We start from the raw sequence: 53,235 nt of genomic DNA on the forward strand, positions 1-53,235 counted from the left end.
GAAAAGCAACGCCACCTCTGCTGTGGAATACACAACGTGGGAGCGGGCTTGCCCCGCGATCAGGCCGGATCAGGCGGTGGTGTTGCCTGATCTGGCCTCATCGCGGGGCAAGCCCGCTCCCACGGTATTCTGTTATTGCAGGGGATCGCGTGTTGTCTTTCAGCCCCGCGCCAACTCGGCCAGATGCGCCTTGGCCTCTTCGCTCTTGAGCACCAGCACATCGCTTTCCAGCGAGTCCAGCACCACCTCCGCGGTATTGCCGATCAGCGCCCCGGAGATGCCTGTCCGTGCCACGGTACCGACAATGGTCACCACGGCATCGAGCTTCTTCTCGGTGTAGGGAATCAACACATCCGCGGGCCCTTCGGCGATGTGCAGGCGGTCATCGGTGATATCGAACTCCGCCTGGAACGCCAGGCACGCCTCGCGATAGCGCTTCTCGATGGTCTCGGTGAGCTGGTAGACCGGGTCCGCAGCGGACAGCATGGGCGAGGGGTGGGCACTGATCACATGCAGCTCGCCCTTGGCCAAGCTGGCGATGTCATAGCCATGGTCGATGATGCTGGCATGCAGCAGGCGATGGGCTTCGTCCTGATTGCCAACATCCACGGCCGCCAGGATCTTGCCACCTGTCCATGGTCGCTCGCTCTTGACCATCAGCACCGCGCATGGGCACTCGCGCAGCAGCTTCCAGTCGCTGGGGGTGAGCAATGCCTTGCGCAGAGGATTGTCAGGCCGGTGTTCCTTGATCACCAGTTCGCAACCTTCGGCTTGCTGCACATGGATGATCGATTTGTGCAGGTTGTCCTTCCAATGCTGCTCGTGGGTGACACTGTCGTACCCATCATCATGCAACTGGCTGCTGAGCAAGCTGAGCAGCGCGTCATGATCCTGCTTCTTGTCGCACATCAACAGATGCAGGCGCGCGCCGGTTACCCCGGCGATCAGCTTGGCCCGGGTCAGGGCACGGCTGTGGGCGTGCTCGGGGTCGAGGACGACAAGGATGCTGCGTACGGCTTGCATGGGCGTGAACTCCCTTCAGAATGGCGGCCAATGCCTGACTATAGACGGCGCCGCTGCCGCCGCCGCTTGATATGTATCAAGCATAGTCACTGGCACTCGGCACGGTCGCCGGTATAATCCCCGGTCCTGCCGATGTCCTGTGTGATTGTGAGTGCCATGTCCCTGATTCCTGAAATCGACGCCTTCCTCGGTTGCCGTACCCCTGATGCCTGGATCGAGGCTGCGCTGGCCGACCAGGAGACCCTGCTGATCGATCACAAGAACTGCGAGTTCAAGGCGGCCAGCACCGCGCTGAGCTTGATCGCCAAATACAACACCCACCTCGACCTGATCAACATGATGTCGCGCCTGGCCCGCGAGGAACTGGTGCACCACGAGCAGGTGTTGCGCCTGATGAAGCGCCGGGGCGTGCCGCTGCGGCCGGTCTCGGCCGGGCGCTATGCTTCGGGCCTGCGGCGGCTGGTGCGCGCCCATGAGCCGGTCAAGCTGGTGGATACCCTGGTGGTGGGGGCTTTTATCGAGGCGCGCAGTTGCGAGCGCTTCGCCGCCCTGGTGCCGCACCTGGACGAAGAACTCGGCACCTTCTACCACGGCCTGCTCAAGAGCGAGGCACGGCATTACCAGGGCTACCTGAAGCTGGCCCACCAGTATGGTGACGAAGCGGATATCGCCCAGGTGGTGGAGCAGGTGCGCGAGGCCGAGGTCGGGCTGATTACTTCACCCGACCAGGAACTGCGCTTCCACAGTGGAATTCCGCTGGCGCAAGCCGCCTGAGCTACTGGCGGCGCCCGAGCAACAAGCCGACCACCAGGCCGAAACCTGCGGAAATCGCCACCGTCTGCCAGGGGTGGCCGCCAATGTACTCCTGTGTCGCCTCGACCACCGGTTGTGCCTTCTGGCCCAGTCGGCTGGTGGCGTCGCGCGCCTGGCGCAGCTTCAGCCCCAGTTGCGCGCGCATGCCTTCGGCTTCCTCACCCACCAGCGACGCGCTGTCGCTGAGCAGCTTTTCGGACTCCTCGATCAATGCCTGCAGCTCGCTGAACACCTGATCCTTGATCTGGTCGTTGTTGCCTTGCGCGGCGGTTTTCCTGGCCATGTACACATCCTCGTGAAGGGTTGGGCGTTGAACAGTGGATGCCACGGCGCCGGGAAAGTTGCAGCGGCGTACCGATGGCGCGTCGCTACAGTGTAAGATAGCGCCCATTTCCCAGCGGCAGGTAATACCCCCATGAGTTTCAATCTGGCCAACATGAGCTTCCAGGAACGGGCGCAGATCGAGGCAGAGAAGGCCCGTTTGTTCGAGTACTGGCAGAACAACCTGGGCAAGGCCAAGGGTGAGGCCGCTCGGCTGATCGCGGAGAAACCGCGGCGCAAGGGCAAGTGGGCCGAGTGGGTGCGTGCGGAGCTCGACGGCATGTCGCCGGCGGAATTCACCCAACTGGTACGCAGTGAAGTGAACAAGATGATGGCCGCCGCCAGCACCAGCCGCTGAGGCAGGCGAACACTTGCGGTGCGGGGTGCGCACCTTTCGGCTTTCTTCTGACAGGAGTCCCCAGGATGCCAAGATCCATCGTTGCCGCCCTGCAGATCGGCTCGCTGCCTGCGGGCAAGGCTGCCACCCTGGAACAGATCCTCGGCTACGAGCAGGCCATCCGCGAGGCCGGTGCCAGCCTGGTGGTGATGCCCGAGGCGTTGCTCGGCGGTTACCCGAAAGGCGAGGGGTTCGGTACCCAGCTCGGTTATCGCCTGCCCGAGGGGCGTGAAGCCTTCGCCCGCTATTTCGCCAACGCCATCGATGTACCGGGTGCCGAAACCGAGGCGCTGGCCGGGCTGTCGGCGCGCACCGGGGCGAGCCTGGTGCTTGGCGTGATCGAGCGCAGCGGCAATACCCTGTACTGCACCGTGCTGTTCTTCGAGCCTGAAGGCGGCCTGGTGGCCAAGCACCGCAAGCTGATGCCCACCGGCACCGAGCGGCTGATCTGGGGCAAGGGCGACGGCTCCACGCTGCCGGTCGTGGAGAGCCGCGCCGGGCGCATCGGCGCGGCGATATGCTGGGAGAACTACATGCCCCTGCTGCGCACTGCCATGTACGCCAAGGGCGTGCAGCTGTGGTGCGCGCCGACGGTGGATGAGCGCGAGCTGTGGCAGGTCAGCATGCGCCATATCGCCGCCGAAGGACGCTGTTTCGTCATCAGTGCCTGCCAGGTGCAGGACTCACCGGCGGCGCTCGGCCTTGAGGTGGCCAACTGGCCGGCAGACCGGCCGTTGATCAACGGTGGCAGCGTGATCGTCGGCCCCCTCGGCGAGGTACTCGCTGGGCCCCTGGTAGGTGAGCGAGGGTTGCTTTGTGCCGAGGTCGACACCGATGAGTTGGTGCGTGCACGTTACGACTTCGATGTGGTCGGCCACTATGCACGGCCGGATGTGTTCGAACTCAGCGTGGATGAACGTCCACGCCCCGGTGTGCGCTTTGTCGGTTCCGCCGCTGCTGGCGAGTGATCGTTCGCTTACCTGAACAACAGGTTTACCAGCCGGCACTTATGGCGGCGGGCAGGTCCAGCTTGCCTTTGTCGGTGAAGCGCATTGTCCCGAGCGTGCCGCCCGCCAGCTTGCCGCGCAATACATAGGGCAGGCCTTGCAGGGACTCCACCCGGCTCAGGCCATAGGCCTGGCGCAAGAAGGCGAAGGTGGTGATGCTCACCGGCACCACGATCACCGCCTCGTCGTAGCGACCGATATGCCCGCGTTGATCACTCACTCCGGCGGCCAGGGGCTGGTCGTTGACTTCCAGGTTGAGGGCGATGCCGTTGAAGTCCACCGGGGTTTCGTTGGGGTTCTGCACGCGGATCTTCACCGCCATGCGCAGCTCCAGGTCCTGGCCGGGCAAAGGGTCGATGCCGATCACGCTGATGTTCAGCGGGTCACGGCCCTGGAACAGGGCGCAGGCACTCAGGCCAAGGGTCAGCAGCAGGATCAGGCAGGCGCGGGCATACATGGTGATAGGGTCTCGGGACACGGGCGAGTCCTCAGTGTGGCAAATGCGTGGCGCCGCTATCAAGGAATGTGCGGCTCCTGTGGGAGCGGGATTGCCCGCGATGGGCCGCAAAGCGGCCCCAATTCAAACGAATACACTGCGCAGATCCTCCATGAACGCCTGCTGCGCTTCACCTGGCTCCTGCCCACGGTGCCGCGCCAAGGTGAACGGCACCACGAAATCCAGTGTCGGGTCCAGTGCCCGCAACAACCCCTGGGCCTCCCAGGACGCGGCGCAGTGGCAGGGCAGGTAGCCGATATGGCGTCCCGACAGGATCAACGTCAGCGCGCTGTCGATCTGCTCCGCCACCGCCAGGCTGCGTCGGCTCTGGAAGGGTTCGCCCTGCTTGAGAAAGCGGTAGGGATGGCAGACCTGGTCGGCCTCCAGCAATTGCTTGCGACTGACCTGGACCTGGTCGAACAGCTCATGCCCCTGGCCGCAGTAGAGTCGCTGGCGTTCCTCGAACAATGGCAGGTAATCGAATGCCGCCTGGTTGCCGGAGAAGTAACTGATGGCGCAGTCCAGGCGCTGTTCCAGCAACAACCGTTCGAGCTCGGCGGGTGGCGCGCTGGTCAGTTCCAGGCGGACATGCTCGTCGCGTTGGCGAAAACGGGCGATGGTCCGGGCCAGGCGCAAGGTGACCTCGCGGTCCTGGTTCTCGGCCAGGCCGATGCGCAGCGTGCCGAGCAAGCGTCCGGCCACGCCGTTGGCCTGCTGGCGGAACTGCTCGATCTGCAGCAACAGGCCGCGGGTCGCCTGGAGCAGCAGCTCGCCTTTCTCGGTCAGCCTGAAGCCGCCCTTGCCTCGACTGCACAGGCGATAGCCCAGGCGGGTCTCCAGCCTGGCCATCTGCTGGCTGATGCTGGGCTGGCTGAGCCCCAGCACGCCCTGGGCGGCGCTGAAGCCGCCGGCCTCGACTACAGTGACGAACAGCCGCAGCAGGTGCAGGTCCGGGTCGTGCAATTGTCCGAGCATCACATTGATCCTGGTGAATGTCAGCTTCGCAAAGTTGCCATTTTTACAATGTAACCCGGCAGGCATGCTGGCGGCATCCACCCCCACGCCGAGGTGCCCGCCATGCGTCGAACGTTGTGTCTGCTTTCATTGCTGATCGCCCTGCCGCTGCAGGCCGAGGAGAAGGTCGTCAACCTGTACAGCTGGGCCGACTATGTCGCCCCGCAAACCCTGGCGCGGTTCGAGCAGGAGACCGGCTACAAGGTCCGCTACGACACCTTCGACACCACCGAGGTGCTGGAGACCAAGCTGCTCACCGGCGGCAGCGGCTACGACGTGGTGGTGCCGTCGGCCACGGTGCTGGCCCGGGCGCTCAAGGCCGGCGCCCTGCAGCCGCTCGAGGCGCAGGCGATGCCCGGCTACGCCAACCTCGACCCGGACCTGCTGGCCAAGCTGGCCGAGGCCGACCCCGGCAACCGCCATGCGCTGCCATACACCTGGGGCACGCTGGGGCTGGGGGTGAATGTCGAGGCCGTGCGCCAGCGCCTGGGCGATGTGCCGCTGGACAGCCTCGACCTGTTGTTCAAGCCCGAATACGCCAGCCGCCTGAAGGACTGCGGGATCGCCATGCCGGACTCGCCCCAGGAGGTGATCGGCCTGACCCTCAACTACCTGGGCAAGGACCCGTACAGCCAGAGCAAGGCCGACCTGGACGCCGCCCAGGCACTGTTGCAGCAGTTGCAGCCGTCGATCAGCTACGTGGCCAACGGCCGCCAGATCAACGACCTGGCCAACGGCAGCGTGTGCCTGGCGCTGACCTACAACGGCGACGCGGCCATGGCCGCCGACCAGGCCCGTCGCGCCGGCAAGCCGTTCGAGCTGATCTACCGCATCCCCCGCGAGGGCACCCTGGTCTGGCAGGACAACCTGGTGATCCCCAAGGACGCGCCGCACCCCGAGGCGGCCCGTGCCTTCATCGCCTTCATGCTGCGCCCCGAATCGGTGGCGGCCCTGACCAACACGCTGTTCTTCGCCAACGCCAACCAGGCCGCGACGCCGCTGGTGGATGCGGCGATCCGCAATGACCCGGACATCTACCCGCCGGCCGAGGTGCGCCAGCGCCTGTTCGCCGACCGCAGCATGGCGCTGTCCGACCTGCGCCAGCGCAACCGCCTGTGGATCACCTTCCGCAGCCGCCAGTGAACAACAACGACAGGAGACAGACCATGGACCTCGCCCAGGACAACGACCAGGCCATGACCCGTGACAGCCTCTACGGCACCGCCGCCGAGAGCACCTATGCTGGTATCACCAGTTTTTCCCGGCGCCGCTATAGCCGCGACCTGCGCGGTGTCGACGTGGTGGTCAGCGGTGTGCCGTTCGACACCGCCACCAGTAACCGCCCCGGCGCGCGCTTCGGCCCGCGGGCGATCCGCAACGCCTCGGTGCAGCAAGCCTGGGCCCGACACTGGCCCTGGACGTTCGACCCGTTCGATCACCTGGCGGTGATCGACTACGGCGACTGCGCGTTCGACAGCGGCACGCCCGCGTCGGTGCCGGACAGCATCGAGGCGCACGCCGAGCACATCCTCGAGGCCGGCTGCGCCATGCTCACCCTGGGTGGCGACCACTTCATCAGCTACCCGCTGCTCAAGGCCCATGCCCGCCGGCATGGCCCGCTGGCGCTGGTGCACTTCGACGCCCACAGCGACACCTGGCCGGATGAGGAGGGCAAGCGCATAGACCACGGCACCATGTTCTGGCACGCGGCGCGCGAAGGCCTGGTGGACCCGGCGCACTCGGTGCAGATCGGCCTGCGCACCACCAATGACGACAGCCAGGGGTTCGCCATCCTCGATGCCCGCCAGGTACATCGTTCGGGCACCGAGGCGATCATCGCCGCGATCCGCCAGCGGGTGGGGGACAGGCCGGTGTACCTGACCTTCGATATCGACTGTCTGGACCCGGCCTTCGCGCCCGGCACCGGCACGCCGGTATGCGGGGGGCTGAGCACGGTGCAGGCGCTGGAGATCCTCGGCGGCTTGCGCGGGATCAACCTGGTGGGCATGGACCTGGTGGAGGTGGCGCCGGCCTATGACCATGCCGATATCACCGCGCTGGCCGGGGCGACGCTGGCGATGGAGATGCTGTGCCTGTATGCGGCGCGGCACAAGGTGGATATGGCAAGGTAGCGCAGGGGCCGCTTTGCGGCCCTTTCCGGCCGGTCCGACGCCTCGGCAAGGCCGCTCTCATGGAACAAAACATAAATCTTTGATTTGACTGGAGCCGCGTGGGAGCGGGCTTGCCCCGCGATGTGGCGTTTGGCACCGGCTTCGCCGGTGATCCGGGCGGTGCGGCGTTCCGACCAGCCCGCTCCCACGCTGGAACCCTGTTCCCTACGCGACAGCGCAGCCCAGGGGGCCATACTGAAACATCAGGACCCACATTCATCCTTTTGCGTCGAACCCTGCGCGCTTTAGGCTATCCAACCCTGGAGCGCGCCTTTTCGTACCGGAGGTGAAGCATGAACCCCACCCTGCCAATCCTGGGCCTCGGCCTGTTGCTGGCCATGCCGCTCCAGGCGGCGCCCCTGCCGGCGCCGTTGCTCGCCGCCAACGACAGCAACAACCCGTACAACAGCCCGATCATGCGTGCCAACCCCAACAGCCGCCAGGGCAGCGTGCCCGCCACGCCGCCGGTGCGCGGCCCGTCCACGCAACCCAACCCGCGCCCGCCGACTCTCGACAACCGCGGTATCGGCAATGGCGAAAACCTGCGCCGCGAGCAGCAGACCCCGAACCTGGAACCCACCCGGCCACCACGCGATTCGCTGCGCGTGCCGTGAGCCCCTTCGAAGGAATCGAGCATGACGCCACGTACCTGGTTGACCACCCTGGCCGCCGCCGGCCTGTTTCCGCTGTTGGCCCAGGCGGCCGCCGAGCAGGAATTTCCCAGTGAAGCGGGGCAACTGACCGTCAGCACTGTCGCCGACGGCCTGCGCAACCCCTGGGCCCTGGCCTTCCTGCCGGGTGGCAAGGACATGCTGGTGAGTGAACGCCCCGGCAACCTGCGCATTGTCAGTGCAGAGGGCAAGGTCGGCCCGCCATTGTCCGGCGTGCCCAAGGTGTGGGCCGAAGGCCAGGGTGGCCTGCTCGACGTGGTGCTGTCGCCGGACTTCGACAAGGACCGAACGGTCTATCTGTCGTTTGCCGAAGAAGGCCCCGACGGCAAGGCGGGGACTGCGGTCGGCCGTGGCCAGCTGTCCCAGGACCGGGCCCGTCTGGAGAACTTCACGGTGATTTTCCGTCAGCAGCCCAAGCTCTCCGAAGGCAATCATTTCGGTTCGCGGCTGGTGTTCGACCGCGACGGTTACCTGTTCATCGCCTTGGGCGAGAACAACCAGCGGCCCACCGCCCAGGACCTGGACAAGCTGCAGGGCAAGATCGTGCGCATCCTGCCCGATGGCGAGGTACCCAAGGACAACCCCTTCGTCGGCCGCGACAATGTGCGCCCGGAGATCTGGTCATTCGGCCACCGCAACCAGCAGGGCGCGGCGTTGAACCCCTGGACCGGCCAGCTGTGGACCCACGAGCATGGCCCCCGTGGCGGCGACGAGATCAACATTCCACGGCCCGGCAAGAACTACGGTTGGCCGATCGCCACCCATGGCATCAATTACTCGATGCTGCCGATCCCGGAAGCCAAGGGCAAGCACGTCGATGGCATGGTCGACCCGCATCATGTGTGGGAGAAGTCGCCGGGCATCAGCGGCATGGCGTTCTATGACAGCCCGACCTTCAAGGCGTGGGAACACAACCTGTTCATTGGCGCCCTGGCGACCCAGGAGTTAATCCGTTTGCAGCTCGATGGTGACAAGATCGTGCATGAAGAACGCTTGTTGGGCGATCTCAAGGCGCGGATCCGCGATGTGCGAGTGGGGCCGGATGGTTATGTGTATGTGCTGACCGATGCCAAGGACGGGGCATTGCTGAAGGTGGGCTTGAAGGACGGATGATGGCTGAGGGGGCCTATCGCGGGGCAAGCCCGCTCCCACGCACGATAGGGGCGAAAGTGTCGTACCATGGCCGGCATGACGCCAGAATCCCTCTACCTCCAGGCCCTCACTGAACGCGGCTACTTTCCCGACCCGGACCAGGCGGCCGCCGTCACCGCATTGCAGGCCTGCTTCGATGCCCTGGGCCAGGACAAGTCGACCCAGGGCCTGTACCTCTGGGGCCCGGTGGGCCGTGGCAAGACCTGGTTGATGGACCTGTTTCACCGTTCGTTGTCGCTACCTGCCCGGCGCCAGCACTTCCACCACTTCATGGCCTGGGTCCACCAGCGCCTGTTCCAGCTCAACGGCACCGCCGACCCGCTCAAGGCCCTGGCCCGCGAGTTGGCTGGCGAGATTCGCGTGCTGTGTTTCGACGAGCTGTTCGTCAGCGATATCGGTGACGCGATTATCCTCGGTCGGCTGTTCCAGGTGCTGTTCGACCAGGGTGTGGTGGTCGTCGCCACCTCCAATCAGCCCCCCGACCAACTGTACCGCGACGGCTTCAACCGCGAGCGCTTCCTGCCGGCCATCGCCGCCATCGAGCAGCATATGCGTGTGCTGTCGGTGGCCGGCGAGCAGGACCATCGCCTGCACCCGGGGGCACGGTTGCAACGCTACTGGGTGGCGCCAGCGGGAGGTGACGGGGCGTTGTCGACGGTGTTCGACCAGTTGAGCCCGGATGACCCCGGCAGCGCGCAGGCCGTGCAGATCGGCTCGCGCCACGTTCAGGTCGTGCGCCACAGCCCGCGGGCGCTCTGGTGCCGATTTGCCGATCTGTGCGAGCAGCCCCTGGCCGCCATGGACTTCATGGCGTTGTGCGACCGTTACCCGGCCATTCTGCTGAGTGATGTGCCGGCCCTGGGCGGCGTGCAGCAGGCCGGGCGTATCGCCCGTGGCACTGAAGATGGCGCGGCCCGTGTCGAGGCCGGAGACCGCGAACTGCCGACGTTGGCGCCAAAGGATGACAGCGTGCGGCGTTTCATCGCGCTGGTCGACGAGTGTTACGACCGGCGGGTCGCGTTGTACCTGGAGGCCGAGGTCCCGCTGGAAGCGCTCTACACTCAAGGGTATCTGGCGTTCCCGTACCAACGGACCCTGAGCCGGCTACGGGAGATGCAACTGCAACGCTTCGCCTGAAGGAGCCGACCATGGAGCCGCTGTCGCATCATCTGCTGACCCAGGCCTACAACAACGGCTGGGCCAACCATCGCCTGTACAAGGCCTGCCTGCAACTGACCCAGGACGAGTTCGTCGCCCCCCGTTGCAGCTTCTTCCCCTCGATCAAGGCCACCCTCAACCACCTGTTGACGGTGGACTGGTTCTACCTGGACGCGCTGGAGTGCGAGCAGCGCGGGGCAACGCCCGACCCGGACGGCGAGCGCTTCTTCGTGCCCGAGCAGCCTTTCGCTACCTGTACCGACCTGCAAGCCCAGCAGGCCCAGGCCGACCAGCGGCTGATCGCTTACTGCCGGCAATTGCGCGATGACCAACTCGGGCGCTATGTCAGCATCGTGCGGCCGGAGCGGATGCAGCAGGAGCCGCGCCTGCGCTTGCTGTCGCACCTGTTCGAGCACCAGATCCACCACCGCGGCCAGGTGCACGCGATGCTCAGCGACACGGCGGTCAGGCCTCCGCAACTGGACGAATTCTTCTGCGAAGAGGAGGCCTCGCTGCGCGCCGAGGACTTTGCCGCCCTGGGGTGGAGCGAAGCGCAGATCTGGGCGCAGCGCTGAACGCCATTCAGGGTGTTTCGCCGTCGGCCAGATCATGGGCGGCCTGAACCAGCTGTTCCAGTTGGTGATGCACCATGGCGCGGTCCATCTGCATCAGGGATTGGCGGTTCCATAGCACCTGGCAGCCCGTGATCGGGTCGAGGCCGAGCACGGGCTTGCAGGCGTCCTGGCAGAACAGGTTCTGCTGGCCCCAGCGTACGTCGTCGATGGCGGGTAGTTCGATGAACATCAGCAACTGGTCGGCGGGGTGCTCGGTCACGTTGCACACATGGGTGCCTACTCGCAGGCTGATCACCGGCTCGAAGGCCACTGGGGGATCCAGCTTCAAGGCCGCGTACAGCTGGGTCAACGCATAGTCATAGTTTGTGCCTGGCATGGCGAGTTCTCGTTGGAGGGGACCGCCACGGTAACGACCATGCTGCTTGCCCGACTATCGGAGGCTGTCGTCGTTTTTTAGCTGCTGGCTGTCGCTCACTTTCTGCCGTGCGCCAGGTTCAGCGAACTTCCTACAGATGGTGGCGAAATGCCTCCGCCCATTCCAGGACAATCCCTGCGTTCAAGCAGGGGAGGGCATCGTAGCCTATGGCCATGTCTACACCCGTTGAGCTTCGACGTGGTGTGTAAAGGGGTCTACGGGAAGTACGGCCTGGTGCGAGAGGGATTTCTCCAGTTGAGGACTGGTGTGTGCAAGGGCGGCAGTTGGATGTTGTCGGGGCGGGTTTTGCGTCCCAGGGGCAGGAAGGCTTCTACGCGATCATGGCAGGCGAGCTGGCCGTGCGCGAAAAAGACAATGTCATCGATCTACAGGCCGGCGAGCTGCTGTTCGTCAAGCGTGGCACCTACCTGGTGGCGACCCGATGGCAGGCGTGCCAGGTGCTGTGGCTGCCGCTGGACGTGAATTTCGTGCAGGCGTTCATGCAGCGCCACGGCCAGGAACTGAGCCATCTCGAGCGCTGCGGCGAGCCCGGTGTGAATACCTTGCGGCTTCACCCTTGCACTGCGGCGCAGGAATGCGTGACCCGCCTGGCGGGGCTCGAAGGCGAGGGGACCTCGTCGATGCTGGCAATGCTGCGCCTGGAGGAGCTGCTGTTGCTGCTGGTGTTCGGGGCGCAGGGCCGGGCATTGCTGGCAGCCCTGCGGCAGCAGGGCAATCGCCATGTCGATCGCCTGCACGCCTTCATGGAGCAGCACTACCTGCGCGAGTGGCGCCTGGACCAGTACGCCGAGGCCTTCGGGCTGGGTCTGACGGCATTCAAGAGCCTGTTCTGCTCCTTCTACAACTGCTCGCCGCGGGCCTGGATCACCGAGCGCCGGATTGTCCACGCGCATCATCTGCTGCTGAACACGCGCATGAGCATTGTCGACATCGCCATGGAAAGCGGCTTTTCCAGCCAGTCGTATTTCAGCCAGAGCTATCGCCGGCGTTTCGGTTGCACGCCCAGCGACGCCCGTCGCTAGGCGCCAACCCCTACCTCGCATGGACAAGACCCGTATGAACAGACTTTTCACGCAGCTGGCCCGCCGGCTGGGCATGGCGCCATGGCTGGCCGATGATGCTGGCGGCTACCACCTGTGCATTGATGGCCATGGCCTGCGGCTCGAACCGCGTGGCGTACGGCTGGTGGTTCGCAGCTCGCTGTCGTCGGTGGTCGGTCAAGGCGCCAGTCTCGACCAACAGGTCCTGCGCCGCCTGTCGGGCATGCTCGTTGCGTGGGCTGCGCAGTGCCCGCAGCGGTTGGCACTGACACCTGAGGGAGAACTGCTGCTTGAGGCCTGGATAGACCTGTCAAAGGGCGATGTGGATGCCCTTGAGCATGTGCTCGGGGTTCAGCTCGCCCTGCTGAATGTCCTGAGCGCGTTCCGTCGCGGCCCGACACCCCTGATTGCCCGTGGAGCAAGCGTATGGCTGCCATGAGATCGCTTGCCACCGGTCTGGCAGCCCTGCTGGCCAGTCTTGTCGCCCAGGGCGAGCCGCTGGATTGGGCGGACGAGCCGTTCCACTACATCGCCCAGGGCGAGAGCCTGCGCGATGTGCTGACCAATTTTGCCACCAACTATCAAGGTTCGGTGGTGGTCAGCGACAAGGTCAGGGACCAGGTTAGCGCCACCTTCGAGCAGCCGGACCCGCAGGCGTTTCTCGAGCAGGTCGCGGTGCTCTACAACCTGGCCTGGTACTACGACGGCGCGGTGCTGCATGTCGACAAGTCGAGCGAAGTGCAGACCCGCCTGATCCACCTGGACAGGGTACGCGAGCCGCAACTACGTGCGGCGCTCCAGGAGGGTGGTGGCTGGACCTCGCGCTTTGCCTGGCGTGCCACGTCGGGTGGACGGCTGGTGTATGCGTCGGGACCGCCCCGCTATCTGGACCGGGTCGAGCAGACCGTCAAGGCCCTGGAGCAGCAGGCCAGCCTGCAGGATGAACTGGGTGGCAGCCTGAGCGTCGAGGTGATCCCACTCCGGCATGCGGTGGCCGTGGACCGCGAGATCGACTATCGCGACCAGAAGGTGGCGGTGCCCGGCGTGGCCACGCTCCTTTCCCGGGTGCTGGCCGATGCCAATGTGGTGGCGGTCGACGGCCAGTCCGTGGGAGAGGGCGCGCCCGTGCGTGCCGGCCGGGCCGTGGTCCAGGCCGAACCGTCGATCAATTCCATCATCGTGCGTGATCACGCCGAGCGCCTGCCCATGTACCGGCGCCTGGTCATGGCGCTGGACCGGCCAGCGGCGCGGATAGAGGTAGGCCTGACGATCCTCGATATCAACGCCGAACACCTGGATGAGCTGGGCGTGGAATGGCAGTTCGGAGTCGGTAAGCATCAACTGATGGACATCCGAACCCAAGCGGGATTGGCGCAAACCACGTTGGCTGGCAGCCTGGTCGATAGTCGGGGATTGAACCGGCTGCTGGCCAAGATCACCCTGATGCAGGGCGAGGGTCATGCCCAGGTGGTATCACGCCCGACCTTGCTGACCCAGGAAAACACCCTGGCAGTGATCGATCATAGCGAAACCTACTATGTGCGGGTGATGGGCGAGCGGGTGGCCGAGCTCAAGGCCATTACCTACGGCACCTTGCTGAAGATGACGCCGCGCCTGATCCGCAGCACGGACCGGCCGGAAATCAGCCTGAGCCTGCATATCGAGGATGGCAGCCAGAAACCCAACAGCACCGGGCCCGATGGCATTCCGACCGTCAGCCGCACGGTCATCGACACGTTGGCCCGGGTAGACCTTGGGCAGAGTCTGATGATCGGCGGCATCCATCGCGACGAAACGAGCGAAAGCATCCGCAAGGTCCCGTTGCTGGGTGACATTCCCTTCCTGGGCGCCTTGTTCCGCTATCAGTCGAGCAACACCCGTCGTTCGGTGCGCCTGTTCCTGATCGAGCCGAGGCTGATTGACCCCGGGCTTGGCGAGCGTGCCTGATATGACCTGGAAACTGCGGATCTACAGCGGTTTGAATGCCGGCGCCGAGGTGTCCCTGATGCCTGGGCGGGTGGTCATCGGCGCCGATCCGGCCCAGGCCGACCTGGTGCTGGCGGATACGGGCATTGCCGCCATTCACCTGGTGCTGATGGTCGAGGCCGGTGGCGTACGCTTGCTGGAGTGGGGTTCGAGCGAAGCACCCACCCAGGATGGACGAGAGGTGGCAGCGCAGGCCGAACTCCAGGCATTGGCGACTCAATGTTGCGGTCCGCTGCAGTGGGCCTTCTGCAATCAAGACGACCTGTTCGCCGAGTGGCTTCCCGCGCAGCGTTCTCGGTCAGGCTTGCGCCACGGCTGGTTCATGGTGCCGGGTGCCGGGTTGCTTTTGCTGCTCGTGTTGCTCACGCGATTGTTGATTGCCGACGCTGAGGCACAGGGCACGCCAACAGCAGTGGTAGCGCCCGTCGAGCAACCGCCCCAGCCCCAGGAGCAAGCCCGGACGCGGCTGGCGCAACTGCTGCGCGAATGGCGCCTGGAGGACACCTTGAGCGTGACCGACCAGGGACACACCCTGGTGCTGCGCGGGGCGCTGCGCGAGCGCCAGCTCCAGGACTACCAGAACCTGCAGCGACAGTACCGCGAGGCATTCGGCGACCACCCATCATTGCGCTTGGTCGACGAGGGCAGGGCACCTGCGCCCGCGAAACTCGATTTCCCTGTTCGAGGCGTCTCACTGGGGCGGTTGCCCTACGTGACGCTGAGCGACAACCGCCGTTACCCAGTGGGGGCACTGATGCCCTCCGGCATTCGCATCCTGGCGATCGATCGGCAGGCGATCACGCTGAGCAAGGGTGGCCGGGACTACGTGATCAACCTGAAGGAGAGACCGGCAGATGATGGATGAACTCATGTGGGAGGTGCGTGATCCGCGTAAGCAGGCGCGAATGTTCTCGGTGCTGGAGCACGCACGGCAGGCCTGTGCCAGGCAGTTGTCGGAGCCGCTGCCACCTTCCGAGTTCCAGGAATTGCACCAACAACTGGCGGCCCTTGAAGCAGCCTTGAAAATACTCGAGAAACTGGAGGAACACTGAAATGACGAACATCAGCAGCGGCTTCTACGACGGTACCAGCAACACCATGGACATGGTGCACAAGGGGATGGTCGAGCAGGTACAAAAGGCCAACAAGGATGTTCTCGATTCGCTCGAGAAGCTCAACAAGAAAAGTGACGATCCTGCGTTGCTGGCCGACATGCGCCATCGTACGAACATCTGGTCGAACGTGTTCCAGGTCGATGCGACCCTGGGTCAGACCTTCAAGAACACTCTCAGCAGCATCCTGCAGAAGTTCTGAGCATGAACCATTCCGTGAACAATCTGATGGCCCGCCTGGGCCTGCTGGGTGTCGAGTATCGTCACCATGACGAGGCGTTGTGCATCGCGCAATGGCTGGCCCGGGAACCGGCAACCATGGAGGCCGCCTGTGCGATACGCATTGCCAGCCTGATGGGGCAGGGGCGTTGCGAGGAAGCCCTGGCAGAGGGCAACCAGGCCCCTGGCCATCCCTCGAGCCGTGGCTGGCGCTGTGCGAGCGCCAGTTGGGCTACATGGCCGTGCTCGAGCGGCGTCTCGAGGGCATGGCGCAGAGCGGTGATCCTGATCTGGTCCGCTTTGCCCAGGGCATGCGCGCCCAGGTGGTGGCATGAGTCCGCTGGCCTCGGCGCTTGTGTCTGGTGCGCAAGGTGCACTGATCGCGATGCCCACGCACAGTGATCAAGACGCAGCCGAGTTCCAGGCAAGCCTTGTTGAACATCAAACCCGCGAACAGGTGTCCTCGGAACTGACGCAGCAAACGAGGCTGCAAGTGCTCGCCATGGCGATGGACCTGCTGAATGATTCCTTCACGGTGGAGGGCGGCTCATGAATGGCATTACCGAGGTAACCCGGGTTGTCACCGACCTGCAGTCCCTGTCAGCACCGGCTGCCGATTCCCGGCAGGTGGCCGAGTTCGAGCAAGCGCTTTCCGGTGCCGCCGACAGCCCTGGCGATGGACTGCTGCACCAGATAGGGCAGCTCCACCAGCAGCATACCGAAGCCCGGCAGGGCGCGCAGGCCAGCCTGGTCTCGCGCACGGGGGACCCCGTGGCACTGATGGACGCCCATTGGTCGCTGATCCGCAGCAACCTGCAGGTAGAGTTGATCGCCAAGGGTGTCGGGCGCACCACGCAGAACATCGAAACCCTCATGAAAGCCCAGTAGGTGTCCTGTGAAAAGATCATGGCAGTGCATGCTGCTTCTGGCAGTGCTGACACTGGGCGGGTGCAGGGTCGAGCTTTACCTTGGCCTCGCCCAGCGCGAGGCCAACGAAATGCTCGCGGTGCTGGACACCGAGGGCATCGCGGCGGTGAAGGCCCAGGACAAGGACGGCAAGGTGAAGATCCTGATCGACGAAGCCGATATCGGCCACGCGGTGGCGGCGCTCAAGCGTCAGGGCTATCCGCGGGAGATGTTCTCCACGGTCAATGACGTGTTTCCCCGGGACAGCCTGATCTCCTCGCCCTTGGAGGAACAGGCGCGGCTGACCTATGTGAAGTCACAGGAACTGTCGCGGACCTTGTCGGAGATCGATGGTGTACTGGTGGCCCGGGTGCACGTGGTATTGCCGGAGCCCCGTGACGGCCTGCGCGCGCAGGCCGGCGTAGCGTCGGCGTCGATCTTTATCAAACATGCGGCGGATGCGGCGCTGGAGCTGTACATCGGGCAGATGAAACAGCTGTTGAGCAACAGCATCGAAGGCCTGGACTACGAGCGCATCAGCGTGGTGCTGGTGCCGTCGAACCAGGCGCGTCAACCGCTGGCGGGCCTGCGCCATGTCACGCTGTTGTCGATCCAGGTTCTGGAAGGTTCGCGCTGGCGGCTTGTGGCGCTGCTGGGCGTGCTGCTCGGGGTGCTGGTACTGAGCAACCTGGCGCAGTACCTGTGGTGGCGTCAGAGAGCATGACCGAGTTCCAGTTTCGTTACTGCCCGGCGCACTACCTGCATTCGACCCACTGTCCCGAAGCGCTGGATCAGATGGTTCAGGCCTTGCCGTACTGGCGGGAGAGTCGCGAGGTCAACGGCTGGCTGATGTCGGTGCTGGCGCTGTGCGAGCCGTTCGACTTGCCAGAACGACTCGGTAGGCTGGCCCTGTTTTCACAGCCGGCGTTGGAGCGGGTGTTGGCCAGTTTGGGCGGCCTGCTGCATGGCCAGGCCATCCGACAAGTACTCGAACGGTCGGGGCAGGCGCGGTTGCGGGCGGCACTCAACCCACAGGGCCTGCGCTATTGCCTGGAAAAGTGGTGTCTCGTCATTGGCCCTTGGCCTGTGGGCTGGCAACAGGCGCTGCCAGCCGGTGACCTGGACGCGTACCTGCCTGGTTGTGGCTTGGCGTTCTGGCTGCAGGCATGCGGTGAGGTCGATTCGGGGTTCGCTCGGCGTCTGAACCTGCGCCTGCCCGCCGTGACTGCAATGCCGACTTGGCCGATGGACGATGAACAACGCGTCCTGGCACGCACCCTTTGCCTGAAAGTGGCCCGAGACAGGAGCCCGGAATGTTGCCATTTATTGAGTTGAATGAGGCCCGGCCGATGATCGACCCGAGCCTGAACGTATTGCGCAGCACTGACTATCAGCAGTACCTCGATGCCAGCGTACTGACCGAAAACGCACGTCAGCGTGCCCGGGATATCGATGCCCGGGCCGATGCGGTGCTCGAGGAGCATCAGCGGCTCGGGCGGGAGGTCGGGCTGGAAATGGCCGCCATCGAACAGGTGGCGTTGCTGCATGGGACACGCTTGCGCTGCGATGCCTTCTATCGCCAGGTCGACCAGCAGATGAGCGAGGTGGTGCGCCAGGCCGTGTGCAAGGTGCTGGGGGAGTACCCTGATATCGAGCTGACACTGGCCGCGACCCGTCAGGCGCTGGCGCAGGTTCAGCCAATGGAAGCGTTGTTGCTGCACGTAGGGCCCGATCAGTTGCCTGAGGTTCGCCAGCGTTTGGATGAAGTGCTCGCGCTATATCCCGAGGTCGGGCCTGTCGAGGTATGCGCCGATGCCAGGCTAGCGCGAGGCGGCTGTCGCCTGGAGACCGCAGGCTGCGTGATCGATGCCAGTATCGAAGGGCAGTTGGCCGCGTTGCAGCGGGCGCTGACGCAACGGCACCTTGACGATGAGGCTGGAACGCCATGAACGATGCCGTGTTGGCCGCAGCCGCGCGGGCGATCCGTGATGATCAGGAGCGCGATGCGTTGCTCCAGGTGTTCTGGACACAGCTTCGCCAGCCTGCTCGGAATCTGGCGAGGGAGCGCGCAGAAACCGTGCCTGTGCGCCGGCCATTGCCGCAGCGTGGGATCCTGGTCTAGCGCTCCCATCTCCATTGTCCTGGACCTGTGGGAGCAACTGTCTTGCTCAATTTTTAGAATCTGGCGCGATCCCTGTGGGAGCGGGTAAACCTGCTCCCACAGGGACCTTGGTTTGCCTGTGGTTTACGTTATCTATGCCATCTCCTCCTGCGCCTGCAACCAGCGAATCACCTCGGCCACTGGCTGGATCAACTCGCCGGGAATGTACTGCTCCACCCGGCTGTCGGCGAATAGCGCCCGGGCCAGGGGAATACGTTCGAGCACCGGTACTCCTTCTTCCTCGGCAATCCGCCGCACCAGCAGGGCCTGCTCGTCGGTGTACTTGAGGGTGACCAGCGGCAAGGGTGTTTCCCCGGGTTTGTAGCGCAGGCCCACGGCGATATGGGTCGGGTTGGCGACGATGACCGACGAGCGCCTGACATCCGCGCGCAACGTGCCGTTGTGCATTTCGCGATGGCGCTTGCGGCGCTCGCGCTTGAGCTCGGGGGCGCCCTCCATCTCCTTGTGCTCGCGCTTGACCTCTTCCTTGCTCATGCGCAATTGCTTGAGATGCTGCCAGCGCTCCAGGCCGTAGTCGGCTGCCGAGATCGCCAGGAAACCCACGGCACAGACCCCGATCAGTCTGCCCATCAGGCTGCCCAGCAACGGCAGGATGCACTCGATGCCGCACGATGACACCCGCAGCAGCGTGCGCAGGTGGTCGCTGAGCAGGCCAAGCACCAGCGCGCCGAGCAGCAGTACCTTGAGCGACGACTTGAGGAAATCGAACACGTTCCTGACCGAGAAGATTCGTTTCACCCCCTCCAGTGGACTGACTTTCTTCAGGTCGGGTGAGAGCGACTGGCCGCTGAACACGAAGCCGGTCTGCAGCAGGTTGCCGGCGATGGCGGCGAGCACGGCCGTCAGTAGGAACGGCAGGGTGAGCCATAGCAACTCATGCAGCAGTTGCTCGAGCATCAGCTCCAGCGCTTGGCGAAAGGGCAGGTGGAGCAGGGGGGCGGGGAGCATCATCAGCTCACGCAGATGCCCGAGAAAGTAGTCGGGAAAAGCCATGGGCAACGCAACCAGGCTCAGGATCAGCACCGTGGAGACCAGCTCCTTGCTCTTGGCCACCTGACCGTTGCGGCGCGCATCGCGCAATTTTGCCCGTGTGGGCTGTTCAGTTTTCTCGCTGCTCATGGTTGCTCCAGCAACGGAGCGAGCAGACTTGCCTTGGCCAGCGCGATGGACACCTGATCCTCGGCCAGTGTCATCAGCAGGACCAGGTACGGCACAAGTAGCGTGCTGCAGACCAGGCTCTTGATCGGCATGGACAGGATGAACACGTTCAGCGACGGCGCGAAGCGGCTGACCAGGGCCAGGCCGAGTTCGGCGAGGAACATGGCGATCAGCAAGGGTGCTGCGAACAGCACGCACAGGGCCAGCAGGTAATCGAACTGGGCCAGGAAGAAGGTGTTCCACTGGCTGCCGATGTGCGGGTAGAAGCTTGCCACCGGCCAGCTGGCGTAACTGCCCAGCAGTGCCCCCAGCAACCCCAGGAAGGCGCCGCCGGTGAAGAATAGGGTAAGGAGCGTCTGCGCCAGCAAGGTGCCGGTGGGGCTGGTCTGGCTGCCCAGCAGCGGGTTGAGGGTGGAGGCCAGGGTGGCGCCGCGCTGGTTGTCGATGAGAAAACCGCAGGCCTCCAGGGCCCAGAACGGGATGACCACCACAAAGCCCAGCAGCAGGCCGAGCAGCACTTCCTTGCCGATCAGCAGCCCCAGCTGCAACCCGTCCAGCTCGGCGGGCAGGGTACCGGCCACGCTGGGGTAGATGAACAGCGCCAGCGAACAGGCCACGCCATTGCGCACCAGCGCGCCGCCCAGCACCTGCTTGCCGAGGATCGGCAGCAGGAGGAAACAGCCGAACAAGCGGGGCAGGATCAGGCTGAAGCCCAGCAGCATCTGTTCAAGTGTCTGGACCGTCATCGCACCGAGGGAATCCGGTTGAGCACCAGGTCGGTGTAGCGGTATAGCTCGCTGCCCATCCAGTCGGCGGTGACGAACAGGGTGACGACCACCGCCACCAGCTTGGCGACGAAGCCCAGGGTCTGTTCCTGCACCTGGGTCAACGCCTGCACCAGGGATACCAGGGTGCCCACCAGCGCGGCCATCAATACTGTCGGCAGGGAAAGGACCAGCACCAGCCACAGCGACTGGCTGGCGAAGTGCAACACTTCGGTACTGTGCATGTCAGCCTCCGTAACTCAGCACCAGGCCATGGGAGAGTCGCCCCCAGCCGTCGAGCAGGACGAACAGCAGCAGCTTGAAGGGCAGTGAAATGGTCACCGGCGAGACCATCATCATGCCCATGGCCAGGAGGATGTTGGAGATGATCAGGTCGATGGCGATGAAGGGCAGGCAGATCAGGAAACCGATCTCAAAGGCCCGGCTCAGCTCGCTGATGGTGAACGCCGGCAGCAGCACCAGCAGGCCGTTGCCATCGACCCGCTCGGCGTAGTGGCTGGGCCATAGCTGGCGGGCGCTATCGAGGAAGAAGGCGCGTTCGCGCTCGTTGACCTGGCCATCGAGGAAGGCGCGAAACGGCGCCATGCCTTCGTCGAGAAAACGTTCGACTGAGCGGGCATCGCCGAGGGTCGTTTCATGGGCGTTCAGGTAGTCGTAGGTAGCCATGCCCACCGGGGCCATGACGTAGATACTGAGAATGATCGCCAGGCCGTACAGGGCCATGTTCGGCGGAATCTGCTGGACACCCAGGGCATTGCGCAGCAACGAGAAGACCACGGCCATCTTCAGGAACGAGGTGGCCATGACCGCGATGAAGGGCACCAGCGACAGCAGCGCCAGGCCGAGGATCAGGCTCAGTTCGTTCGGCAGCTGGATCATGTCGGTTGCTGTTCCAGCAGGCGGTTGATCCGCACCCCGAGGCGGCCGTCGATCTGCACCAGCAGACCGGTGCCGACACAGCGCTGGTTGGCGAGGATACGCACCTGGGCATCCAGCGGGCTATGCAGTTCGATCAGCGCTCCAGGTTGCAGGGTCGACAGCGTGTGCAGGTCGAGGGTCTGGCGACCGACTTCGAAACTGACCGGTATTGGTAGTTGCTCCAGTGTTTCCAGGGCGGTGTCGGTCACAGGGGGGGTGTCGTGCATGCGGACTAGCTCCAGGTGTGTGTCGTCGAGTTGCAGTTCGGCCCAGGGGTGGCCATCGAGCACGCCAAACAGTCGCGGGGAGCTTGGCGTACCTGCGGGCAGCAGCAGGATGTCGCCCGTGCCGAGGTCGCGCAGCTCGTGCAACGTCAGTTCGAGGGGTCGCCACTGCAGCGAGAGGTTCAGCAGGATGTTCAGGCGTTCGCGCAGTGGACGCCGTGGCAAGACCGTCAGCAGGCGCTCGCTGTCGCCTTGCACCCAGCAGGGCAGCAGGCCTTGCGTGCTGCTCAGCGTCACTTGCAGACCGGGTGTGCGGTCGATGGTTTCTGCTGGCTCGATGCCCAGGCATTGCAGGCCGGGCAGGCGAGGAGTGTCCCGTTGCAGCACCGCCAACTGCAGTGCGCTGGGGAGGCTGGCAAAGTCGGCGGCCTGCAACTGCGGTGCAAGCCATTGCGCCAGCTGCTGCCGACGACACAGCAGGCGAGTCGGTACGCCGAGCCAATCGATCTGCACGGCCAGATCCAGGTCATCGCCTGGAACGCTGACACTCAGCGAGACCTGCCCTTGATCGTCGGCATAATGGGGTTGGCGATGGCTCAGTAACTGCTGCAAGCGCAGTTCCTGGGTGTGGGCGGCAGGCAAGTTCAATGTACTCATGGTTCAGGCCAGCCTTCGTCCTCTACATGGCGCTTGTTGCGTGAGCCTTGCTGGCTGTCGCCATTTGCGCCGAAGCCGAGGCTGACCGGCTGCGCGGGATCGAGCCGTTGCAGACGCTCAAGCAGGTCCGTACCGGCTACCTGCAATTGCCGGAGGGCGGCTGGCGCCGCCTGGATCTCCACCTGCAGGCCAGCGCTCACAGGGTTCATGCGTACTTCGACATGGCCCAGCTGAGGTAACTGCACCTGCAACAGGGCCTGTTCGCGGGTACCCGTCCTGCTGGCGAACAGTTGCAATTGCAGGCGCTCCACAAGCGTCTGCAGATCCTGGATGGGGGCCGCGACAGTTGCCGGCAAGGCCCTGTCGATCAGGGGGCGCTCGCCCGATGAGGCAGGGGGCGCAAGGATTGGCTCGATATCACTGGGTAGCAGACGATCCGGCACGTTGTCGGTACTGTCGCGGACGGTTTGCAGGCCCGCATCGGCACGGCTTGCCTCGGTCAATGAGGTCGGCTCGACCTCATCAAGTACCGCTGGCATGGGCTCCGGAAGGGGGCGTTCGATGACGTTCTCGATCAGCGCAGGTCGTTCTGCTGCGCAGGCGGGTGGGCACTTTGCGATCAAGGCAGCCATGCTCAGGACCACTTGGGTGACAGGGCGTTCAGGGCTGGCCTCGTCCCGGGCAGGTCGAAGGCCTGTATCCTGCGGCGCGCTGCGCTTGAACCGTGGAATTTCCAGCAGGTGTTCGAACAACAGTCGCTGCTCGTTGCAAGGCCCACGTTCAGGCGGGTCAGGCAATGGGTTGTCCGGCAGCGCAGGAACAGGCTGGGTGTTCAGCATGGCGAGCCTCCCTGGCCATGGCACTCCTCCACTTCGAGCTCCTGGCTGTGCTCTGTGCGCCGAGCGGCTTGCCGGGATGCCTGCTCGTGCAGTTGCTTGAAGCTGTCCAGCTGTTGTCTGGCCTGGGCAAGTTTCGCTTGCGCCTGCTGGCGTGCGGTGTGCTGGCGCGCCAGTGCATTCTCGCAGGCCACGACTTGTCCACGCAGGCTCGCTTCCCGCTCGCCGAGCAGGCCGACCTGGCGACGCCACTGTTCCAGGTCATGGCGCTTGGTCAGGCGCCCCACCTGCGCATCGAACAGGCGCTGCTCCTCTTCGCGGGACCAGCACCGATACGTCAGGTGCGCCTCGAGCGATTTTGCCTTGTCCGCCTGTGCCGCCTGCAAGCGGGCCTGCTGATTGCGCGCTTCGTGCTCGGCCCGTTGCAGTCGGCGTTGCTTGATGGATAACAGGGTGGTCAAGGGCACCGGGCGATCTCCAGCAGTTGTTCGAGGCTCTGCTGCAGCGAACTGTGTTCGTGCGGTGCCTGGCACAGCCAGGCACGAATGGCATCGTGCTTGTCGATGGCCAGGTCCACGGCAGGGTCCTGGCCTCGGGAGTATTCGCCGACTCGCAGCAGCAGTTCGACGTCTTCATAGCGCGCCATCCACTGGCGCAACTGGCTGGCGGCGGCACGGTGGGCAGGGCTGACCACCTGGTGCATGACCCGGCTGACCGAGCGCAGCACGTCGATGGCCGGGTAGTGGTTGGCCGCCCCCAGCGCCTGTGACAGCACGATATGGCCATCGAGGATCGAGCGGGTTTCCTCGGCGATCGGTTCGTTCAGGTCGTCGCCCTCCACCAGCACGGTGTAGAGCGCGGTGATCGAGCCCTTGTCCGAGTGCCCGGCGCGCTCGAGCAGGCGTGGCAACTGGGCGAACACCGAGGGCGGAAAGCCGCGTCGGGTCGGCGGTTCACCCGCGGCCAGGCCGATCTCGCGTTGGGCCCTGGCGAAGCGGGTCAGCGAGTCCATCAGCAACAGGACCTTGCAACCCTGGTCGCGGAAATACTCGGCCACGGTGGTGGCGACGAAGCCCGCCCGGGCCCGCTCCATCGCCGGGCGGTCGGAGGTCGAAACCACCAGCACCGCGCGGCGCAGCCCGTGTTCGCCAAGCTCGTGATGAATGAACTCGCGCACCTCGCGACCGCGCTCGCCGATCAGCGCAAGGACGATCACGTCGGCCTTCGCGTTGCGCATCAACGAGGCCAGCAGCGTGCTCTTGCCGCCGCCGGCAGGGGCGAAGATGCCGACCCGCTGCCCCTCGGCGCAGGTGAGCAGCCCATCGATGCAACGGATGCCCAGGCTCAAGGGCGTGTCGACCAGCTTGCGGCTCAAGGGCGCCGGCGCATCCCGGTGCACCGGGTACCAGGCCTGTGGTGTGGCCGGCATGCTGCCGTCGAGCGGGTTGCCGAAGCCGTCAAGCACTGTTCCCAGCAAATGATCCCCCACGCCCACGCGGTGCATGCTCCCGGTGGGGCAGACCTCGGTGCGCGTGCAAAGGCCCTGCATGTCGCCCAGCGGGGCGAGCAACGCCTGGTCCTGTTGCAGGCCGATGACCTCGGCCAGCAGCGCCTGCTCATGGTTGGGCCTGCGCAGTCGGCATAGCTCGCCGACCTGCACGCCGGGCGCCAGCGCACGGATCAGGGTGCCGGTGACCTGGGTGACCTTGCCGTTGACCTGGACCAGGGTGGCGCCGTTCACGGCAGACTTCAGGGTCTGGGGAATCTGCAGCAGCGATGGCGACATGGGTACGATGTGGGTGCGTGAATGAAGGGGACCATTCTAGGAAGCCTGCCCGGGGATGGATTTCACTGTGAGTCGCATGTTTTTAGATTCCGGTCGCTATGTGTTGCGCGCGCCGGAAGGCTAAAAAGAAGCGCCCGACGATGACAGTACGGCTGCTGGCTTGCCTCTAGCATGCCGCTCATTCATTTATTTCGAAGTGAGGTGGGGATGAGCGAAGGCATCGGCTTTGCCCGGGTTGACCCGATGGTGGACATGGGGGGCGGCTGGGAGGCGCAGGCAACCGTCCAGGCGCGGCAGGTGACCCCGATGGGGCAGCAGGCCGAGATGGCGGAGGAGCTGTCGATGGCATTCTCGTCGCTGGCCAATGCCCGGCTCAGTGCCCGCAGTCGCGTCACCGATGCGCGCCTGCATGGGCAGCAGGCGGGCCAGGCGGCCGAGGAGATGCTGGCCAAGGTGCCGGACGTCCAGCGCCGCGCCCTGGATGAACTGGTGGCCTGGTTGCGTCAGCATCCTCATCTGACACCGGGGGAGCTGGAGGCACGCCTGGATGGCTTCTCCGGCGAAGCCTGCCATCGCTACCTGGCCCTGGCCTATGCCCGTGATGCATTGGGCAAGGCGGCTGATACCCGCGACTTGCTCGGCAAGCTGGACCAAGCCATGGCAAGCATGGCGCAGACGCAAGGCCAGGCGATCGAACTGGGGATCGAGATCGGTCCGCTGGCACAGGCGACCCAGGAGCAGGGTGTCGCCGAGGTGGCCGCGCTGCGCGAGGTTTATTGCGACTTCCTGTGCGGTTATCGCGGGCTCCGGCACGCCTGGGACGACTTGCGCGCACGCTTCGGCGATGCGGCCATCGGCGATATCGCCCAGTTCATGCTCAACGGCCTGGCCAGTCATATCAGCGGGCCGTCCTCGCACCTGGACAGCAACCAGCTGCAGCAGGTCATCAGCGACATGAAGCTGGTGCAGGCCCTCAAGAAACTGGAAAGCGACACGGCCGCGCTGTTCCGCCAGCTTGCCGGAGAGCCCAGTGGCGTACGGGCCTTCTGATCTGGTCAGCGACCTGTTGGCGCTGCTCGACAAGCGCTGGATCACCGAACAGGACATCCTGCGCCTGCTCGCCGCGCTGCCGCTGGCCCCTGGCGCTCAACGTGTCCATTGCCTGCGTGAACTGCGGCGGATCTTTCGCCTGCTGCCCTTGCAGGTGTTCAGCGAAGAGGTCCAGCGCGAGCACCTGCTGGCGATCTGTCAGTTGACCATGGACCAGCTCATCGACGACGAAGAAGCGTCGCTGCATGGCGGGCGGGAGGCGTGAGCATGGACTTGTGTACTGAAGCCATGGTCCGATTCTGTCGCGATCAGGGAGTGATTCTGGCGCATCCGCAGGAGACCTTTCAGCGTCTGGAACTTGCGGATATCGGTGTCGTGCAGTTTGAGCGACAGGCAGGGCAGTTGACACTCTGGCTGACCTTTCCCGTGCATGGAGCACTGTTTGAACGTGCCCTGTCGAGTGCGCTCAGGCAGGTCCATGATCATCAGGCGCCTGGCCAACTGCTGCGTTGCGGCCTGCTGCCTGACGACCGCCTGGTGTTGCTGGTCAGCCTTGATGAGCACCGGGTGACCGAGCAGGTACTGCATGAGGCTTGCCGGCTGCTGTCGCGGGTGCGTGTCGAAGTGCTCACGGCATGAGCGTGATCGAGCGAGCCGGGCAGCTCCCTGACCTGTGGTTGCCGTCATTGGCAGCCGACACTGCGTTGCCACGGCCGGCTGGCGAACCGCTGCCGATGCCGGGGCAACCCGTGCAGGCTCATCTGCGTGAACTGTACCCGCGGCATCGGATGGAACGCCTGCGTCTGTCCTACGCCAGCCCCGAACAGGAACTGCATGCCCTGTACGACCCGCAGCGCTTCGCCACGACGCTGGACGCCCTGGCGGAGCAACTCCTCAACACCCAGGCCCGCGAGAACCGCCAGGCGGCGGCGCTGCTGCAGGCATTGCTGGCCGACCGGCATACGCTGGCGTGCTACGCCAACCTTCTGCTCAAGGTATGAATAGATGCAATTGACGATTGAACAGCGTGATGTCCTGCAGCTGTTGGCCTGGCTGCACCTGCGATGTGGCCGGCCCGAGGGCGCGCATACGTTGCTGGAGGTGCTGTTGCGGGTTGATCCCGATCACCTCGCCGGGCGCCGCGCCTGGGTGGTGGCGACGCTGGAACTGGGCGACTGGGCGCGTGCCGAGCAGCAGTGCCTGGCGCTGCGTGACGCCGGTGAGCAGCGGGCCCCCCTGTGGCTGTGCCTGAGCCAGGCGCAGCAGATGGCGGGCCGGTTGGAGCAGGCCCAGGCCACCTTCGCCGAGTACCTGCGACGCAAGGCCCACCCATGAACACCTTGACCCGGGTGCTTGGCCATATCGGCGCGCGCAAGGACCTGATGCTGGCCGTGATGCTGCTGGCGGTGGTGTTCATGATGATCTTGCCGTTGCCACCGCTGTTGCTGGACCTGCTGATCGCCCTGAACATGACCATCGCCGTGGTGCTGCTGATGATGTCGGTGTATGTCGTATCGCCGCTGCATTTCTCGGTGTTTCCCTCGGTGCTGCTGGTCACCACGCTGTTTCGCCTGGCACTGTCGATCAGCACCACGCGGATGATCCTGCTGGAGGCCGACGCCGGGCAGATCGTGCAGACCTTCGGCGACTTCGTGGTCGGCGGCAACCTGGTGGTGGGCTGCATCCTGTTCCTGATCATCACCATCGTGCAGTTCCTGGTCATCACCAAGGGCGCCGAGCGGGTGGCGGAGGTCAGCGCGCGGTTTTCCCTCGATGCCATGCCGGGCAAGCAGATGAGCATCGATGGCGATCTGCGCGCCGGAGTCATCGACGTCAACGAGGCTCGCGAGCGCCGTGGCGAGGTGGAGAAGGCCAGCCAGATGTATGGAGCCATGGACGGGGCGATGAAGTTCGTCAAGGGCGACGCCATCGCCGGGCTGGTGATCATCGTGGTCAACCTGCTGGCGGGCCTGGCCATCGGCGTGATGCAGAAGGGCATGAGCGCGGCTGACGCCTTGCAGCTCTACGCGGTGCTTACCGTGGGCGATGGCATGGTCAGCCAGGTGCCGGCGCTGCTGATCGCCATCACAGCCGGCATCATCGTCACCCGCGATGGCGAAGGGGCGCGCGACCTTGGGGCGAATATCGGCAACCAGGTAATGGCGCAACCCAAGGCCCTGATGATCGGCGGCGCATTGCTGGTGTTGTTCGGGCTTGTTCCAGGCTTTCCGACGGTCACTTTCCTTACCCTGGCACTGCTGGTCGGGGGCGGTGGCTGGTGGGCGATCCGCCAACGGCGCATCGCGGAGGAGGGCCGGCTGCACACTGGTGGCCTGCCGGCGTTGCTGGCCAATGGCGCTGGCGCCCCCACGCTCAAGCCTTCCGGCAAGGCGAAGACGGCCGCTGACGCGCAAGCGTTCGCCTTGACGGTGCCCTTGCTCATCGATGTGGACAGTGGCCTGCAAGCCGCCTTGGAGGCTGCCTCGCTGAACGACGAGCTGGCGCGGGTCCGCCAGGCGCTGTATCTGGATCATGGCGTGCCGTTTCCCGGTATCCGCCTGCGTTTCAGCAGCGTGCTCGGCCCCGGCGAGTACCGCATCCTGTTGCAGGAAGTGCCGGTGGCGCGTGGCAGGCTGATGCCGGAACGGCTGCTGGTCCAGGAAAAGCCCAGCCAGCTGGCGCTTGTCGGCGTGCCCTACGAGGAAGGCGAAGCCCTGCTGCCAGGACGGGCAGCGCTGTGGGTGGAGCAGGCCCAGCGCGAGCGTCTGGAGCGCGCCGGATGCGCCTTCCTGGCGATTGACCAGGTGCTTGCCTGGCACCTGTCGCAGGTTTTGTGCGAATACGCCGGGGACTTCATCGGTATCCAGGAGACCCGCTACCTGCTGGAGCAGATGGAGCAGGGCTATGGGGAGCTGGTCAAGGAGGTGCAGCGCATCCTGCCGTTGCAGCGCATCACCGAGGTGTTCCAGCGGCTGGTGGGCGAGGGTATCTCGATCCGCAACATGCGCTCGATCCTCGAAGCCTTGGTGGAGTGGGGGCAGAAAGAGAAGGACGTGGTGCAGCTGGCCGAATACGTGCGCAGCAGCCTCAAGCGCTATATCTGCTACAAGTACGCCAGCGGGCACAACCTGCTGCCGGCCTACCTGCTGGATCCGGCGGTCGAGGAGATGATCCGCAACGGCATCCGCCAGACCAGTGCCGGCAGCTACCTGGCCCTGGAGCCTGCGCAGAGCGACACCTTTCTCGCCCAGGTGAAAGCCGTGGTGGGCGACTTGCAGGATGCCCAGGCAAGGCCCGTGCTGGTGGTGTCGATGGATATCCGCCGCTATGTGCGCAAGCTGGTCGAGGGCATCTATTTCGACTTGCCGGTGCTGTCCTTCCAGGAACTCACCACGCAGATCAACATCCAGCCATTGGGGCGCATCGGCTGACGCCAGCCTGGCGTCAGAAAGCGTACCCACAAACTACAAAATCGCGGCCGGGTCTGACGGAGCGGCCGCTTGCACCTCAATAGACTTCATCGGCATGTACCCCGGCCTTGTGCCAGGAAGGGTACCTGACCAACCGGATGCAGATGATGAGCAGTTCTATTGAAGCAAGAAGTCGCCCTGTCCCTTTGCCGTACGTAGACCGTGTCGCGCCGCCGGACACCTGGCGGGATATCAAACGGCTGGAGGCGATCCAGGATCAGCACGGGATCGTGGCCGTGGACGGCCAAGGCCAGCCGCTGAGCGCGGAGCACCGGTCGCAGGCCATCGAGACGTTGCTGGGGGCCGAGGGGCAAGCGCGTCTGGCACAGAGCCGTCCCTATTTCGAGAGCCTGTTGGCGCAACCGTTGCCCGAGCAGCATGTCGACGCGCTGTACCGATTGCTCGAGGCTTATGCCGGCTGGTTGCCGGGAGCGCCCTTGCAGCTGCAGAACCTGGGCGAGCGCCTGTGCATGGACGAGCTGGTGATGGCGGCGATGGGCCTGCGCATGCGCAAGCAGAAGGCCGAGCGCACCGAGCTCAGCGAGCAGCTCAAGTGCCTTACGGCGGAGCTGAAGATCTTCAGTGTGATCCAGTCGAAGGTCAACATGGTGATGGCCGACAAGGGCACCTTCAAGCTGGAAGACGATGGTTTCAACCTCTTCGACCGCAAGCTTTACGACCTAGATGCGGACAGTTGGGAGAAGAGCTCCGAGCGCCGATTGCTCTCGAGCCTGGATACGTTCCAGTCGGACGGGATCGTCACGGTGCGGCATTTCCTCGAGGGCGCGCAATCTGCCTCTGCGTCGAGTGAAAACGGCGGCCGCCTGCAAAAGGTCAGTGGGCCGATGAGCGACCTGAAAGCGCAGTACGCCTGGGACAAGGACAACAACCCGTTGGCCAATTTCTCCCAGGCCCTGAGCGACCGCACCCGCATCGTCAACGACAAGGTGACCGAACAGACCACCCTGCTCAACGACGTGGGCTCGCGCTACACCACCTCCACCGAGGTGATGATGAAGTTCGTCGAGACCTGGTTCTCGATGCTGTCCAGGATTCTGCAGAACTGAGGTAGGTGATGACGGCAGTACAACAGATGGCCGGCGACGATGCCGATGCCAACAACGTCGATGCGATCGAGCGCTTCTTTGGCGATGGCGGCACCTTCGCCATGCTGCGCGGGGTATGCGCGGCGCAACTGGAAACGCTTTACGCCCAGGCGTTCAACTTCTACCAGGCGGGACGGCTGGACGATGCGCTCACGCTGTTCAAGGGGCTGGCGGCACTCGACCATTATGACCCCCGGGCGTTTCTTGGCGTGGCAGGCGCGTACCAGGCGCTTGAGCGCTACCAGGACGCATTGCCGGCTTATGCCTATGGCGCGATGCTCGCGCCGCAGGACCCGCGTTTCAGCTTCCATGGCGCGCAATGCCACCAGTACCTGGGCGACCTGGCAGCGGCGCGCAGCGGCTACGAGCAGGCGCTGATCCTGGCGGTAGACAGCGAGCATGCCGGCCTGGCAGGTCAGGCGCAGGTACTGCTCGAGGCCCTGCAGCAGAAGGAGGGCGCACGTCATGCGAATTGAGCTTCTGTCTGTGGCGCAGCCGCTCCTGATACCGGCTGAAATCGAATCGGAAATGCTGCTGCCGGGCACGGCGATCCAGTTGCCCGGCGAGACCGGTACAGCGTCCAGCGTCGCAACGATCAAGCAAGACATGAGTGTCCGATTGGACCCTCCAGCGCCGCTGGCGAAGGGGCTGCATCAGGGGTTGGCATTCGACAAGCTGATCGACGCTGAAGGCCTCATGCAACCAGTGCTGGTCGCGGTACCTGATGTCGGTGCATTGATACTCGGCCAACTCGCCGGGGATATCTCCGACGCTGAACTGGATATCCGCCTCACTGAACTGCTGAGCCAGTTGGGTGCGCGCCAGACCGAGCTGAACCTGCAGCAGGTACGTCAGCTCACCGAGCAAAACCGCCAGCAGATGGCGCTCAATGCGCAGAAGATGGAGGAGGTGGCTCAGCGACACCAGGACGCCGGCACGGCGAGCGTGTTCGCCAAGGTCTTCGGCTGGGCCGCAGCCATCGTCTCCATCGTGGTGGGGACCGTCATGGTCGCCACTGGCCTTGGCGCCGTCGCGGGCGCCTTGATGATCGCCGGTGGCGTCATGGGCGTGGTGTCCATGTCGTTGAACCAGGCGGCCGAGGACGGGCATATCTCCAAGGCGGTGATGAAGTACCTCGGGCCGGTGCTGATGGCGGTCGAGGTCGCCCTGGCGCTGGCCTCGGTGGTGCTGACCTGCGGTGGCAGCCTTGCGGTGGTCGCCGCCAGGGTGGCCGGCAAGGTGAGTGGCAAGGTCGCGCAGACGGTCCTTTCAGTGGGCCAGAAGATCCAGGGCGTCGCCTCCACCGGGGTCAGCTCGACCGCCAGCGCGGGCACCCAGGCCAAGCTGCAGATGACCCTGACCGGCGCCAGCATGGCCACCACCACGCTGTCCAGCGCCGGGCAGGCGGCCAGTTCGGTGATGCAGGGGTTGGCACTGCGCAGCGAGGCGCAACTGGCGGAAATGCGCCTGCTGCTGGACCAGGGACACTGTTTTCTCGAGCAGTTGGCCAAGGCGCTTGAACAACTGCTCGCGGGGAAGGCGCAACGCTTCGAGCAACTACTGGAACTGTTGAACAACCGCAGCAAGGCCTGCACCGATATCGCTTGCCGAAACGTCATTGCCTGATCAAGGAGTCAATCATGAATCTGTCCATTTCCACTGTCGATCATTCGTCCCACGTGGATGCCCAACTGCCGGTCACCGAGGGGCAGAAGGCCGGGCTGCCGCTATGGGCGATGCTGGCCATGCCCTGCGCGGCGACGCGCGCGGTATTTGCCGAGATGCAAGGGCGGGTAAGCCTGGATACACCGCAGGCCACGCCCTGCAGCCAGGACCTGGAGAGCCTGCTGGCGATTCTCCGCGCCGCCATGCAGGTGCGTGACGGCAACGCCCAGGGACGCAGGACCCAGGCCGAAGTCAGCGTGCTGGCGAGCAAGGAGCAGATCGGCTGGATGAGAACCGCCAGCAATGCGCTGTTCGCCTCGGCTGCCGTCAGTGGTGCATTGGGCGCGTTCACCCTGACCAGCGGCACCACCGGCATGCTCAAGAACCTGGGGGATGCGCGCACGATCAAGGGCCTGGAACAAGCCAGCCATGCTGCCGAGTTTGCCAAGTCCGGTGAGGTTGCGATGGCCTCGAAAAAACTGATTGCCGAGAACCGTATCGAGGTCAAGCACCTGCAGAACGCCATCGACACCCGCAATACCACGCTGCATACGCTCAATGGCGTGGCCCAGAGCGGCGCAGCCTTCGGCACTGGCATCGCCCATGCCATCAAGTCGCTGCAGGATGTCTGGGCAAAAGAGCAGGAGCTCGAGGCGGCGGTTGCCGGCAACCAGAAGGAGCTGTTCCAGCGCTGTACCGATGACCTGGCGAAGATGATCGATCAGTTGCGTCAACTGATCCAGGAAATCCTGCGCAACGACAATCAGGGGATCAGGGCTGCGGGCATCATGGCCTGAGCACGTCAGCTTTCCTGCAAGGATGTTGCAAGCCGTAAGGATCCAGGTTCTTGCGGGTGTGAGAGTGGTCTTTTCCCAAGTTAAACGATGCTGCAAGAAGAGGTTTGTACAATGATCGAATCGGTTTCAACCAGTTGGGTGTGTGCCGCCCAGTTGCATCCAGTCAACGAGAGCAGTGACTGCGCACAGGTGAAAACCAGCGAGTCAGCGCAGCGCCTGGCGCGTCACGAGGAGCCGCAGAAGCATGGCATCCTGATGCGCCTGTTCATCGCGATTGCCGAGTTCCTCGGCTTTCGTCCCGGTGTGGCGACGGGCGGCGCGCAGGCCACGGCTTCGGCGCCGGACATGATGCGTTCATTAAACGAGCAGATGGCCAAAGGGCTGCCGGATGTCATGAGGTCGCAGGCCAGCGGGATACTGGCGAAGCAGGAGAATCTGCCAACCGAGCAGTTCATGGCCAGTTACACGGAGCAGCTCACGGGCAGCAATATCATGCGTAACGCCAACTGCCTGTTGTCGAATGTCGTCAAGCTGGGCGAGCTTGTGCCAGAGCTGAAGGTTGGGACGAGCATCACCGAGGTCGATATCGTCGGTGGCTACTCTTTGCAAGAGGCCCAGTTTCCGGACAATATCAAACTGATGCAGAACGATCCGATGGCTGCCGCCAAGGTGCTCGATGCGGTGATTTTCCTGGCTTCGAAGTTTGCCGAGTTTCCGGATCCCGAGCAGGTAGGACCTGAAGCGGTGGTGGCGTTTGTCAAAGAGGTCGATGCCGAGTTCATCGACCTGTTCGCCCAGAAGTCCGATGCGCTGGCGCCAGTTGTCGTGGCGCAAGCATACGACGATGCCGCTTCGGTGGTAGCCGGCACTTTGGCCGAAGCGAGCCCTGCACAGCCTGTGGAGCCTGAAGCGAGTTACGGTGGGGCGACCATCGGACAGCCTGATCCGCTAACATCGTTGAAGGACGTCAAGCTCGGATTTGTCAAGATCGACGATGAGGTCGCTCTGCCAACGCGTAATGACTTCAACGCGACCATGCATTCGCTGCAACGGCCGACCAGTCCGCTTTCTCAGTCATTTGAGCACCTGGAGCGTCTTGCCGAGCATGGCAGTGCCGCCGAAAAGGCAATCGCTTCAATGGTGCTGGACCACACGGCGATAGGGCAGACCCACTCCTACGGCGACCTCTTCGGGCAGCGTAAGCTGGAACCCGATCTGTTGCAGGCCCACTCTGCGCTCTCGTTCGTGGACACACTGCAGAAGAAGCTGGACATGGCAGGGCGTCTGCTCGGCAACCTGCAGGCTGCCGACGCGGCTTGAGCTTGAGACTGGCTGGAGCCTCAGGGCCCCGGCCAGCCTTTCGAATCCCTTTAGGTCACCCGCTGTGAAACCAGCCCAGGGTGATCATTGCCACCACGATATAGCGCCCGCCCTTGGCCAGGGTGACCAGCAGCACGAAACGCCAGAACGGCTCGCGCATGATCCCGGCGATCAAGGTCAGCGGGTCGCCGATCACCGGCATCCAGCTCAGCAGCAATGACCACTGGCCCCAGCGCTGGTAGCGTTGCTGGGCGCGTTCCAGCTGGCTGGCGCTGAACGGGAACCAGCGGCGTTCGCGCAGGTGCTCGATGGCCCGGCCCAGCAGCCAGTTGACGATGGAACCGAGCACGTTACCGAGCGTGGCCACCAGCAGCAGGGTCGCCCAGGCGCCCGGTTCGCGCAGCAGCAGCCCGACCAGCACGGTCTCGGACTGCAGCGGCAACAGGGTGGCGGCGCCGAAGGCGCTGAGGAACAGCGCCCCGAGGCTGAGCATCAGTAGTTGGCGACCACGGTATCCTGGCCATCCCGGGTCACGCCGATGACCTGGTAGGCGTCCTTGTGGTCACCCATTTCCATGCCCGGCGAACCCATCGGCATGCCCGGCACCGCGATACCCTTGAGGTCGTTGCGTTTGGCCAGCAGACGCACCTGCTCGGCCGGGACATGGCCTTCGACGAACTTGCCGTCGATCACCCCGGTGTGGCACGACGCCAGGCGTGGCTCGACGCCCAGGCGCTGCTTGACCGCGCTCATGTTTGGCTCGACGTGGTCGTTGACGGTGAAGCCGTTATCGCTCAGGTGCTTGATCCACTCCTTGCAGCAACCGCAGTTGGGGTCGCGGTAGACATCGATGGTCTCGGCGGCCTGTGCCAGGCCGGTGACGGCCAGCAGGCCGAGGGTGAGCAGGTGTTTGCGCAGCATGGTGGAGCTCCTGTGAAACAGCATGATCCAATGGCCAGGTGGCGGTCTGCGTGGGAGCGGGCTTGCCCCGCGATCACCGGCAATGCCGGTGCCATCCATCGCGGGGCAAGCCCGCTCCCACGCAGACCGTGAGTGCATCAGAAACGCAGGCGAACCCCGGCCACCAGCCGGGTCTGGCCGATGTCCTCGCCATCCTCCCTGGCCTGCTCGGCGCGGTTGCCGTGCAGGCGGTTGAAGCTGACCCCGACATAGGGCGCGAACGCGCGGGTGATCTCGTAACGCAGGCGCAGGCCCACTTCGCTTTCGGCCAGCCCCGAGCCCTGTTCGCGCCCGGCGTCGTTGCGACCAAAGAAGTTGGCCTCGACGGTCGGTTCGAGGACCCAGCGATTGGTCAGCAGCATAGCGTAACCGGCCTCCAGGCGCAGCGCGGTCTGCTGCCGCTCGCCGGCGTAGGCGGTGGCTTCCAGCTCCAGGCCGTAGAGCGGCGTGCCCTGGATGCCGAAGGCGGCCCAGCCCTGGCCGCTGGCGGGCTTGAAGTCCTGGCGCACGCCACCGACCAGTTCCCACCAGGGGCTGATGGCATGGCCCCAGAGGGCCTGCAGCTCGGCCTTGTGGGTCTTGCCTTGCTCCCGCTCACCCTCGGTGCGCAGCCACAGGCGGTCGATATCGCCGCCGACCCAGGCAGTGGCGTTCCAGTTCAGGGCGCCGCTGCTTTCGAAGTTCTGGTACTCCAGTTGGTCGACGATCACTGCCCAGTTGGTCGCCCGGTCGTGCACCTGATGCCCCGGCAACGGCGGGAAGGCGGCGCGGCGATCGGCATCGGTGATCACCGGCAGCGGTGTGCGCGGTTGGCCGGGGGCCGCCGCCGCGTGGTTCATCTGGCTGTGGTCCATGGGCATGCTGGTGTGGTTCACCTGGCCGTGGTCCATCTGCATGGCGCCATGGTTCATGTGGTCCATGCCCGCGGCCAGGGCCCGTTCACTGGCCAGCAAGGCCATCAGCGCGACACCGGTGACGATGTGGCGGTTGCGGTTCTCATTCATCGACCCGTACCTCGCGGAACATGCCGGTCTCCATGTGGTAGAGCAGGTGGCAGTGATAGGCCCAGCGGCCCAGGGCATCGGCGGTTACGCGGTAGCTGCGCCGGCTGCCGGGGGGCATGTCGATGGTGTGCTTGCGCACCAGGAAGCGCCCTTGTTCATCCTCCAGGTCGCTCCACATGCCGTGCAGGTGGATGGGGTGGGTCATCATGGTGTCGTTGACCAGGGTGATGCGCACCCGTTCGCCGTATTTCAGGCGCAGCGGCTCGGCATCGCTGAACTTGATGCCGTCGAACGACCAGGCGAAGCGTTCCATGTGGCCTGTCAGGTGCAGCTCGATGTCCCGCGACGGTTCGCGTCCGTCCGGGTCGGAGTAGGGGCTGCGCAGGTCGGCGTAGGTCAGCACCCGGCGGCCGTTGTCGCGCAGGCCGATGCCGGGATCGGCCAGGTTGGCCCGGGGGGCCATGGTCTGCATGTCCACCAGCGGGTTGTCGGTTTCGCTGGCGGGGTGGCCTTGCATCATGGCCATGCCGGCCATGTTCGAGTGGTCCATGCCCGCCATATTGCCGTGGTCCATCGCTGGCATGTTCGAATGGTCCATCTCACCCATGCCGCCGTGGCCCATGTCGTCCATGGTCAGCACCGGACGCGGGTCCGGCTCGGGCACGGGGGCCTGCAGACCCGCCGCGCGGGCCAGGGTGCCACGGGCGAAGCCGGTGCGGTCCATGCTCTGGGCGAACAGCGTGTAGGCGGGCAGGTTGCCCACGGTGACCAGCACGTCATAGGTCTCGGCCACGGCGATGCGCAGCTCGTCCACGGTCACCGGGGTCACCGGCAGGCCGTCGGCGGTGATCACCGTGAGCTTCAGGCCCGGAATGCGGAAGTCGAAGTAGGTCATCGCCGAGGCATTGATCAGGCGCAGGCGTACGGTCTCGCCGGGCTGGAACAGGCAGGTGAAGTTGCCGTCCGGGGGCTGGCCGTTGAGCAGGTAGGTGTAGCTGGCGGCGCTGATGTCGGCCAGGTCGGTGGGGCTCATGCGCATCTTCGCCCAGGCCCAGCGATTGTCGACGGCCTTGCCCCAGCCGTTCTCAGCAACATCATCGACGAAGTTGCCGACCGTGCGCTTGTGGTAGTTGAAGGCGTCTGACTGCTTCTTCAGGGTGGCCATCAGGGCTTCCGGCGCCTGGTCCGACCAGTCGCTGAACAACAGCACATGGTCGCGTTGGTACTTGTGCGGCTCGGGTTCGCGGGGCTCGATGACGATGGCGCCGTACACGCCGGCCTGCTCCTGCAGCCCGGAGTGGCTGTGGTACCAGTAGGTGCCGCTCTGGCGCAGGGTGAACTGATAGAGGTAGTCGCCGCCGGGCTCGATGCCGGCGAAGCTCAGGCCCGGCACGCCGTCCATGTTGGCCGGCAGGATGATGCCGTGCCAGTGGATCGAGGTGGGCTGGTCCAGGCGGTTGCGCACGCGCAGGGTCACGGTGTCGCCCTCGCGCCAGCGCAGCTGCGGGCCGGGCAGGCTGGCGTTGATGGTCTGCGCGGTGCGTGGGCGGCCGGTGATGTTGACCGGGGTCTGGCCGATGAACAGGTCGAACTGCTGGCCGCTCAGGTCATGCAGCGGCAGACGGCCCTCGGCGGCCTGGGCCAGCGGGCGCCAGAGGCCGAGGCCGGCCAGGGCGCTGGCGGCACCCAGGCCCTTGACGAAGGTGCGGCGGGTTGGAGTCGGTGGCATGGCATGTTCTCGGTGCTGGCAAGGTCCATCCGATCGCGGGGCAAGCCCGCTCCCACGGTGGGAGCGGGCTTGCCCCGCGATCGGGAATGACACCGATGGTCGTCGCCAGCGCCTGTCAGCCACCTGAGGCGCGGATTACAGATTTGTCAGGCAACGGCCTCGCCACTCTCCAGGTCGCGCATCAGCAGGCCGAACTCCAGCGACACCTGCTCGGGAATCGGCAGGTACACCACATGGCCGTCGCCCGGCGCCACCCCGATGGCCTGCTGCTGGCGGTCGCACAGGCGGTGCAGGTCGAAGTGGTAGTTGCCGCGCGGGGTCATCAGCTCCAGGTGATCGCCCACCGCGAAGCGGTTCTTTACCTTCACTTCGGCCAGGCCGTCCACGCGCACACCGGTCAGTTCGCCGACGAACTGCTGGCGCTCGGACACCGAGTTGCCGCGCTGGTAGTTCTGGTACTCGTCGTGCACGTGGCGGCGCAGGAAACCTTCGGTGTAGCCGCGCTGGGCGAGGGACTCGAGGTTGCTCATCAGGCTGCGGTCGAACGGCCGTCCGGCCACGGCGTCGTCGATGGCCTGGCGGTAGGACTGCACGGCGCGGGCACAGTAGAAGTGCGACTTGGTGCGGCCTTCGATCTTCAGCGAGTGCACGCCCATCCGGGCCAGGCGCTCGACGTGCTGGATCGCGCGCAGGTCCTTGGCGTTCATGATGTAGGTGCCGTGCTCGTCCTCGAAGGCGGGCATCTCTTCGCCGGGGCGGTTGGACTCCTGGAGCAGGAACACCTGTTCGGTCGGTGCGCCGAGGCCCAGGGTCGGCTCGCATTCACGAACGATGTCGCCCGTGGCGTTTTCGCTGGCCGGGGTGGCCTGGTACTTCCAGCGGCAGGCATTGGTGCAGGTGCCCTGGTTGGCGTCGCGCTTGTTCATGTAGCCCGACAGCAGGCAGCGCCCTGAATACGCCATGCACAACGCACCATGCACGAAGACTTCCAGCTCCATTTCCGGCACCTGGTGGCGGATTTCCTCGATCTCTTCCAGCGACAGCTCCCGTGACAGGATCACCCGGGTCAGCCCCATGCCTTGCCAGAACTGCACGCTGGCCCAGTTCACCGTGTTGGCCTGGACCGACAGGTGGATCGGCATCTGCGGGAAGTGCTGGCGCACCAGCATGATCAGCCCCGGGTCGGACATGATCAGCGCATCCGGGCCCATCTCGATCACCGGCGCCAGGTCCTTGAGGAAGGTCTTGAGCTTGGCGTTGTGCGGGGCGATGTTGACCACCACGTAGAAGCGCTTGCCCTGGGCCTGCGCCTCCTGGATGCCCAGGGCCAGGTTGGCGTGGTCGAACTCGTTGTTGCGCACCCGCAGGCTATAGCGCGGTTGGCCGGCATAGACCGCGTCGGCGCCGTAGGCGAAGGCGTAGCGCATGGTCTTGAGGGTGCCGGCGGGGGCGAGCAGTTCGGGCTTGGCGGGAGAGTTCATGGTGCGCACCGGGGCAAAAGGCGCGGATGCTAAGACGGCTGCACTGTGCAGGTATTGATCTGGATCAACGGCACTTTTGCCGATGCGCGGAGCACTAAACAGTTGAGCCCCCGAGGAATGCCCATGAACGAAAGTGTATTGCAGAACAAAGCCCTGACCGTGCTGCTGGCACTGGTGACCATCGCCTTCATCTGGATCCTGCTGCCGTATTCCGGCGCGATCTTCTGGGCGGTGATCCTCGGCATTCTATTCTCTCCGTTGCAACGCCATCTGCTGCTGCGCCTGGGCGGGCGGCGCAACCTGGCCACGGCGACGGCGCTGGCCACCTGCCTGCTGGTCGCCGTGCTGCCGGTGATCATCATCAGTGCCTTGCTGGTGCAGGAGGGCGCGGCGCTGTACCAACGCATCGAAAGCGGCCAGCTGGACATTGCCGGCTATATCGAGCGTGGCAAGGATATGCTGCCTGTCTATGCCCAGCATTTCCTCGACCGCATGGGCATGGGCAACCTCGATGGCCTGCGCGACAAGATCACCAAGTGGGCCACCCAGGGCAGCCAGTTCCTCGCCGGCCAGGCGTTCAGCTTCGGCCAGGGTACCTTCGAGTTCCTGGTGAGCTTCGGCATCATGCTCTACCTGCTGTTCTTCTTCCTGCGCGAGGGCGCGGAGGTGGCGCGCAAGGTGCGCCAGGCGGTGCCGCTGCCCGAGCAGCAGAAGCGCCGCCTGCAGTTGAAGTTCAAGCGCGTGGTGCGGGCCACGGTCAAGGGCAACCTGCTGGTGGCGATCACCCAGGGGGCGCTGGGTGGGCTGATCTTCTGGGTGCTGGGCATTCCCAGCGTGCTGGTGTGGGCGGTGCTGATGGCGTTCCTGTCGCTATTGCCGGCGGTGGGCGCGGGGATCGTCTGGGGACCGGTGGCACTGTATTTCCTGCTGACCGGGGCGATCTGGCAGGGGATCGTGCTGACGGCGTTCGGCGTGCTGGTGATCGGGTTGGTGGACAACCTGCTACGGCCGATCCTGGTGGGCAAGGATACGCGGATGCCGGATTACCTGGTGCTGGTGTCGACCTTGGGCGGGTTGGCGGTGTTCGGGCTCAATGGCTTCGTGATCGGGCCGTTGATCGCGGCGTTGTTCATTTCCAGCTGGGCGATCTTTGCCTCGACCAAGCCGCAGGTGCAACTGCCATCCTGAAAGGGCCATTCGCGGGTAAACCTGCTCCCACAGGGCACTGCACGAAACCTGTGGGAGCGGGTTTACCCGCGAATGGGCTGCATCGTAGCCCCAAGCTATTTATCGGAAACTGTAGGAAACCCCCGCATACACCCCGAACCCTTCCCCCGGCGTCGAGCGGGCGATGTCCTGCCCGGCATCGTTGTACCCCGGTGTCACCGTCGCCGCATACCGCTTGTTGGTCAGGTTGCGCAGGTCGAGCCAGGTCTGCCAGTCCCGTTTCGGCGAATCCCAGCCCAGGCGCGCGCCGAGCAGGGCGTAGGCATCGGCGTGGTAGCTGTTGGCGTAGTCCACCTGCACCTTGGAGGCCATCTGCGTGTTCACCCCGGCGTAGAAACCGCTCGGCCAGTCGTAGCGCAGTTCGGCCTGGTAGTAGTGCATGGGGATGCCAGGCAGGCGGTTGTCGCCGAACTTGTCGTCGTCACGGTAGTGGAAGTCGCTGAAGGTGTAGGCCTGGCGCAGGCTGAGCTTGCCGGTGCCGGGTTGCTCCCAGAGCAGGCTGTCCAGGCCGGCCTCGATGCCCTGGTGCACGGTGGGGCTGGCATTGAACTCCTTGAACGGCAGACCCTGCACGACTTCCACGTTCAACAGTTCGTGGCGTACCTGGGCGTAGTACCAGGCCAGGTCCCAATGCCCCAGTGCCGAGTCGCCGCGGGCACCCAGCTCGAGGGTGGTGGCGGTCTGGTTCTGCATCTTCATGGGCTGGTTGGCGACCGGCGCACTCCAGACCAGCGACCACGGGTGCGGCGGCTCCACCGAGCGACTGAGGTTGCCGTAGACCTGCAGGTCAGGGCGGATGTCGTAACGCAGGCCCAGGCGTGGGGCGTAGTCCCAGTCATGCTGGCTGACCTTGCCGCCACTGGTCGGGTAGGTGACGTCGCTTTCGCGGCGGGTATAGATCATCGCCAGGCCCGTGCTCAGCCACAGGTTCGGGATCAGCTCCAGGTCGTTGCCCGCATGCAGCACGGTATCCGAACCCTGGTAGCTGAAATCGCGGCTGCGGGCGCCGAAGTTGTCGCCGCCGGGGCGAGCGAACTGCGAGGCGCCGCTGTTGGGCAGGTGCTTGGTGGTACGCCAACCGAGGGTGGTCTTGCTCTCATGGCCGGACAGGGTGTCGCGACGCAAGTAGTTCAGCGTGCCGCTGACATCGGTGTAGGCGACCTTAAGGCGCATCGGGCCTTCGCGCAGGTCCATGGGGTAGTCGTGATAGACCAGCCCCGCCTCCAGGCGTGAATCGTCATCCAGGAAGAAGGTGGTCTTGTTGCCCACCCAGGTGCTGCCCGGTTGCGGGCGGCTGTCGTCGCGGGCCAGGTACGCCGGATTGGCGGCACGGGGATGGTGCTTGATCTGGTCCTTGGTCAGGCGCCCGGCCAGGTCGTTCTCGGTTTCCCGGTAGCGCAGGTAGAAGCGCGTCTCCAGGTTTGGGTTGAAGCGGTAGCCGATGTTGGCGGCGATGCCCTTGGCGCTGCCGCTGCTGTGATCCTGGTAGCCGTCGTACTCGGCATCGGTCAGGGCCACGTAGTAGTCGAGGTTGCCCAGCACCTGCCCGGAGCTGATGTGCCGGCGCTGGTAGCCACGGCTGCCGACTTCGTAGCGCACCTGCAAGGGCGCGGCATCGTAGCCGGTGTGGGTCACGTAGTTGATCGCGCCGCCCAGGGCCAGCGAGCCCTGGTCGAAGCCGTTGGCGCCGCGCAGCACTTCGGCGCGGCTCAACCACAGCGGTTCTAACAGTTCATAGGGCGTGCCGCCCGGGCCGGTCAGCGGCAGGCCGTCGAACATTGTGTACACGCCCGAGCCGTGGGCGCCCGGCGCGCGGTTGATGCCCGAACCACGGATCGACAGCTTGATGCCATCGTTGCCCGCCGACTGGGCGAATACGCCAGGCTGGTAGGCCAGTACGTCCTGGTTGCTGGCCACCCGGCCCTGGCCGACCTTGTCCATGTCCACCAGGTTGCTGGCACCGGGGATCTCGCGCAGGTGCTCGGCGGCGGCTTCCAGTTCGGATTGCTGCCGGTCCTGGATCAGCACCTGGTCGAGTTCGACGCGATTGGCGGCCTGGGCGGTGCCAGCGACGAACAGGGCCAGCAGGGAGTAGGGGAGGGTGGGGCGCATGGGGGCGGGGTTCCAGATCGAGTGCGGGAGTCTGACGCTGCAAAGGGCAGACGAAGCACAGTGGTCGATCTGTAATACCGCAGTGGCTTCTTCGCGGGTAAATCGCAGCGGCGCACCGCCGCTCCCACAGGCATAGCGCGTGGCTTGAGGGCCGCGCGGTCGCTGTGGGAGCGGCTTCAGCCGCGAACACCGGCGCAGCCGGTGCCAGGCACCGCGTCGCCTGCTTCGCGGGTAAACCCGCTCCCACAGGGATCGCGCCAGATTCTAAAAATTGAGCAAGACAGTTGCTCCCACAGGTAAAGCGCTGACCGTTGGAAATGGTGGTGATCCTGTGGGAGCGTCGGTGCGCCGCTGCGATTTACCCGCGAAGAAGCCAGTGATTTCCTTCAGGCAAAAAGAAACCCCGCCGAGGCGGGGTTACTTTCACATCGTGCAGCCGATCAACCGATCAGTTGCAGACCCGCCTGCTGCACCATCTCCAGCAACGGCTGCGGGTACACGCCCAGCACGAAGGCGAGGATGGCAATGGCCAGCAGCATCACGCCGCCGGTGCGCTGTTCCCACTTCAGCGGGGCGTCGTGGCGACGCAGGTTCGGCTCGACCAGGTACAGGGTGACCATGACGCGCAGGTAGTAGTACACGCCGATGGCGCTGCCGATCACCAGGGCGCCGACCAGCCACCACAGGTGCGACTCGACGCCGGTGGCGATGATGTAGAACTTGCCGATGAAGCCCGCGGTCAACGGGATACCGGCCAGCGAGAGCATCATCACGGTCAGCACGGCGGTCAGGTACGGACGGCGCCAGAACAGGCCGCGGTACTCGTACAGGGCGTCGGCGTCACGGCCGGCGTACGGCGAGGACATCAGGGTGATCACGCCGAAGGCGCCGAGGCTGGTGATCACGTAGGTGACCAGGTACACGCCCATGGCTTCCAGGGCCAGGCCCTTGCTGGCGACCAGGGCGATGACCAGGTAGCCGAAGTGGGCGATGGACGAGTAACCGAGCAGACGCTTGAGGTTGCTCTGGGTCAGCGCCAGCAGGTTGCCGATGATGATCGAGGCGACCGCGATCACCGCCAGCACGGTGCTCAGCACGCCGCTGCTGGCGGCGGGGGAGAGCATGAACAGGCGTACCACGACGGCAAACACCGCGACCTTGCTGGCGGTGGCCAGGAACGCGGCGACCGGCGCCGGGGCGCCTTCGTACACGTCCGGGGTCCACAGGTGGAACGGCACCAGCGACAGCTTGAAGGCCAGGCCCACCAGCATCATGCCCAGGCCCAACTGCGCCAGCAGGCTCGGCATGCTGGTGGCGGCCAGGGCCTTGCCCAGCTGGTCGAAGGTCAGCGCGCCGGCATCGGCGTACAGCAGCGCCATGCCGAACAGCAGGAAGGCGGAACCGGCGGCCGACAGCACCATGTACTTGATGCCGGCTTCCAGCGAGCGCTTGTTGAAGAAGGCGTACGCCACCAGGCCGTAGACCGGCACCGACAGCAGCTCCAGGCCGATGAACAGGCCCGCCAGGTGGTTGGCGCTGACCAGCACCAGGCCACCCAGTGCCGACATCAGCAGCAGCAGGTACAGCTCTTCACGGTTGCCCGGGAAGCCCTTGGAACCCTCGCCCAGATAGGCGTGGGCAAGGGTGACGCAGGCCAGGGTGGCCACCAGGATGATCGCCATGTACAGGCAGGCGAACTTGTCGATGGTCACAAGCGACGTGACCGCCAGCGGCGCGACTTTAAGTGCCGGCAGGATCGACAGCAGGGCCAGGTTCAGGCCCACGGTGGACAGCAGGAAGGTCTGCGAGTGGTTGCGTTTCCAGGCGATCGCCAGCATCACCACCACCGTGGTGATGGTGGTGATCAGCATCGGCGCCAATGCGATGAAGTGTTGAGTGGTGAATTCCATAGCGCTCTTACCGGGCCGAAGCGAGTTGAGTGAAAGCGGAACCGAGCCACTGCTGCACACCGCTCATGGTGGCGGCAGAGGTGTCCAGGAACGGCTGCGGATACACGCCCAGCAGGATCAGCAGGCCCGCCAGGCCCAGCACCATGATCAGCTCGCGACCGTCCATGCCGGCCAGCACGGTGTCGGCCTTGGCCGGACCGAAGTAGGCGCGGTGGATCATGATCAGCGAGTACACCGAACCGAAGACCAGGCCGGTGGTGGCGATCACGGTGATCCATGGGACGTGGGCGAAGCTGCCGATCAGGATCAGGAACTCGCCGACGAAGTTGCCGGTGCCCGGCAGGCCCAGCGACGCGGCGGCGAAGAACAGGCTGATGGCCGGAAGATACGCGATGCGGTGCCACAGGCCACCCATCTCGCGCATGTCACGGGTGTGCAGGCGCTCGTACAGCTGGCCGGCCAGGATGAACAGCGCGGCGGCCGACAGGCCGTGGGCCAGCATCTGGATCACCGCGCCCTGCAGGGCCTGCTGGCTGCCGGAGTAGATGCCGATCAGCACGAAGCCCATGTGCGAGACGCTGGAGAAGGCCACCAGGCGCTTGATGTCGGTTTGCGCGAAGGCCAGGAAGGCACCGTAGAAGATACCGATCAGGCCCAGGGTCATGGCGATCGGCGCGAACTCGGCCGAGGCGTTCGGGAACAGCGGCAGGGCGAAGCGCAGCAGGCCGTAGGCCGCGGTCTTCAGCAGGATGCCCGCGAGGTCCACGGAACCTGCGGTCGGTGCCTGGGCGTGAGCGTCAGGCAGCCAGGAGTGGAACGGCACCACCGGCAGCTTCACCGCGAAGGCGATGAAGAAGCCCAGCATCAGGATGTACTCGACGCCGGCTGGCAGCTCGGCCTTGAGCAGGTCGCTGTAGTTGAAGGTGATCACGCCGGTGCTGTTGTAGTTGACCAGCACCAGGCCGAGGATCGCCACCAGCATGATCAGGCCGCTGGCCTGGGTGAAGATGAAGAACTTGGTCGCCGCGTAGATCCGGGTCTTCTTGCCGTCGGAGGAGCTGTGACCCCAGAGCGCGATGAGGAAGTACATCGGCACCAGCATCATTTCCCAGAAGAAGAAGAACAGGAACAGGTCCAGGGCCAGGAACACACCGACCACGCCGCCGAGGATCCACATCAGGTTGAGGTGGAAGAAGCCGACGTGGCGCTGGATCTCTTTCCACGAGCACAGCACCGACAGCACACCGAGCAGGCCGGTGAGCAGGATCATCAGCAGCGACAGGCCGTCGAGGGCCAGGTGGATGCTGATGCCGAAGCGCTTGATCCACTCGACTTTGTACTCGAGGGCCCAGGCGGGCTCCGCGCCAGGGGCCGGAGCCAGGGTGTAGTTGCCGTTCGCCCACAGCCACAGGCCGATGCCAAGCAGCAGGGACATGGTCAGCAGCGCGATCCAGCGCGGCAGGGTGGAGCCGAAGCGCTCACCCAGCCAGCACAGGAAGCCGCCGATGAAGGGGATCAGGATCAGCCAAGGCAAAATCATGACGGGTTGGTTTCCTTTGGCAAAGTCGCAAGATTCATAGTCATACCGCGGCCACTACCACGGCACCGAGCACCAGCACGGCGCCGACGGCGATCGAGGCGGTGTACCAGCGCAGCTGGCCGGTCTCGGTCTTGCTCATGGCGACGTGACCGCCGCGAGCCAGGCGAGGGATGAGGCCGATGCTGCGGTCAACCGGGTCCTTGCGCAGGATGTGGCTGATCAGCAGGTAAGGTTTGACGAAGAGCTTGTCGTAGATCCAGTCGAAGCCCCAGGCGGCGAACCACCAGGCCGACAGGACGCGACCGATACCGCTGTTGGCGACCGCAGTGACGAAGCGGCGCTTGCCCAGGAACAGCAGGGCCGACAGCAGGATACCGGCGATGGCGATGGCGCCCGAGGCGATCTCCAGCGAGTGCTTGGCTTCGCCACCGGCGTGGCCGGCGCTTTCAGGCAGCACGCCTGCCAGCGGTGGGTGGATCCAGGCGCCGATGAAGGTCGACAGCACGATCAGCACGCCCAGCGGCATCCAGTGGCTGATGCCGTGGCCGGCGTGGGCTTCGGTCTTGGCTTCGCCGTGGAAGGCGATGAAGATCAGGCGGAAGGTGTACAGCGAGGTCATGAACGCGCCCACCAGGCCGGCGTACAGCAGGCCGGTGTTGCCGCTGGCGAAGGCTTCCCAGAGGATCTCGTCCTTGGAGTAGAAGCCCACGGTCAGGATCGGCAGGGCGGCCAGGGCGGCGCCACCGACCACGAAGCTGGCGTAGGCCAGCGGCAGTTTCTTCCACAGGCCGCCCATCTTGAAGATGTTCTGCTCGTGGTGGCAGGCGACGATCACCGCACCGGAGGCAAGGAACAGCAGGGCCTTGAAGAAGGCGTGGGTCATCAGGTGGAAGATCGCCGCGTCCCAGGCGCCGACGCCCAGGGCCAGGAACATGTAGCCGATCTGGCTCATGGTCGAGTAGGCGAGGATACGCTTGATGTCGGTCTGTACCAGGGCGGCGAAGCCGGCCAGGACCAGGGTCACGCCACCGACCACGCCGACCAGGTGCAGGACGTCCGGCGCCAGCAGGAACAGGCCGTTGGTACGGGCGATCAGGTACACGCCCGCGGTCACCATGGTGGCCGCGTGGATCAGCGCCGAAACCGGGGTCGGGCCCGCCATCGCGTCGGCCAGCCAGGTCTGCAGCGGCAGCTGGGCCGATTTACCGACCGCGCCACCCAGCAGCATCAGGGTCGCCAGGACCATCCAGGTGTCACCGGCCTGGAACTTCTGCGGTGCCAGCACCAGCAGTTCCTGCACGTTCAGGGTACCCAGCTGGACGAACAGGATGAACAGGCCGATGGCCATGAACACGTCGCCGATGCGGGTGACGATGAACGCCTTGAGTGCCGCGTTACCGTTGTTGCGGTTGCTGTAGTAGAAACCGATCAACAGGTACGAGCACAGGCCCACGCCTTCCCAGCCGAAGTAGATGAACAGCAGGTTGTCGCCCAGCACCAGGAACAGCATGCTGGCGATGAACAGGTTGGTGTACGAGAAGAAGCGCGAGTAACCGGCTTCGCCACGCATGTACCAGGAGGCGAACAGGTGGATCAGGAAGCCGACGCCGGTGACCACGCCCAGCATGGTGACCGACAGGCCGTCCACGTACAGGGTGAAGTTCGGCGCGAAGCCGTCCACCGACATCCACTGCCACAGCAGCTGGCTGTAAGCACCGCCCTCAGGCGGGGCGACGTTGAACTGCCAGATCACGTAGGCGGCGGTGGCCGCCGACAGACCGACCGAGCCGACACCGACCAGCGCCGACAGGTTCTCGGACCAGCGGCCGCGCGAGAACGACAGCAGCAGGAAGCCGATCAGGGGGAATACGAACGTCAGGAAGATAAGGTTCATCCGCGCATCTCACTGGCAGCATCGATGTCGAGAGTGTGGAAGCGGCGATACAGCTGCAGCAGGATCGCCAGGCCAATGCTGGCCTCGGCGGCTGCCAGGCTGATCACCAGGATGAACATCACCTGGCCGTCGGGCTGGACCCAACGGGCACCGGCGACGATGAACGCCAGGGCAGAGGCGTTCATCATGACTTCCAGGCTCATGAGCACGAAGAGGATGTTGCGGCGGACCATCAGGCCAACCAGACCTAAGCAGAACAGGATGCCGGCGACCGCCAGACCATGCTCGAGAGGGATAGCACCCATGATTTACTCCTTCGCCTCGTTGCGGCCCAGGTGGAAGGCGGTGACGGCTGCCGCGAGCAGCAGCATCGAGGCCAGTTCGACCACCAGCAGGTACGGCCCGAACAGGCTGATGCCGACGTCCTTGGCGCTGACGGTGGTACCGCTGATGGCGGCGCCCGACGGGGTGACGAACAGCACGTACAGCAGCTCCAGCAGCAGCAGGGCGGCGAGGATCACCGGCCCCGCCCAGATGCCGGGCTTGAGCCAGCCGCGCTCCTGGGCAACCGAAGCCGGCCCGAGGTTGAGCATCATCACCACGAACACGAACAGCACCATGATGGCGCCGGCGTAGGCAATCACTTCCAGGGCGCCGGCGAACGGCGCACCGAGGGAGAAGAAGATCATCGCCACGGAAATCAGCGAGATGATCAGGTAGAGCAGGGCGTGCACCGGGTTGGTGCCGGTCACCACGCGGAGCGTGGAGACAACGGCGACACCGGATGCGAAGTAGAAAGCGAATTCCATCTTTCTGTCCTTATGGGAGCAAGCTCTTCACGTTGATCGGCTCGGCTTCGTTCTGCGCAGAGCCTTTCGGCTTGCCAGCGATCGCCATGCCGGCAACACGGTAGAAGTTGTAGTCAGGGTTCTTGCCGGGGCCGGAGATCAGCAGATCTTCTTTCTCGTACACCAGGTCCTGACGCTTGAACTCGGCCATTTCGAAATCCGGAGTGAGCTGGATCGCGGTGGTCGGGCACGCCTCTTCGCACAGGCCGCAGAAGATGCAGCGCGAGAAGTTGATGCGGAAGAACTCGGGGTACCAACGGCCGTCCTCGGTCTCGGCCTTCTGCAGCGAGATGCAGCCGACCGGGCAGGCCACCGCGCAGAGGTTGCACGCCACGCAGCGCTCCTCGCCATCGGGGTCGCGGGTGAGGACGATGCGGCCGCGGTAGCGCGGCGGCAGGTACACGGGTTCTTCGGGGTACTGCAGGGTGTCGCGCTTGCGGAACCCGTGGGAGAACACCATGGCCAGGCTGCGCAGCTGTGTGCCGGTGCCCTTAACGATGTCGCCGATATACTTGAACATGGGTCAAATCCTCACTGGGCCGCGACGGCTGGCGTGTTGTAGAGCACGATCGCAGCGGTCACCAGCAAATTGATCAGGGTCAGCGGCAGGCAGAACTTCCAGCTGAAGTCCATCACCTGGTCATAGCGTGGGCGCGGGATCGAGGCGCGCAGCAGGATGAACAGCATGATGAAGAACGCGGTCTTCAGGGCGAACCACAGGAACGGTACTTGCGGCAGGATGCCGAACGGACCGTGCCAGCCACCGAAGAACAGGGTTACCAGCAGCGCCGAGATCAGGATGATGCCGATGTATTCACCGACGAAGAACATGCCCCATTTCATGCCGGCATATTCGATGTGGTAGCCGTCGGCCAGTTCCTGTTCCGCTTCCGGCTGGTCGAACGGGTGACGGTGAGTCACGGCGACGCCAGCGATGAAGAAGGTGCAGAAGCCGAAGAACTGCGGAATGATGAACCACAGGTTGTTGGCCTGGTATTCAACGATGTCGCGCATGTTGAACGAACCCACCTGCACCACCACGCCCATCAGCGCCAAGCCCAGGAACACTTCGTACGACACGGTCTGCGCCGAGGCCCGCAGGCTGCCCAGCAGGGCGTACTTGTTGTTCGACGACCAGCCGGCGAATAGCACGGCGTAGACCGACAGGCCGGCCATGGCGAAGAAGAACAGCAGGCCGATGTTCAGGTCGGCCACGCCCCAGCCCGGGGTGATCGGGATGATCGAGAAGCCGATCAGCAGGGCGCTCATGGCCACTACCGGCGCCAGGGTGAAGATCATCTTGTCGACGAAGGGCGGGTTCCAGTCCTCCTTGAAGAACATCTTCAGCATGTCGGCGGCGATCTGGAACATACCGAACGGGCCGACCCGGTTCGGACCGTAGCGGTCCTGCCACCAGCCCAGCAGGCGACGCTCGACGAAGCTGAGCAGCGCGCCGCAGACCACCACGGCCAGCAGCACCACGATGGCCTTGACGACCTGAATGATCACGTCGATCACTTCGGGGGTGAACCAGCTCATTGTGCTGCCTCCTGCAGGCCTTCGACGGCTGCACCGAAGATGGCGGGCGGAATGCCGGCCAGGCCTTTGGGCAACGCAACCAGGCCAGCGCCCAGTTCTTCATTGATACGCAGCGGCAGGCGCAGCGAAACACCGGCCACGTTCAGGCTCAGCAGCGCGCCGTCGTTGACACCCAGGCGGTCGGCCTCGGACTTGGCCAGGCCGACGTAGGCGGCTGGAATACGCTCTTGTACCGGGGCGGCGCGCGAGGAGCTCTCTTCGCTGCCGAACAGGTGGAAGAACGGTACGGCGGTCCAGGTGCCGCGAGCCGGGTTGAACGCGCCCGGAATGGCGGTGAACCAGTCGAGCTTGTCGCCCTGCGACTCGATCAGGCGCACGCCCGGGTCACCGGCGCGCAGGTGGCCACCGACTTCGTCCTGGAACTTGTTCCAGGCCTGTGGCGAGTTCCAGCCCGGCGACCAGGCGAACGGCACCTGCTGGCGCGGTTCGGCCGAGCCCGAGTAGCCTTCCATGGAGAAGGCGAACGCGGTGTCCTTGTCCTGCGGGGTACGCGGCTCGTGCACGCTGATGTTGGCGCGCATGGCGGTACGGCCGGAGTAGCGCAGCGGCTCGCGGGCCAGCTTCATGCCCTTGATGCGGAAGGCTGCGCTTGGCGCGGCGTTGACGATGCCGGCCAGTTGCGGGGCGGCTTCGGCGCAGGCGCTGGTGACGTGGTCCAGCTGGGTCCAGTCCACCGGCTTGTTCAGCAGGGTGGCACGCAGGGCGTGCATCCAGCGCCAGCCTTCGTGGATCTGGATGCTGCTGTCCAGGTACTGCGGGTCGAACACCTGGAAGAAGCGCTGGGCACGGCCTTCCTGGCTGACCAGGGTGCCGTCGCCTTCGGCGAACGAGGCGGCCGGCAGCACCAGGTGGGCGCGGTCGAGGGTCGGGGTCTTGGAGTGGTCGGCAACGATCACCACCTTGGCCGCGGCCAGGGCGGCGTCGACCTTGGCGGCCGGTACGCGGGCGTACAGGTCGTTTTCCAGCACGACGATGGCGTCGGCCTTGCCGCTGATCACGGCGTCCAGGGCCGCATCGACGGACTCGCCGCCCAGCATCGCCATGCCGAGGCTGTTGGCTTCAGGCACGACCAGGCTCAGCGAACCGTTCTTTTCGCGCAGCTTGAGGGCCTTGGCGATGTTGGCGGCGGCTTCGATCAGCGCAGGATCCGCCAGGGAAGTGCCGGCGACCACCAGCGGGCGGTTGGCGGCGACCAGGGCATCGGCGATGCGCTGGGCCAGGGCCTTGGCTTCGTCGTCCAGGCCGGCGACGGCAGGCGCGCTCGGGTCGATGGCGTGGGCCACGGCGAAACCGATGCGGGCCAGGTCAGCGGGAGCAGCGTGCACACACTCTTCGGCGACGTCGTCCAGCTTGGTTTCAGCCAAGGATGCGATGAACAGCGGGTACAGCGCGTGCTGGCCGATGTTCTTCACCGCAGCGTCCAGCCAAGGCTGTACACGCATGGCGTCGGCCATGGCCTCGGCCTTGCCCTTGGTGGCCTGGCGCACGGCCAGGGCGACGCGGGCGGCGGTCTGGGTCAGGTCTTCACCGAGCACGAACACGGCGTCGTGGTCTTCGATGTCGCGCAGGGTCGGGACTGGCAGCGGGCTGTCGTTCAGCACGTTCAGCGCCAGGCGCACGCGGGCCAGTTCGCCAGCTTCCATACCGGAGTAGAAGTACTCGGCGCCGACCAGCTCACGCAGGCCATAGTTGCTCTCGAGGCTGGCGCGCGGCGAGCCGATACCGACGATGGTGCGGCCGCGCAGCAGGTCGGCGGCCTTGTCCAGGGCGGCGTCCAGGCCCAGCTTGCTGCCATCGGCGAGGAACGGCTGGCGCGGACGGTCCTTGCGGTTGACGTAGCCATAGCCGAAGCGGCCACGGTCGCACAGGAAGTACTGGTTCACCGAGCCGTTGAAACGGTTCTCGATGCGGCGCAGTTCGCCGTAGCGCTCGCCGGGGCTGATGTTGCAGCCGCTGGAGCAGCCATGGCAGATGCTCGGGGCGAACTGCATGTCCCACTTGCGGTTGTAACGCTCGGAGTGGGTCTTGTCGGTGAACACACCGGTCGGGCAGACCTCGGTGAGGTTGCCGGAGAACTCGCTTTCCAGCACGCCGTCTTCGACGCGACCGAAGTACACGTTGTCGTGGGCGCCGTATACGCCCAGGTCGGTGCCGCCGGCGTAGTCCTTGTAGTAGCGCACGCAGCGGTAGCAGGCGATGCAGCGGTTCATCTCATGGGCGATGAACGGGCCGAGGTCCTGGTTCTGGTGGGTACGCTTGGTGAAACGGTAGCGGCGCTCGTTGTGGCCGGTCATTACCGTCATGTCCTGCAGGTGGCAGTGACCGCCTTCCTCGCACACCGGGCAGTCGTGCGGGTGGTTGGTCATCAGCCATTCGACGACGCTGGCGCGGAACGCCTTGGACTCGTCATCGTCGATGGAGATCCAGGTGCCGTCGGAGGCAGGGGTCATGCAGGACATGACGATACGACCACGGGTGTC

At 65.0% G+C, this 53,235-nt stretch carries 60 protein-coding genes and 1 pseudogene (1 of these 61 only partly in view); 34 read left to right on the top strand and 27 right to left on the bottom strand.

Going from position 1 to position 53,235, the window contains the following annotated elements:
• Nucleotides 1-159: 159 nt before the first annotated feature.
• The gene (locus NMG10_RS19290; RefSeq protein ID WP_050704888.1) at nucleotides 160-1,023 is read right to left on the bottom strand and encodes a universal stress protein; all 864 of its coding nucleotides are present in this window, start codon (nucleotides 1,021-1,023) and stop codon (nucleotides 160-162) included.
• Between the two features lie 156 nt (nucleotides 1,024-1,179).
• Here NMG10_RS19290 and miaE point away from each other — a divergent pair, with 156 nt between their 5' ends.
• Nucleotides 1,180-1,797 (top strand): tRNA-(ms[2]io[6]A)-hydroxylase, encoded by a 618-nt coding sequence (gene miaE, locus NMG10_RS19295; protein WP_232856986.1) that lies wholly within the window; start codon nucleotides 1,180-1,182, stop codon nucleotides 1,795-1,797.
• Nucleotide 1,798: 1 nt separating this feature from the next.
• Here miaE and NMG10_RS19300 read toward each other — a convergent pair whose 3' ends face one another.
• Nucleotides 1,799-2,119, bottom strand: coding sequence for a YqjD family protein (locus NMG10_RS19300; protein ID WP_031315252.1), 321 nt, complete (start codon nucleotides 2,117-2,119; stop codon nucleotides 1,799-1,801).
• 132 nt (nucleotides 2,120-2,251) lie between these two features.
• Between NMG10_RS19300 and NMG10_RS19305 the strand changes: the two genes are divergently transcribed.
• Nucleotides 2,252-2,515: a hypothetical protein gene (locus NMG10_RS19305; RefSeq protein WP_203651948.1), complete on the top strand. Its 264-nt coding sequence runs from the start codon at nucleotides 2,252-2,254 to the stop codon at nucleotides 2,513-2,515.
• Between the two features lie 65 nt (nucleotides 2,516-2,580).
• Nucleotides 2,581-3,522: a carbon-nitrogen hydrolase family protein gene (locus tag NMG10_RS19310; RefSeq protein ID WP_232856987.1), complete on the top strand. Its 942-nt coding sequence runs from the start codon at nucleotides 2,581-2,583 to the stop codon at nucleotides 3,520-3,522.
• A 25-nt stretch (nucleotides 3,523-3,547) separates the two neighbouring features.
• On the opposite strand, the gene NMG10_RS19315 is transcribed toward NMG10_RS19310, so the two are convergent.
• Together NMG10_RS19315 and NMG10_RS19320 are read right to left on the bottom strand one after the other, a co-directional pair.
• On the bottom strand, nucleotides 3,548-4,018 hold the full coding sequence (locus NMG10_RS19315) for an LEA type 2 family protein (protein WP_254464971.1): 471 nt from the start codon (nucleotides 4,016-4,018) through the stop codon (nucleotides 3,548-3,550).
• A 123-nt stretch (nucleotides 4,019-4,141) separates the two neighbouring features.
• A complete protein-coding gene (locus NMG10_RS19320; RefSeq protein ID WP_254464923.1) occupies nucleotides 4,142-5,032 on the bottom strand; it encodes a LysR family transcriptional regulator in 891 nt (296 codons plus the stop codon).
• A gap of 102 nt (nucleotides 5,033-5,134) precedes the next feature.
• On the opposite strand from NMG10_RS19320, the gene NMG10_RS19325 reads away from it, so the two are divergent.
• From NMG10_RS19325 to NMG10_RS19350, 6 genes are all read left to right on the top strand, one after another.
• Nucleotides 5,135-6,214, top strand: a complete 1,080-nt coding sequence (locus NMG10_RS19325) for an extracellular solute-binding protein (RefSeq protein WP_254464925.1) — start codon at nucleotides 5,135-5,137, stop codon at nucleotides 6,212-6,214.
• A 23-nt stretch (nucleotides 6,215-6,237) separates the two neighbouring features.
• On the top strand, nucleotides 6,238-7,203 hold the full coding sequence (speB, locus tag NMG10_RS19330; protein WP_232856990.1) for an agmatinase: 966 nt from the start codon (nucleotides 6,238-6,240) through the stop codon (nucleotides 7,201-7,203).
• A 332-nt stretch (nucleotides 7,204-7,535) separates the two neighbouring features.
• On the top strand, nucleotides 7,536-7,856 hold the full coding sequence (locus NMG10_RS19335) for a hypothetical protein (protein ID WP_203651957.1): 321 nt from the start codon (nucleotides 7,536-7,538) through the stop codon (nucleotides 7,854-7,856).
• Nucleotides 7,857-7,877: 21 nt separating this feature from the next.
• Nucleotides 7,878-9,026, top strand: a complete 1,149-nt coding sequence (locus NMG10_RS19340; protein ID WP_254464927.1) for a PQQ-dependent sugar dehydrogenase — start codon at nucleotides 7,878-7,880, stop codon at nucleotides 9,024-9,026.
• Between the two features lie 75 nt (nucleotides 9,027-9,101).
• A complete protein-coding gene (zapE, locus tag NMG10_RS19345) occupies nucleotides 9,102-10,202 on the top strand; it encodes a cell division protein ZapE (protein WP_254464928.1) in 1,101 nt (366 codons plus the stop codon).
• An 11-nt stretch (nucleotides 10,203-10,213) separates the two neighbouring features.
• A complete protein-coding gene (locus NMG10_RS19350; RefSeq protein WP_254464929.1) occupies nucleotides 10,214-10,798 on the top strand; it encodes a DinB family protein in 585 nt (194 codons plus the stop codon).
• Nucleotides 10,799-10,805: 7 nt separating this feature from the next.
• On the opposite strand, the gene NMG10_RS19355 is transcribed toward NMG10_RS19350, so the two are convergent.
• Nucleotides 10,806-11,174 (bottom strand): CesT family type III secretion system chaperone, encoded by a 369-nt coding sequence (locus NMG10_RS19355; RefSeq protein WP_232856995.1) that lies wholly within the window; start codon nucleotides 11,172-11,174, stop codon nucleotides 10,806-10,808.
• 380 nt (nucleotides 11,175-11,554) lie between these two features.
• On the opposite strand from NMG10_RS19355, the gene NMG10_RS19360 reads away from it, so the two are divergent.
• The 13 genes and pseudogenes from NMG10_RS19360 to NMG10_RS19425 all read left to right on the top strand — a co-directional run bounded on the left by NMG10_RS19360 (nucleotide 11,555) and on the right by NMG10_RS19425 (nucleotide 18,619).
• Nucleotides 11,555-12,256 carry a helix-turn-helix transcriptional regulator gene (locus tag NMG10_RS19360; RefSeq protein ID WP_232856996.1) on the top strand — a complete coding sequence of 234 codons (702 nt, stop codon included), beginning with the start codon at nucleotides 11,555-11,557 and terminating at the stop codon, nucleotides 12,254-12,256.
• A 34-nt stretch (nucleotides 12,257-12,290) separates the two neighbouring features.
• Nucleotides 12,291-12,713 carry a CesT family type III secretion system chaperone gene (locus NMG10_RS19365; protein WP_254464930.1) on the top strand — a complete coding sequence of 141 codons (423 nt, stop codon included), beginning with the start codon at nucleotides 12,291-12,293 and terminating at the stop codon, nucleotides 12,711-12,713.
• Nucleotides 12,701-14,221, top strand: coding sequence for a type III secretion system outer membrane ring subunit SctC (gene sctC, locus NMG10_RS19370; protein ID WP_274235426.1), 1,521 nt, complete (start codon nucleotides 12,701-12,703; stop codon nucleotides 14,219-14,221). The genes NMG10_RS19365 and sctC overlap by 13 nt, the downstream gene beginning before the upstream one ends.
• A gap of 1 nt (nucleotide 14,222) precedes the next feature.
• Nucleotides 14,223-15,125, top strand: a complete 903-nt coding sequence (locus NMG10_RS25970) for an EscD/YscD/HrpQ family type III secretion system periplasmic domain-containing protein (protein WP_274235425.1) — start codon at nucleotides 14,223-14,225, stop codon at nucleotides 15,123-15,125.
• Complete coding sequence (locus NMG10_RS19385; protein ID WP_232856998.1) at nucleotides 15,115-15,312, top strand: EscE/YscE/SsaE family type III secretion system needle protein co-chaperone; 198 nt, start codon at nucleotides 15,115-15,117, stop codon at nucleotides 15,310-15,312. Before NMG10_RS25970 ends, NMG10_RS19385 begins: the two co-directional genes overlap by 11 nt.
• A 1-nt stretch (nucleotide 15,313) precedes the next feature.
• Entirely contained in the window at nucleotides 15,314-15,574 is a 261-nt protein-coding gene (locus NMG10_RS19390) for an EscF/YscF/HrpA family type III secretion system needle major subunit (protein WP_232856999.1), read from the top strand.
• Nucleotides 15,575-15,600: 26 nt separating this feature from the next.
• A pseudogene (locus NMG10_RS19395) lies at nucleotides 15,601-15,926 on the top strand (YscG family type III secretion system chaperone).
• On the top strand, nucleotides 15,923-16,144 hold the full coding sequence (locus NMG10_RS19400) for a hypothetical protein (RefSeq protein ID WP_254464931.1): 222 nt from the start codon (nucleotides 15,923-15,925) through the stop codon (nucleotides 16,142-16,144). The pseudogene NMG10_RS19395 and the gene NMG10_RS19400 overlap by 4 nt, the downstream one beginning before the upstream one ends.
• Nucleotides 16,141-16,479: a type III secretion system inner rod subunit SctI gene (gene sctI / locus NMG10_RS19405; protein WP_203651978.1), complete on the top strand. Its 339-nt coding sequence runs from the start codon at nucleotides 16,141-16,143 to the stop codon at nucleotides 16,477-16,479. The genes NMG10_RS19400 and sctI overlap by 4 nt, the downstream gene beginning before the upstream one ends.
• 28 nt (nucleotides 16,480-16,507) lie before the next feature.
• Entirely contained in the window at nucleotides 16,508-17,221 is a 714-nt protein-coding gene (sctJ, locus tag NMG10_RS19410; protein WP_232857002.1) for a type III secretion system inner membrane ring lipoprotein SctJ, read from the top strand.
• The gene (locus tag NMG10_RS19415) at nucleotides 17,218-17,832 is read left to right on the top strand and encodes a SctK family type III secretion system sorting platform protein (RefSeq protein ID WP_254464932.1); all 615 of its coding nucleotides are present in this window, start codon (nucleotides 17,218-17,220) and stop codon (nucleotides 17,830-17,832) included. Before sctJ ends, NMG10_RS19415 begins: the two co-directional genes overlap by 4 nt.
• Nucleotides 17,811-18,446: an HrpE/YscL family type III secretion apparatus protein gene (locus tag NMG10_RS19420; protein WP_254464934.1), complete on the top strand. Its 636-nt coding sequence runs from the start codon at nucleotides 17,811-17,813 to the stop codon at nucleotides 18,444-18,446. Before NMG10_RS19415 ends, NMG10_RS19420 begins: the two co-directional genes overlap by 22 nt.
• Complete coding sequence (locus NMG10_RS19425; RefSeq protein ID WP_254464935.1) at nucleotides 18,443-18,619, top strand: hypothetical protein; 177 nt, start codon at nucleotides 18,443-18,445, stop codon at nucleotides 18,617-18,619. Before NMG10_RS19420 ends, NMG10_RS19425 begins: the two co-directional genes overlap by 4 nt.
• Before the next feature lie 132 nt (nucleotides 18,620-18,751).
• On the opposite strand, the gene sctU is transcribed toward NMG10_RS19425, so the two are convergent.
• From sctU to sctN, 8 genes are read right to left on the bottom strand one after another with little or no spacing between them, the layout of a single operon-like run.
• Nucleotides 18,752-19,798, bottom strand: a complete 1,047-nt coding sequence (gene sctU, locus NMG10_RS19430; RefSeq protein ID WP_254464936.1) for a type III secretion system export apparatus subunit SctU — start codon at nucleotides 19,796-19,798, stop codon at nucleotides 18,752-18,754.
• Nucleotides 19,795-20,583 (bottom strand): type III secretion system export apparatus subunit SctT, encoded by a 789-nt coding sequence (sctT, locus tag NMG10_RS19435; protein WP_254464937.1) that lies wholly within the window; start codon nucleotides 20,581-20,583, stop codon nucleotides 19,795-19,797. The genes sctU and sctT overlap by 4 nt, the downstream gene beginning before the upstream one ends.
• A complete protein-coding gene (gene sctS, locus NMG10_RS19440) occupies nucleotides 20,580-20,846 on the bottom strand; it encodes a type III secretion system export apparatus subunit SctS (protein WP_232857008.1) in 267 nt (88 codons plus the stop codon). The genes sctT and sctS overlap by 4 nt, the downstream gene beginning before the upstream one ends.
• A 1-nt stretch (nucleotide 20,847) precedes the next feature.
• On the bottom strand, nucleotides 20,848-21,501 hold the full coding sequence (gene sctR / locus NMG10_RS19445; protein ID WP_254464939.1) for a type III secretion system export apparatus subunit SctR: 654 nt from the start codon (nucleotides 21,499-21,501) through the stop codon (nucleotides 20,848-20,850).
• On the bottom strand, nucleotides 21,498-22,421 hold the full coding sequence (gene sctQ, locus NMG10_RS19450; RefSeq protein WP_254464940.1) for a type III secretion system cytoplasmic ring protein SctQ: 924 nt from the start codon (nucleotides 22,419-22,421) through the stop codon (nucleotides 21,498-21,500). The genes sctR and sctQ overlap by 4 nt, the downstream gene beginning before the upstream one ends.
• Nucleotides 22,418-23,260, bottom strand: a complete 843-nt coding sequence (locus NMG10_RS19455) for a type III secretion system needle length determinant (protein WP_254464942.1) — start codon at nucleotides 23,258-23,260, stop codon at nucleotides 22,418-22,420. The genes sctQ and NMG10_RS19455 overlap by 4 nt, the downstream gene beginning before the upstream one ends.
• Nucleotides 23,254-23,724, bottom strand: coding sequence for a YscO family type III secretion system apparatus protein (locus tag NMG10_RS19460; protein WP_203651996.1), 471 nt, complete (start codon nucleotides 23,722-23,724; stop codon nucleotides 23,254-23,256). The genes NMG10_RS19455 and NMG10_RS19460 overlap by 7 nt, the downstream gene beginning before the upstream one ends.
• On the bottom strand, nucleotides 23,715-25,043 hold the full coding sequence (sctN, locus tag NMG10_RS19465) for a type III secretion system ATPase SctN (protein ID WP_232857012.1): 1,329 nt from the start codon (nucleotides 25,041-25,043) through the stop codon (nucleotides 23,715-23,717). The genes NMG10_RS19460 and sctN overlap by 10 nt, the downstream gene beginning before the upstream one ends.
• Before the next feature lie 207 nt (nucleotides 25,044-25,250).
• On the opposite strand from sctN, the gene NMG10_RS19470 reads away from it, so the two are divergent.
• The 11 genes from NMG10_RS19470 to NMG10_RS19520 all read left to right on the top strand — a co-directional run bounded on the left by NMG10_RS19470 (nucleotide 25,251) and on the right by NMG10_RS19520 (nucleotide 34,451).
• Nucleotides 25,251-26,093: an HrpJ domain-containing protein gene (locus NMG10_RS19470; protein WP_232857013.1), complete on the top strand. Its 843-nt coding sequence runs from the start codon at nucleotides 25,251-25,253 to the stop codon at nucleotides 26,091-26,093.
• Nucleotides 26,074-26,358: a TyeA family type III secretion system gatekeeper subunit gene (locus NMG10_RS19475; RefSeq protein WP_203651998.1), complete on the top strand. Its 285-nt coding sequence runs from the start codon at nucleotides 26,074-26,076 to the stop codon at nucleotides 26,356-26,358. Before NMG10_RS19470 ends, NMG10_RS19475 begins: the two co-directional genes overlap by 20 nt.
• A gap of 2 nt (nucleotides 26,359-26,360) precedes the next feature.
• The gene (locus NMG10_RS19480) at nucleotides 26,361-26,732 is read left to right on the top strand and encodes a hypothetical protein (RefSeq protein ID WP_232857014.1); all 372 of its coding nucleotides are present in this window, start codon (nucleotides 26,361-26,363) and stop codon (nucleotides 26,730-26,732) included.
• A complete protein-coding gene (locus tag NMG10_RS19485; protein ID WP_203652001.1) occupies nucleotides 26,729-27,094 on the top strand; it encodes a hypothetical protein in 366 nt (121 codons plus the stop codon). The genes NMG10_RS19480 and NMG10_RS19485 overlap by 4 nt, the downstream gene beginning before the upstream one ends.
• Nucleotides 27,095-27,098: 4 nt before the next feature.
• On the top strand, nucleotides 27,099-27,428 hold the full coding sequence (locus tag NMG10_RS19490) for a type III secretion protein (RefSeq protein ID WP_254464944.1): 330 nt from the start codon (nucleotides 27,099-27,101) through the stop codon (nucleotides 27,426-27,428).
• Nucleotides 27,425-29,524, top strand: a complete 2,100-nt coding sequence (gene sctV, locus NMG10_RS19495) for a type III secretion system export apparatus subunit SctV (RefSeq protein ID WP_203652005.1) — start codon at nucleotides 27,425-27,427, stop codon at nucleotides 29,522-29,524. Before NMG10_RS19490 ends, sctV begins: the two co-directional genes overlap by 4 nt.
• Before the next feature lie 185 nt (nucleotides 29,525-29,709).
• Nucleotides 29,710-30,630, top strand: a complete 921-nt coding sequence (locus NMG10_RS19500; protein WP_254464946.1) for a virulence-associated V antigen — start codon at nucleotides 29,710-29,712, stop codon at nucleotides 30,628-30,630.
• Between the two features lie 8 nt (nucleotides 30,631-30,638).
• On the top strand, nucleotides 30,639-31,145 hold the full coding sequence (locus tag NMG10_RS19505; protein WP_254464948.1) for a SycD/LcrH family type III secretion system chaperone: 507 nt from the start codon (nucleotides 30,639-30,641) through the stop codon (nucleotides 31,143-31,145).
• On the top strand, nucleotides 31,135-32,295 hold the full coding sequence (gene sctE, locus NMG10_RS19510) for a type III secretion system translocon subunit SctE (protein WP_254464950.1): 1,161 nt from the start codon (nucleotides 31,135-31,137) through the stop codon (nucleotides 32,293-32,295). The genes NMG10_RS19505 and sctE overlap by 11 nt, the downstream gene beginning before the upstream one ends.
• A gap of 14 nt (nucleotides 32,296-32,309) precedes the next feature.
• Entirely contained in the window at nucleotides 32,310-33,131 is an 822-nt protein-coding gene (locus tag NMG10_RS19515; protein ID WP_254464952.1) for a hypothetical protein, read from the top strand.
• A gap of 111 nt (nucleotides 33,132-33,242) precedes the next feature.
• Entirely contained in the window at nucleotides 33,243-34,451 is a 1,209-nt protein-coding gene (locus NMG10_RS19520; RefSeq protein ID WP_254464953.1) for a hypothetical protein, read from the top strand.
• 55 nt (nucleotides 34,452-34,506) lie between these two features.
• Here NMG10_RS19520 and NMG10_RS19525 read toward each other — a convergent pair whose 3' ends face one another.
• The 5 genes from NMG10_RS19525 to yegQ all read right to left on the bottom strand — a co-directional run bounded on the left by NMG10_RS19525 (nucleotide 34,507) and on the right by yegQ (nucleotide 39,625).
• On the bottom strand, nucleotides 34,507-34,944 hold the full coding sequence (locus NMG10_RS19525; protein WP_254464955.1) for a YqaA family protein: 438 nt from the start codon (nucleotides 34,942-34,944) through the stop codon (nucleotides 34,507-34,509).
• Entirely contained in the window at nucleotides 34,944-35,372 is a 429-nt protein-coding gene (locus tag NMG10_RS19530) for a DUF411 domain-containing protein (protein ID WP_203652022.1), read from the bottom strand. The genes NMG10_RS19525 and NMG10_RS19530 overlap by 1 nt, the downstream gene beginning before the upstream one ends.
• A gap of 137 nt (nucleotides 35,373-35,509) precedes the next feature.
• Complete coding sequence (locus NMG10_RS19535; RefSeq protein ID WP_254464957.1) at nucleotides 35,510-36,415, bottom strand: copper resistance protein B; 906 nt, start codon at nucleotides 36,413-36,415, stop codon at nucleotides 35,510-35,512.
• Nucleotides 36,408-38,144, bottom strand: coding sequence for a copper resistance system multicopper oxidase (locus NMG10_RS19540; protein ID WP_254464959.1), 1,737 nt, complete (start codon nucleotides 38,142-38,144; stop codon nucleotides 36,408-36,410). Before NMG10_RS19540 ends, NMG10_RS19535 begins: the two co-directional genes overlap by 8 nt.
• A 146-nt stretch (nucleotides 38,145-38,290) precedes the next feature.
• Entirely contained in the window at nucleotides 38,291-39,625 is a 1,335-nt protein-coding gene (gene yegQ, locus NMG10_RS19545) for a tRNA 5-hydroxyuridine modification protein YegQ (protein WP_254464960.1), read from the bottom strand.
• 123 nt (nucleotides 39,626-39,748) lie between these two features.
• On the opposite strand from yegQ, the gene NMG10_RS19550 reads away from it, so the two are divergent.
• On the top strand, nucleotides 39,749-40,813 hold the full coding sequence (locus NMG10_RS19550) for an AI-2E family transporter (RefSeq protein ID WP_254464961.1): 1,065 nt from the start codon (nucleotides 39,749-39,751) through the stop codon (nucleotides 40,811-40,813).
• 99 nt (nucleotides 40,814-40,912) lie between these two features.
• Here the strand turns inward: NMG10_RS19550 and NMG10_RS19555 are convergent, their stop codons facing one another.
• The 9 genes from NMG10_RS19555 to nuoG form a co-directional block, all read right to left on the bottom strand.
• The gene (locus tag NMG10_RS19555; RefSeq protein WP_254464962.1) at nucleotides 40,913-42,964 is read right to left on the bottom strand and encodes a TonB-dependent receptor; all 2,052 of its coding nucleotides are present in this window, start codon (nucleotides 42,962-42,964) and stop codon (nucleotides 40,913-40,915) included.
• A gap of 440 nt (nucleotides 42,965-43,404) precedes the next feature.
• Nucleotides 43,405-44,874, bottom strand: coding sequence for an NADH-quinone oxidoreductase subunit NuoN (gene nuoN, locus NMG10_RS19560; RefSeq protein WP_102685131.1), 1,470 nt, complete (start codon nucleotides 44,872-44,874; stop codon nucleotides 43,405-43,407).
• A 7-nt stretch (nucleotides 44,875-44,881) separates the two neighbouring features.
• On the bottom strand, nucleotides 44,882-46,414 hold the full coding sequence (gene nuoM / locus NMG10_RS19565; RefSeq protein ID WP_110733457.1) for an NADH-quinone oxidoreductase subunit M: 1,533 nt from the start codon (nucleotides 46,412-46,414) through the stop codon (nucleotides 44,882-44,884).
• 40 nt (nucleotides 46,415-46,454) lie between these two features.
• A complete protein-coding gene (gene nuoL, locus NMG10_RS19570) occupies nucleotides 46,455-48,308 on the bottom strand; it encodes an NADH-quinone oxidoreductase subunit L (RefSeq protein ID WP_254464963.1) in 1,854 nt (617 codons plus the stop codon).
• On the bottom strand, nucleotides 48,305-48,613 hold the full coding sequence (nuoK, locus tag NMG10_RS19575; RefSeq protein WP_008096201.1) for an NADH-quinone oxidoreductase subunit NuoK: 309 nt from the start codon (nucleotides 48,611-48,613) through the stop codon (nucleotides 48,305-48,307). The genes nuoL and nuoK overlap by 4 nt, the downstream gene beginning before the upstream one ends.
• A gap of 3 nt (nucleotides 48,614-48,616) precedes the next feature.
• The gene (gene nuoJ / locus NMG10_RS19580; RefSeq protein ID WP_110733459.1) at nucleotides 48,617-49,117 is read right to left on the bottom strand and encodes an NADH-quinone oxidoreductase subunit J; all 501 of its coding nucleotides are present in this window, start codon (nucleotides 49,115-49,117) and stop codon (nucleotides 48,617-48,619) included.
• 10 nt (nucleotides 49,118-49,127) lie between these two features.
• Complete coding sequence (nuoI, locus tag NMG10_RS19585; RefSeq protein ID WP_003251442.1) at nucleotides 49,128-49,676, bottom strand: NADH-quinone oxidoreductase subunit NuoI; 549 nt, start codon at nucleotides 49,674-49,676, stop codon at nucleotides 49,128-49,130.
• Between the two features lie 11 nt (nucleotides 49,677-49,687).
• Nucleotides 49,688-50,695, bottom strand: coding sequence for an NADH-quinone oxidoreductase subunit NuoH (nuoH, locus tag NMG10_RS19590; RefSeq protein ID WP_050706494.1), 1,008 nt, complete (start codon nucleotides 50,693-50,695; stop codon nucleotides 49,688-49,690).
• Nucleotides 50,692-53,235: the 3' portion of an NADH-quinone oxidoreductase subunit NuoG gene (gene nuoG / locus NMG10_RS19595; protein ID WP_254464964.1), read on the bottom strand. The gene runs 171 nt beyond the window's last position; the window shows 2,544 of its 2,715 coding nt (coding positions 172-2,715); its start codon lies beyond the right edge, outside the window — the gene reads right to left on this strand; the stop codon is at nucleotides 50,692-50,694. The genes nuoH and nuoG overlap by 4 nt, the downstream gene beginning before the upstream one ends.

The sequence above is a fragment of the Pseudomonas sp. DVZ6 genome (genome assembly GCF_024259445.1).
GTDB lineage: Bacteria > Pseudomonadota > Gammaproteobacteria > Pseudomonadales > Pseudomonadaceae > Aquipseudomonas > Aquipseudomonas peradeniyensis.

Excerpts from the sequence above, each read along its gene's own strand:
- NMG10_RS19290 (WP_050704888.1), bottom strand. The coding sequence starts at position 1,023 with ATGCAAGCCGTACGCAGCATCCTTGTCGTCCTCGACCCCGAGCACGCC.
- miaE (WP_232856986.1), top strand. The coding sequence starts at position 1,180 with ATGTCCCTGATTCCTGAAATCGACGCCTTCCTCGGTTGCCGTACCCCT.
- NMG10_RS19300 (WP_031315252.1), bottom strand. The coding sequence starts at position 2,119 with ATGGCCAGGAAAACCGCCGCGCAAGGCAACAACGACCAGATCAAGGAT.
- NMG10_RS19305 (WP_203651948.1), top strand. The coding sequence starts at position 2,252 with ATGAGTTTCAATCTGGCCAACATGAGCTTCCAGGAACGGGCGCAGATC.
- NMG10_RS19310 (WP_232856987.1), top strand. The coding sequence starts at position 2,581 with ATGCCAAGATCCATCGTTGCCGCCCTGCAGATCGGCTCGCTGCCTGCG.
- NMG10_RS19315 (WP_254464971.1), bottom strand. The coding sequence starts at position 4,018 with ATGTATGCCCGCGCCTGCCTGATCCTGCTGCTGACCCTTGGCCTGAGT.
- NMG10_RS19320 (WP_254464923.1), bottom strand. The coding sequence starts at position 5,032 with ATGCTCGGACAATTGCACGACCCGGACCTGCACCTGCTGCGGCTGTTC.
- NMG10_RS19325 (WP_254464925.1), top strand. The coding sequence starts at position 5,135 with ATGCGTCGAACGTTGTGTCTGCTTTCATTGCTGATCGCCCTGCCGCTG.
- speB (WP_232856990.1), top strand. The coding sequence starts at position 6,238 with ATGGACCTCGCCCAGGACAACGACCAGGCCATGACCCGTGACAGCCTC.
- NMG10_RS19335 (WP_203651957.1), top strand. The coding sequence starts at position 7,536 with ATGAACCCCACCCTGCCAATCCTGGGCCTCGGCCTGTTGCTGGCCATG.
- NMG10_RS19340 (WP_254464927.1), top strand. The coding sequence starts at position 7,878 with ATGACGCCACGTACCTGGTTGACCACCCTGGCCGCCGCCGGCCTGTTT.
- zapE (WP_254464928.1), top strand. The coding sequence starts at position 9,102 with ATGACGCCAGAATCCCTCTACCTCCAGGCCCTCACTGAACGCGGCTAC.
- NMG10_RS19350 (WP_254464929.1), top strand. The coding sequence starts at position 10,214 with ATGGAGCCGCTGTCGCATCATCTGCTGACCCAGGCCTACAACAACGGC.
- NMG10_RS19355 (WP_232856995.1), bottom strand. The coding sequence starts at position 11,174 with ATGCCAGGCACAAACTATGACTATGCGTTGACCCAGCTGTACGCGGCC.
- NMG10_RS19360 (WP_232856996.1), top strand. The coding sequence starts at position 11,555 with ATGGCAGGCGAGCTGGCCGTGCGCGAAAAAGACAATGTCATCGATCTA.
- NMG10_RS19365 (WP_254464930.1), top strand. The coding sequence starts at position 12,291 with ATGAACAGACTTTTCACGCAGCTGGCCCGCCGGCTGGGCATGGCGCCA.
- sctC (WP_274235426.1), top strand. The coding sequence starts at position 12,701 with ATGGCTGCCATGAGATCGCTTGCCACCGGTCTGGCAGCCCTGCTGGCC.
- NMG10_RS25970 (WP_274235425.1), top strand. The coding sequence starts at position 14,223 with ATGACCTGGAAACTGCGGATCTACAGCGGTTTGAATGCCGGCGCCGAG.
- NMG10_RS19385 (WP_232856998.1), top strand. The coding sequence starts at position 15,115 with ATGATGGATGAACTCATGTGGGAGGTGCGTGATCCGCGTAAGCAGGCG.
- NMG10_RS19390 (WP_232856999.1), top strand. The coding sequence starts at position 15,314 with ATGACGAACATCAGCAGCGGCTTCTACGACGGTACCAGCAACACCATG.
- NMG10_RS19400 (WP_254464931.1), top strand. The coding sequence starts at position 15,923 with ATGAGTCCGCTGGCCTCGGCGCTTGTGTCTGGTGCGCAAGGTGCACTG.
- sctI (WP_203651978.1), top strand. The coding sequence starts at position 16,141 with ATGAATGGCATTACCGAGGTAACCCGGGTTGTCACCGACCTGCAGTCC.
- sctJ (WP_232857002.1), top strand. The coding sequence starts at position 16,508 with ATGCTGCTTCTGGCAGTGCTGACACTGGGCGGGTGCAGGGTCGAGCTT.
- NMG10_RS19415 (WP_254464932.1), top strand. The coding sequence starts at position 17,218 with ATGACCGAGTTCCAGTTTCGTTACTGCCCGGCGCACTACCTGCATTCG.
- NMG10_RS19420 (WP_254464934.1), top strand. The coding sequence starts at position 17,811 with ATGTTGCCATTTATTGAGTTGAATGAGGCCCGGCCGATGATCGACCCG.
- NMG10_RS19425 (WP_254464935.1), top strand. The coding sequence starts at position 18,443 with ATGAACGATGCCGTGTTGGCCGCAGCCGCGCGGGCGATCCGTGATGAT.
- sctU (WP_254464936.1), bottom strand. The coding sequence starts at position 19,798 with ATGAGCAGCGAGAAAACTGAACAGCCCACACGGGCAAAATTGCGCGAT.
- sctT (WP_254464937.1), bottom strand. The coding sequence starts at position 20,583 with ATGACGGTCCAGACACTTGAACAGATGCTGCTGGGCTTCAGCCTGATC.
- sctS (WP_232857008.1), bottom strand. The coding sequence starts at position 20,846 with ATGCACAGTACCGAAGTGTTGCACTTCGCCAGCCAGTCGCTGTGGCTG.
- sctR (WP_254464939.1), bottom strand. The coding sequence starts at position 21,501 with ATGATCCAGCTGCCGAACGAACTGAGCCTGATCCTCGGCCTGGCGCTG.
- sctQ (WP_254464940.1), bottom strand. The coding sequence starts at position 22,421 with ATGAGTACATTGAACTTGCCTGCCGCCCACACCCAGGAACTGCGCTTG.
- NMG10_RS19455 (WP_254464942.1), bottom strand. The coding sequence starts at position 23,260 with ATGCTGAACACCCAGCCTGTTCCTGCGCTGCCGGACAACCCATTGCCT.
- sctN (WP_232857012.1), bottom strand. The coding sequence starts at position 25,043 with ATGTCGCCATCGCTGCTGCAGATTCCCCAGACCCTGAAGTCTGCCGTG.
- NMG10_RS19470 (WP_232857013.1), top strand. The coding sequence starts at position 25,251 with ATGAGCGAAGGCATCGGCTTTGCCCGGGTTGACCCGATGGTGGACATG.
- NMG10_RS19480 (WP_232857014.1), top strand. The coding sequence starts at position 26,361 with ATGGACTTGTGTACTGAAGCCATGGTCCGATTCTGTCGCGATCAGGGA.
- NMG10_RS19485 (WP_203652001.1), top strand. The coding sequence starts at position 26,729 with ATGAGCGTGATCGAGCGAGCCGGGCAGCTCCCTGACCTGTGGTTGCCG.
- NMG10_RS19490 (WP_254464944.1), top strand. The coding sequence starts at position 27,099 with ATGCAATTGACGATTGAACAGCGTGATGTCCTGCAGCTGTTGGCCTGG.
- sctV (WP_203652005.1), top strand. The coding sequence starts at position 27,425 with ATGAACACCTTGACCCGGGTGCTTGGCCATATCGGCGCGCGCAAGGAC.
- NMG10_RS19505 (WP_254464948.1), top strand. The coding sequence starts at position 30,639 with ATGACGGCAGTACAACAGATGGCCGGCGACGATGCCGATGCCAACAAC.
- sctE (WP_254464950.1), top strand. The coding sequence starts at position 31,135 with ATGCGAATTGAGCTTCTGTCTGTGGCGCAGCCGCTCCTGATACCGGCT.
- NMG10_RS19515 (WP_254464952.1), top strand. The coding sequence starts at position 32,310 with ATGAATCTGTCCATTTCCACTGTCGATCATTCGTCCCACGTGGATGCC.
- NMG10_RS19520 (WP_254464953.1), top strand. The coding sequence starts at position 33,243 with ATGATCGAATCGGTTTCAACCAGTTGGGTGTGTGCCGCCCAGTTGCAT.
- NMG10_RS19525 (WP_254464955.1), bottom strand. The coding sequence starts at position 34,944 with ATGCTCAGCCTCGGGGCGCTGTTCCTCAGCGCCTTCGGCGCCGCCACC.
- NMG10_RS19530 (WP_203652022.1), bottom strand. The coding sequence starts at position 35,372 with ATGCTGCGCAAACACCTGCTCACCCTCGGCCTGCTGGCCGTCACCGGC.
- NMG10_RS19535 (WP_254464957.1), bottom strand. The coding sequence starts at position 36,415 with ATGAATGAGAACCGCAACCGCCACATCGTCACCGGTGTCGCGCTGATG.
- NMG10_RS19540 (WP_254464959.1), bottom strand. The coding sequence starts at position 38,144 with ATGCCACCGACTCCAACCCGCCGCACCTTCGTCAAGGGCCTGGGTGCC.
- yegQ (WP_254464960.1), bottom strand. The coding sequence starts at position 39,625 with ATGAACTCTCCCGCCAAGCCCGAACTGCTCGCCCCCGCCGGCACCCTC.
- NMG10_RS19550 (WP_254464961.1), top strand. The coding sequence starts at position 39,749 with ATGAACGAAAGTGTATTGCAGAACAAAGCCCTGACCGTGCTGCTGGCA.
- NMG10_RS19555 (WP_254464962.1), bottom strand. The coding sequence starts at position 42,964 with ATGCGCCCCACCCTCCCCTACTCCCTGCTGGCCCTGTTCGTCGCTGGC.
- nuoN (WP_102685131.1), bottom strand. The coding sequence starts at position 44,874 with ATGGAATTCACCACTCAACACTTCATCGCATTGGCGCCGATGCTGATC.
- nuoM (WP_110733457.1), bottom strand. The coding sequence starts at position 46,414 with ATGATTTTGCCTTGGCTGATCCTGATCCCCTTCATCGGCGGCTTCCTG.
- nuoL (WP_254464963.1), bottom strand. The coding sequence starts at position 48,308 with ATGAACCTTATCTTCCTGACGTTCGTATTCCCCCTGATCGGCTTCCTG.
- nuoK (WP_008096201.1), bottom strand. The coding sequence starts at position 48,613 with ATGGGTGCTATCCCTCTCGAGCATGGTCTGGCGGTCGCCGGCATCCTG.
- nuoJ (WP_110733459.1), bottom strand. The coding sequence starts at position 49,117 with ATGGAATTCGCTTTCTACTTCGCATCCGGTGTCGCCGTTGTCTCCACG.
- nuoI (WP_003251442.1), bottom strand. The coding sequence starts at position 49,676 with ATGTTCAAGTATATCGGCGACATCGTTAAGGGCACCGGCACACAGCTG.
- nuoH (WP_050706494.1), bottom strand. The coding sequence starts at position 50,695 with ATGAGCTGGTTCACCCCCGAAGTGATCGACGTGATCATTCAGGTCGTC.